This is a genomic window from Geodermatophilus amargosae (assembly GCF_041028265.1).
Taxonomy (GTDB): domain Bacteria; phylum Actinomycetota; class Actinomycetes; order Mycobacteriales; family Geodermatophilaceae; genus Geodermatophilus; species Geodermatophilus amargosae_A.
Genome location: NZ_JABGCW010000001.1, coordinates 110,964 through 166,160, shown reverse-complemented (window position 1 = coordinate 166,160; position 55,197 = coordinate 110,964). Strand labels below are relative to the sequence as shown.

Genomic DNA, 55,197 nt, shown 5'->3' with positions numbered 1-55,197 from the left:
CGGTGGGTGGCTCGGGCGGGTACCCGCCCCAGCCGCCGCAGCCGAACCATGCCGTGACCCCCGGCTACGAGCAGGGCGCCACCGGCTACGAGCAGGGCACGACCGGCTACGAGCAGGGCGCCACCGGCTACACCGAGGGCTCGACCGGTTACACCCAGGGCGCCGGCTTCGACCAGTCCTACGGCGCGCACGCCGGTGACCGCGGCACCCCGATGACCGAGGCCGGACGGCCCGAGGTCTCCGGCACCTCGGTCGGCGAGCTGATCAGCGAGGTCACCACGGACCTCTCGGTGCTCATGCGCCAGGAGCTCCAGCTGGCCAAGGCCGAGATCACGGTCGAGGCCAAGAAGGCGGGCCAGGGCGCGGGCATGTTCGGTGCCGCGGGCTTCGCCGGCTACATGGTGCTGATGTTCCTCTCCTTCGCCCTGTGGTGGGCGCTGGAGAACCTGATGGACGCCGGCCTGGCCGCGCTCATCGTGGCGGTCCTCTGGGGCGTCATCGGAGCCGTCGCGTTCGTCATGGGGCGCAAGAAGTTCCGGCAGGTCAACCCCAAGCCCAAACGGACCGTGGACACCCTCCAGCAGGTCCCCGGCGCCCTCAAGCCCCACTGACCCGCGGCCCGCGACCCGACCGGTCCGGCCACCACACCCCCTGGAGCAGACATGACCAGCAGCAGCAGTGACCCGGACGTCATCCGGCGGCAGATCGAGGAGACGCGTCGTGAGCTGAGCTACGACGTCGACGCCCTCAACGAGAAGGTCAACCCGGCCCGCGTCATCGACCGGCGCATGGCCACGGCGAAGGGCCGCTTCGCCAACGTCAAGGACAAGGTCATGGGCTCGTCCCACGACACCCGGTCCTCGTCGCGCGGCACCGCCCAGAACGCGCTCGGCTCGGTGCAGGGCGCGGCGTCCAACGCGGCCGGCACCGTGCAGGGCGCGGCGTCCAGCGCGGCCGGCACCGTGCAGGGCGCGGCGTCCAGTGCGGCCGGCACCGTGCAGGACGCCGCCTCGCAGGCCGCCCACGCCGTCCAGCAGGCCCCCGACGCGGTGGTCCGCCAGACGCAGGGCAACCCGCTCGCGGCCGGGCTGATCGCCTTCGGCGTCGGCTGGCTGGTGTCGAGCCTCCTGCCGGCCACGCAGAAGGAGCAGCAGCTGGCCCAGCAGGCCGAGTCCGCCCTGCGCGAGCACAAGGACGAGCTCCTCGCCCCGGCCAAGCAGGCCGCGCAGGAGGTCGGCGAGCAGCTCAAGCCGGCCGCGCAGCACGCCGTCGAGGAGGTCAAGGGCACCGCCCAGGACGCTGCCCAGACGGTCAAGCAGGAGGGCCAGTCGGCCGCGCAGGACGTGCAGGGCCAGGCCCAGCAGTCCCGCCAGTCGGTGCAGAGCCAGTCCTCCACCAGCTAGTCCCCCGCACCACAGCACCACCGCACCACCGCGACACCGCAGCGCCCCGCCGGGTCCGCCCGGCGGGGCGCTGTCGTGTCCGCCCCTCCCCTGCCCGGGTGAGACCCTCCCGCCCCGGCTGGACGCGGAGGCCCGGCGCGCCGATCTCCCCGGGGTGACCGGGACCGAGGCCGAGCTGGTGGCGCTGCGCGCACAGGTCGCCGCACTGCGGGCCGAGCGCGCCACGCTGGCCGCGCTGGTCGCCGACCGCGGCGAGGAGCTCGCCGTCGCCGCGCGCATGCTGCGCGCCCGCGCCGCCACGATGACCAGCGTCATCGACGCCATCACCGAGCAGTCCGTCGTCGGCACCGACCGCGACGGCGTCGTCCGCGTGTGGAACCCCGGCGCGGAGCGGCTGCTCGGGCTCCCCCGGGCCGACGTCGTCCGCCGGCGCCGGATCACCGACTTCCACGTGCCCGACGAGCTCGGCGACCGCGGACTGGACGCGCTCGTGTCGGCGGCGGCCGAGCACGGCAGCGACGTCCGCGACTGGACCTACGTGGCCGCCGACGGCGGCCGGCGGACCGTCTCGGTCGCGGTCACCCCGCGCGCCGACGACGACGGCTGCTCCGCCGGCTGGACCTTCGTCGGCACCGACATGACCGAGGTGCGCGCCGCCGAGAGGCTCAAGGACCAGTTCGTCGCGCTGGTCAGCCACGAGCTGCGCACCCCGCTCTCGGCGGTGCTCGGCTGGCTGGAGGTCGTGCTGGACGACCCCGCGCTCGACGACGGCCACCGCCGGTCCCTCGACGTCGTCACCCGCAACGCGTCCCGCCTCGAGCGCCTCGTCGGCGACCTGCTGTTCACCGCCCAGGTCGAGGCCGGCCGCTTCGTGCTCACCCCCGGTGAGGTCGACCTCGCGCACCTGGTGGCGGCCGCGGAGGAGTCCGCCCGGGTCACCGCCGCGGCCGCCGGCGTCACGCTGACGGCACACCTGCCCGCCTCGGGGCCGGTGGTGCCCGGCGACGCCGTCCGGCTCGCCCAGGCGGTGGACAACCTGGTCTCCAACGCGGTGAAGTTCACGCCGCGCGGCGGGCGGGTGGAGCTGGTCGTCGGGTGTGGGGAGCACGTCGCGTCCGTGCAGGTCCGCGACACCGGCGTCGGCATCCCCGCGGCCGAGCAGCAGCGGCTGGGCGAGCGGTTCGTCCGCGCCGCGAGCGCCCGGCGCGCCGGCGTGCCCGGCGTGGGGCTCGGCCTGTCCATCACCCGGGCCATCGCCGCGGCCCACGGCGGCCGGCTCGAGCTCGCCGGCACCGAGGGCCGCGGGACGACGGCCACGCTGGTCCTGCCGCGCTGAGCACACCGTTCGTGCGCTCGCTGCACGGGGGTCGCCCCGAGCGGCCACGGAGCCGGTGGCAGGCTCGGGATCGTGATCCCGGACGACGGCATCCCCGTCCGGCGGGCCTCGGTCGTCCCCTCCGACGGCGACCTGCCCGCCCGGCTACTGGCCTTCCTCGAGCACCGCGCGGCGTCGCCGCGGTCCGGTGCACCCGCTGCGGACCCGGCGCCGGCGGTCCCCGTCGACCCCGGGCCCACCGGGGTGGCGGGACCGTCCCGGCGCCGTGCGGGGGTCAGGCCACCAGGCGGTAGCCCACCCCGCGGACGGTCCTGATCTCGGCCGCCTGCAGGCCGGCGGCGGACAGCTTGCGGCGCAGGTTGGACATGTGTGCCTCGACCAGCCGCAGGCTGCCGGCCCACTCGGTGCGCCACACCTCCCGCAGCAGCGTCTCGCGCTGCAGCACGCGGCCGGGGCGGGCGGCCAGCGCCGCCAGCAGGTCGAACTCGGTGCGGGTCAGGTCGACCACGGCGCCGTCGACGCGCACCTCGCGGGTGTCCTCGTCGACCTCGAGATCGGCCAGCCGGACGACGGCGTCGGCGGACCCGGCCGCCGGCCAGGGGCGCCGCAGCATCGCCTGCACGCGGGCCACGAGCTCACGGGGCGAGAACGGCTTGGCCATGTACCCGTCGGCGCCGACGGCGAGGCCGACCAGCAGGTCGACCTCCTCGGCGCGGGCGGTGAGCATGAGCACGTAGCAGCCGCTCTCCGCGCGCAGCCGGCGGCAGACCTCGGTACCGTCCTCGTCGGGCAGGCCGAGGTCGAGCACGACCAGGTCCGGCGCGGACCGGCGCACCTCGGCCAGGCACGCGGCGCCGGTGCCCACGGCCCGGACGTCGAACCCGGCGCGGGCGAGCACCGTGGCGACCAGGTCGCGGATCTCCGCGGTGTCCTCCACCACCAGCACCGACTGCCCGGCCACCGTGCGCCTCCCGTCCCGGCGACCCGGACGGGCGCCTCGAGGAGGGCAACGGCAGCCCCGGGACCGCGGTCCAGCCCGACCGCGGTCCCCTCACCCCTGCGAGGTGGGGTCAGACGAAGGCGCTGACCCCGGTCAGCGCCCGCCCGACGATCAGGCTGTTGATCTCGCGGGTCCCCTCGTAGGAGTAGAGCGCCTCGGCGTCGGCGAAGTACCGGACGACGTCGTTCTCCAGCAGGATCCCGTTGCCGCCGAACAGCTCGCGGGCCAGCGCGACGGTCTCCCGGGCGCGGCCGGTGACGAAGGCCTTGGCCAGCGCCGCCTGCTCGTCCTTGAAGACGCCCTCCTCCTGCAGCTGCGAGACCCGGACCGCCATGCCGAGGCTGGCCGTCACGTTGCCCGCCATGCGGGCGAGAAGGTCCTGGATCAGCTGGAAGCCGGCGATCGGGCGGCCGAACTGCGAGCGCTCCTTGGCGTAGGAGATCGCCGCCTCGAAGGCGCCCATCTGGCAACCCACCGCCGACCACGCCACACCGCCGCGGGTCAGCTTGAGCACCCGGTTGACGTCCTTGAAGGAGTTGCCGTGCTCGAGCTTGTTCTCCGCCGGCACCCGGCAGCCCTCGAACACGATGTCGGCGTTCTGCACGGTGCGCAGCGCGTACTTGCCCTCCATCTTCGTGGGCGTGAAGCCGGGGGTGCCCTTCTCGACGACGAAGGTCTTCACCGAGTCGTCCTCGACGTCGCGGGCGAACACCACCACGACGTCGGCGATGGTCCCGTTGCCGATCCAGCGCTTGGCGCCGTCGATGACCCACCCGTCGCCGTCGCGGCGCGCGGTGGTCTCCAGCCCGCGCGCGACGTCGGAGCCGCCGTGCGGCTCGGTCAGGGCGAAGGCGCCGATCTTGTCGAAGGCCACCATGTCGGGCACCCACCGGGCGCGCTGCTCGTCGGACCCGAGCATCACGATCGACCCCATCGACAGCCCGTTGTGCACGCCGAGGAACGTGGCCATCGACGGGTCCACCCGCGAGGTCTCCAGCGCGATGAAGCCGGTGAACAGCCGGGACGCGCGGGGCTGGTGCTCCAGGTCGTAGCTGCGCCCGACCATGCCCTCCTCGGCGAAGCGGGGCACCAGGTCCATCGGGAACTCCGACGAGGCCCAGGCGTCGTTGACGCGCGGCCGGACCTCCTCGTGCAGGAAGCGCCGGATGCCGGACAGCTCCTTGCGCTCGTCGTCGGTCAGCAGGGTCTCGTAGCCGTACAGGTCGCCGGGCAGGGCGGCGGGGAGCTCGTCGGTCATCGGGGTCCTCCCGTTGGCGGATGACCCTCTCCTACCCGCCACCAGGGCGACGCAACTCGATCGTGGCCGTCGGGAACGGGTCGGTGCCCGCCTGCGCGGCGGCGGTCACGGCGAAGCCGCGCCGACCGGCCGCCGCCGCGACCTCGGCGCGCACCCGGTCGGCGTCGCCCGGGCGCATCACCGAGGCGCCGAGGACCACCCGCCCGCCCGGGGCGAGCACCCGCGCGACGACGTCCCACTCCGGCGCCGGGGGCGTCCAGAACGCCCGGACGTCGACGGCGACGACGGCGTCGAAGCGCTCCGCGCCCAGGTCGGCGTCGACGAGCGCGGCGGCCAGGAGCCGGACCCTGCCCTCCTCGACCGCCGCCCGGTTGCGCCGGGCGGCGGCCGCCACCATCCGGGCCGACCGGTCGACGGCGACCACCCGGCCCGGGCCCACGGCCGCGGCCAGCAGGGTGACCAGCACGCCGGCACCGCAGCCGACCTCGAGCACCCGTTCCCCCGGCGTGGCCGCCACCACGCCGGCCACGGCGGCCAGCCGGTCCGACGGCGGCCGGGTGCTCACACGTGCGCCTGGCCGGTGGAGGCGCTGGTGCCGCCGTCCACGGCGAGGACCGCACCGGTGACGTACCGGGCGCCGTCGCCGGCCAGGAAGAGCACCGCCGGGGCGATGTCCTCGGGCTCGCCGACGCGACCCAGCGGGACCCGGTCGACGTGCGGCGCCAGCGAGGCCTCGTCACGGGGCACGTCGGCGTTGAGCTCGGTGGACGTGAAGGCGGGCGCGACGGCGTTGAGCCGCACGCCGCGCGGGCCCCAGTCCAGCGCCAGCGACCGCACGAAGTTGGTCACCGCGGCCTTGGTGGCGTTGTAGGCCGCCTGTCCCCAGTCGCCGCGCAGGCCCGACACCGAGGAGACGGCGACCAGGTTGCCGCCGGACTCCGCCAGGTGCGGGAGCGTGGCCTTGGCGAGGTGGAAGAAGGCGTCGACGTTGGTGGCGCGCAGCCGCTCCCACGCGTCGTCGGCGAGGTCGGTGAGCTCGCCGCTCTCGTAGCCGGCGGCGTTGCTGACGACGACGTCGAGCCGGCCGAACCGGTCGACGACGTCGGCGACGAGCTGCCGCACCTGGGCGGGGTCGGAGACGTCGGCCGGCAGTGCCGCCGCGCGCTCGGCAGGGACGCCTTCCAGCGCGGCCTCCAGCCGCTCCCGCCGTCGTCCGGTGACGGCGACGGTGGCGCCGGCGTCGAGGAAGGCCCGGGTGATCGCCAGGCCGATGCCCGAGCCGCCGCCGGTGACGAGGACGACGGAGCCGGTGAAGTCCGAGGTGGTGGTGGCCATGCTCCCCTCCTCCCCCGCGACGGCGCGGCGGAACCGCGCCCGCCCCTGGCTCAGCCCCGCTGGCGGCGCTCAGCCCCGCTGGCGGCGCCTCCGCCCGGCGAAGGCCCGCTTCACCCGGCGCCAGCGGTTCGGGGTGTGCTCGGCGTCGAGCAGCTCGGTGTCGGCGAGGAACCGCTCGACCGTGTCCAGCCGCGGCGGCTCGAAGGGCACCAGGGAGCGCCCGTCCGGCCGCATCAGCACGTCGACGGCCCGCACCAGCGAGCCGCCGTGCTCCTCCACCGCGGCCGCGACCTCCTCCGGGGCCACCCCGAGGTGCTCCCCCAGCAGGCGGTGCCGCATCGACAGCACCGCGGCCCGGAGCTCGGCCTCCCGCGGGTCGCCGGTGCGGGCCTCGATCGACAGGTCGCACTCGGTGTCCAGGCCCATCGAGCGGTTGTTGAGGTTGGACGAGCCGACCCGCAGCAGCCGGTCGTCGACGCAGGTGACCTTCGCGTGCACGTACACCGGCCGGCGCCCCTCGGTGACCGGCACCAGCAGCCGGAACCGGTCGTGCCGGTCGGCGCGGCGGACCAGGTCGAGCAGCTTGACCCGTGCGGTGTCCATGGCCTTGCTCTCCAGCCACCCCTCCGCGCCGCGGGGGTTGAGCACGACGAACTCCGGGCCGTCGTCCTCGCCCAGCCGGTCGGCGATCGCCTCGGCGATCCGGCGGTTGGCGAAGTACTGCGTCTCGACGTAGACGGTGCGCCGCGCTGCGGCGATCGCGGCCAGCCAGAGCAGCTCGATCTCGTGCACCAGCTCGGCGCCGCCGTACTCGGGGCGGGTGCGGGACACGGCGACGTCGACGTCGGTGAGGAAGGTCTCGACTCCGTCGGGCCAGCACGCCTCGACGTCGTCCACCGGCTCCAGCCGCTCCCCCGTGCCGCTCTCCCAGCGCTCCCGGGCGAGGTCGCCGAGCGCCCGGGCGGCCGGGCCGGACACCAGGCTGGTGACGTCGTGCCACGGGCCGCGCAGCCGGGTGGTGTGCGGGCGGTGGCGCAGGGGGTGGCGGTCGCGGTGCTCGGGGGTGTCCCAGCGGTCGGCGGTGACGTCGATGCCGCCGGCGAAGGCGAGGCAGTCGTCGATGACGACGATCTTCTGGTGGTGGGCGCCGCCCAGCGGGTGGTGCATGTCGACGGCGAAACGCAGCCGGTCCGGTGTGCGCCGGTTGAGCAGCACGATCGGGGCCATGCGCCGGTTGAGCGCCACGACCATGCCGAGGTCCCACTGCAGGACGCCGATCTCCAGCCGCGGGTTGTCGCGGACGGCCTTCGCCAGCACCCGGCCCAGGCGGTCGTCCTTCGCGCGGCCGGGGGCGCGGGGGTCCAGTCGGATGCGCGGGTCGAAGTCCCAGCCGATGAACAACACCCGCCGCTCGGCGCGCAGGACCGCGCGCTTGAGGGTGGCGAAGTAGTCGGCGGCGTCGACGAAGACCGCGTGCCGCTCGGCGCGCTCGATGCGCCAGCAGGTCTCGCCCGGGACGAGCAGCGTGTCGTCCGTCTGCGCGGGGACGGTCGCGCGGGAGGGCGCCGGCACGGCGGGGAGCCGGGACGTCCCGGCGGTGTCGGCGCTCTCGATCACCCCGGCAGTGTGCCGACCAGGGCAAGCCGCCGCGCCGCCCTCTCCCTCGTCCGGGTGGGCGGCCGGCGCCTCGAGCGGTCTGGAGGAACCCGCTGCACGAGGGATGGGGATCCCCGGCGATGCCGAGGACGGGAACGCCGGTGCAGGGACCGACGCCCCTTGCCGCTACAGCGGGAGGAGCGGATCGTCGGTGCCCCGCGACGCTCCCCGGAGGGCCGGACATGGCCAGTCAGCACGAGAACCCCGCCGCCCGGACGCGGCTGGACGCGGTGCCGGGGTCGATACCCGACTCCCTCCCCGAGGACCCGGACGAGCGCGCCGACCTGCTGGAGGACCGGCGCCGGCAGCAGGACCGCGACCACGGCGAGCTGGGCGGCGAGGCCTGACGGGGCTCCCGGTCCCCGCTCAGGCCCGGTAGGGACGTCCCGCCGAGGAGGCCGTGGCGGTGTCGGCACCGTTCGCACCGGGCCTGCGGCGCGGAGGTCCTCCGTACCAGTCCAGACAGACCATGGTGGCGTCGTCGCGGAGGTCGCCACCCGTCGCGCGCAGCACCGCCGCGCCGAGCTCGTGGACGACCTCGCGGGGGTGCAGGTCCGTGGTGTCGTGGAGGGCTGCCGCGACGTCGAGGACGGTGGCGTTGCGCTCCTGCATGCCGTCGGTGAGGAACACCACCCGGTCCCCCGGCTCGAGCGGGAGGCGCTGCACCCGGAACGACCGGCCGGGGACGACCCCGAACGGCGGCTCGATCCCCAGGTCGACCTCCTCCACCCGGCCGTTCCTCAGCCGCAGGGGGAACGGGTGACCGGCGTTGACGATCCCGGCGGTGCCGGTCGGCAGGTCCACGCGCACGAGCTGTCCGGTGACGAACTCCCCGCCGGAGCCGTTCTCCAGGAGGGCGTCGTTGGCGTACCGGGCCTGGGCGGCGAGGTCCAGGCCCTTGCGGCGGGCGTTGCGCAGCGCCCCGACGAGCAGGGTGGCCAGCAGCGAGGCCTGGACCTCGTGGCCGACGGCATCGGTGATCGAGACGTGGAGCGAGTCCTGGTTGAGCGTGTAGTCGAACGTGTCGCCGCCCACCGAGGCCGCCGGCTCGAGCCAGCCGGCGAGGGTGAACTGCCCGGCCTCGCAGGTGTAGGAGGCCGGGAGCAGCCGACGCTGGATCTCGGCGGGCAGGGAGAACGGCGTGGTGCGCTGCCCCCACTCGAACACGTCGGTGTACCGGCGGGCGGCGATGACGACGTAGGCCAGCGCGTGCGCGGCGGCGGCCACCTCGGCGACCGTCGAGGTGCCGGGGGACGCGGGCAGGACCAGTTCCAGCAGGCCGATCGCGTCCCCGCGGTCGCTGACCGGCGCGATCACGCGGACCCCGTCGTCGAGCTCCTCGACGTCGACCTCCTGCGTCCGCAGCACGCGCTCGTACACGGTGCCCGACAGCGGGATCGTCTCCGCCTGCGCACCCGCCTGGGTGCGGGCACCCTCCACCCCGGCGCCGCCCGTGGTGAGGCGGACGACGGCGCGGCCGCTGAAGTCGGCGATCAGGAAGGCGAGCCCGCGCGCCCCGACCATGTGCGCGAGCGCCTCCGCCGCAGCCTCCACGGCCTCGATCGGCGCGGTCCCCATGACGTGGTCGAGCAGCGCGCCGACGTCCAGGCCGGGAGTCGGCGGCACTCGCATGGGGTGACTCTAGGCGGGCCCTCGCGCGCCCTTCCCGGTCGCGGGCTACTCGCGGACGACCCACACCTCGGCGTTGCCCTGCGCGGTCTGGCGCCGCTGCACCGGCTCGAAGCGCTCGTAGACGCCGAACCACTGCGGGCCGTCGTAGACCAGCCGGGCGGACGAGAGCTGCGCGGCCGGTACCTCGGCGACCTCCCGATGGCGGGGACCACCCACGTGCAAGACCAGCGTCACGACCTCGACGGTAGCCGAGCCGGGCAACCCGGGTCCCGATCCGGCCACGCCACGGGCGCCCCGGCCGGTGCGCAGGTCCTGCGGAGGGGCCGGTGCGCGACCGGCGGCGTCCTCGGATGCCGGAAGGTCGGTTGCCGGCGGTGATCGCTGGGCAACCCGTCGGGGACGACGCCGACCCGAAACGAGCCGATGCCCCCGGAGAGCTGGCCCCGACGGCCCTGTCCCGAGACCTCGGGACCCCGCTACGAGGCGGAGATCACCGACCCACGACAACTGGGGACGGTGCGGGCCGGCCTGCGCTCGTGGCTGCCCGAGGTCTCGGTGGCCGACGACGCCGACGGGGCCCTGCTCGACGAGCTCCTGCTGGCCGTGGACGAGCTCGCGTCGAACGGCCTCCGGCACGGCGGTGCACCGGTGCGCGTCTACGCGGCCCCCACGACGCAGGGGCTGCTGCTCGACGTCAGCGACGGCGATCCGGACCACGGGCCGGTGCCGGCCGTGGGGCGCGATCCCGCACTCGGCGGCATGGGGCTGCACATGGTCGCCCACGTCACCTCCGTGCGGGGCTGGGAGGTCCTCGGCGACCGCAAGCACGTCTGGGCCTGCCTGCACCGCGGGTGAGCTCCCCGCCCCCGGTCAGCACCCGGAGGACGGTCTGCGGTCGACGTGCAGTGGGCCCCCGGAGCGGCACCACGGTGGCACCTGCCGCTCCGTCCTGGGTCCCGTCGGTCGCGTCGCCGACCCCCGTCAGGTCGCACGACGCATGATCCGGCATTGCACAATGGGTTGCTGCCGGCCACCCGAGCCGGGCACGCCCTTCGCGACCGGGTCGGTCGGACCTGCGGGAGGTCGCTGCATGGAGCGCACGTCGCTTCCGTCCGGGAACACGACGGACGGTGTCGTCAGTGCGGTGCAGGCTCCCGTGGATCAGGTCGCCGGTGCGACCGCTGCAGTGCGACGGCTGCTCGACGCCGAGGAACGGGTGGCCGCCGCACGCCGGGTCGAGGTCGACGAGCGACTCGCCACGGAGCTCGACGGCCTGGTCACGGCGGCCTGTCGGCTGCTCGACGCACCCTCGGGGCAGGTGTCCCTCCTGTCCGACGTGCAGTACGTGGCCGGAGGAGTCGGAGCCGCAGCCCCCGCCGTGGGCACGACCGGACCGCTGGACGACTCGCTCTGCACGCTGACCGCCGCGGACCGCCGACTGCTCGCACTGACCGATGCCCGTTCCGACGTCCGGGCCACCGCCCTCGGTCCCGTGCGCGACGGGACGGTGCGGGGTTACCTGGGCGTGCCCCTGACGGACCAGCAGGGCCACGTCATCGGCTCACTGTGCGTCTTCGACGACGAGCCGCGACGGTGGTCGGGGGACGACGAGGCGATGCTGCGGGTCGTCGGGCGGGCCGTGGCGACGGAGCTGGCCATGTCGTCGGTCGTCCTGGAGCACGAGGCCGAACGGCTGCGCTGGACGCTGTCGGTGGACGCCGGTGAGGTGGGGAGTTTCGACCTCGACCTCCTCGGCGGCCGGCTGGTCTTCGATGCCCGGTCACGTGAGCTGCTCGGCTACCCCGAGGCGGAGTCCGACGAGACGCTCGAGGGATTCCGCGCCCGGCTGCACCCGCACGACGTCGACCGCGTCGGCCAGGCGTTGGCGGCGGCGGTGACCGCTCGCGGGACGTTCGAGTCCGAGCACCGCATCCTGCTGCCCGACGGCCGGACCCGGTGGGTCCAGGCCCGGGGCAAGGTGCTGTGCGACGAGGCCGGCGAGGCCGCGCGCTTGTTCGGCGCCGTCCACGACACGACGCAGCTGCACGGCAGCCACCACCGGACGACGCGGATGCTGGAGGCGATGCCCTCGGGCTTCCTCTCCCTGGACACGGACTGGCGCTTCACCGTCCTGAACGTCGCGGCCGAGCGGTTGCTGGGACACCAGCGCAGCCACCTGCTGGGACGGACGATCTGGGAGGCCTTTCCGGACACCGTCGGCAACGAGTTCGAGCGCGCCTACCGGACCGCGGTCGAGACCCAGACCCCGCAGACGCTGGAGGCCTACTACCCGGCGCCGCTGGACGCGTGGTACGAGGTCCTGTGCTGGCCGACGCCGGATGGGCTCTCCCTGTACTTCGCCGACATCAGCACCCGCCGGGCCGCCGCCGAGAAGGCCGCCCACCTGTCGGCGCGGCTGGCTCTGCTGGCCGAGGTGAACGCGCGGATGCTGGAAGCGGTCGACATCCGCGCCGCGGTGAGGGACGTGCCCCGCCTGCTGGTCCCCCTGCTGTCCGACGGCTGCTTCGTCACGCTGATCGAGGAGGACGGGAGACCGTACGACGTCGCCTCCTGGCACGCCGATCCCGACCGCCGGGCTGCGCTGGACGCGTACACCGCCGTCCGCCTCGAGTCGATGCCGGCCGCGTCACCGGTCGCGCGGGTGCTCGCGACGGGCGTGCCGGTGCGCAGCAACGCCGACGAGGTCCGTGACCTGCTCCCGGCCGGGGAGACACGGGACCTGCTGGAGTCGCTCGACGCGGCCGACGGGCTCGTCCTCCCGATCACCGGCCGCGACCGCGTGCTCGGCGCGCTGTCCCTCTTCACCGGTACCGGCCGACCGCTCAGCGCCGACGACGAGGCGACTGCGACCGACATCGCCTCCCGCATGGGCCTCGCGCTGGACAACGCCCGCCTCGCCAGGGCGCAGACCCGGATCGCCGAGGGCCTGCAGCGGAACCTCCTCACCGCCCCGCCGGAGCCCGCCCACGCCCACATCGTGGTCCGCTACGTCCCGGCCGGAGAAGCCGCCCGGGTGGGTGGGGACTGGTACGACGCCTTCATGCAGCGCAACGGCGCGACGGTGCTCGTCATCGGAGACGTCGCCGGCCATGACGTCGAGGCGGCAGCCTCGATGGCGGAGCTGCGCAGTCTGCTCCGTGGCATCGCCGCCTCCTCCGACGGTGGCCCGGCCGAGATCCTGATGGGCCTCGACACGTCCATGGAGCTCCTCCAGGTCCGGACGATGGCGACGGCGGCCGTGGCCAGGCTCGAGCAGACGCCGGCGCAGCGTGCGGCCGGGCTGACCCGCCTGACCTGGTCCAACGCGGGGCACCCGCCACCTCTGGTCCTGCACCCCGACGGGCGGCTGTCGTTCCTCGCAGCCGAGCGGGCGGAACTGCTGCTCGGGGTGGTCCCCGGGACGCCCCGTACGCAGCACGAGGCGACGCTCGAACGGGACACCACCGTCCTCCTCTACACCGACGGGCTCGTCGAGCGCCGCTCCAGCGACCTCGACGAGGGTCTCGACCTGCTGCGCTCGGCAGTCCGGGACCTGGCCGACCTGCCTCTGGACCAGCTGTGCGACGGGGTGATCGACCGACTCGTCGACGGGCGCCCCGACGACGACGTCGCGCTGGTCGCCGTCCGCCTCCACCGCGAGGACCTCCCGCGGCCGGCGGAGGCCGGTCCGCGAGACGTGCCGACGATCGTGGAGCACCCGTGACGGACACACCTGCCACGCTGCTCCCCCGGGACGACCTGGACGCAGCGGCGACGTCCATGGCGGACGACGTGCCCACGGCAGGCCCGGTCGAGGTCGACGCGTTCGCCGTACCGATCAGGGGCAGCTCTCCGACAGGTCGACACCCCGGGCCGGTCGCCGTCATCTGCACGACGAGGGGGCACTGACGTGGACGCTCCGGGTTGGCGGGAGGCGACACCGCCGGCCGTGACGGCACCGTTCCTCGACGGCGTCGTGACCACGGCGGTGGACATCACGCTCCTCCGGGGACGTCTCCACCGCGAGCTGCTCCGACGGCAGCTGCCCACCCGGGCGGACGAGGACGGCGCCGAGCGCCTGCTCCTGGCCTTCGAGGAGCTCGCCTCCAACGGACTCCGCCACGGGGCGCCTCCCGTGTCCGTCAGCGTGTCGCAGGGCGACGGCGGCTGGCTCATCACCGTGTCGGACGGAGCGTCCGAGCGCACGCCGACGCCGGACGTGGACCGCGATCCGGCCGACGGAGGACTCGGCCTGTACCTGGTCGCCCGGTTGAGTGCCGCCTACGGCTGGTGCACCCGCACCGGCCGCAAGGACGTGTGGGCCTCCGTCCGCACGGCCACCGCGACCTGAGGTCGCCGCGCCACGCGCGAGGCCGGCACAGGTCCCGGTGACCCGACCCCGCACGAACTGCGGCACGCGGTGACCGGCGCCGCCGTGGCCGACGGACCAGACGCTGCCGCGCCGACCTCGTTCCCGGATCGTGCGGACCACGCGCGGTCCAGACCCGGCCGCGGCTGACGGACGACGAGGGCCTGACCTGCGGTGTCGCAGGTCAGGCCCTCGTCAACGGGTGGAGCTGAGGGGACTCGAACCCCTGACCCCCACACTGCCAGTGTGGTGCGCTACCAGCTGCGCCACAGCCCCGTTCCCGGCCCGCCGGGACTCGCGCGGGCCATGGAGGACTATACGTGCTCCCCGCCCCCGTCCCGCGGTGGGGGGTGGATGCGCGCGTCGACGTGGCCGCGGTCGGACAGGAGGCCGGCGGTCAGACCTCGACGCCGCGCGCGGCCAGCCACGGCACCGGGTCGACCTTCCGGCCGGACATGCCGCCCTGGTGGACCTCGAAGTGCAGGTGCGGCCCGGTCGACTGACCGCGGTTGCCCAGCAGCGCGATCGTCTCGCCGGCCTCCACGAACTGCCCGACCTCGACGAGGATCTCCTGCATGTGGCCGTAGACGGTGACGTCGCCGTTGTCGTGGAGGACGTAGACCGCGAGGCCGAAGCCGCTGGCGGCACCGGCCCGCAGCACCACGCCGTCGGCCGCGGCGTACTCGGGCGTGCCGATCGGGGCGGCCAGGTCGATGCCGTAGTGGAAGGTGCCCCAGCGCGAGCCGTAGCCGCTGGTGAAGCGCGCGCCGGAGACCGGCAGCACCGCCTTGGGCCGGGCCGCCTCGGCCGCGGCCTCCGCGGCGGCGGCCTCGGCCGCGGCGCGCTCGGCGCGGCTGGCGGCCACCTCCTGCAGGCGGGCCTGCGCCTCGGCCTCGGTGATCGAGGCCATGGGCAGGACCTCCTCGGAGACGTCGCCGGTGGCCAGCTCCATCTGCTCGCCCAGCACCGAGGACGGCTCGGCCGCCGCGTGCGTCGAGCCGGGGACGCCGAGGACGCCGGCACCGATGGCCCCGGCCACCAGCGCGGCGAGGAGGAGGTACGGACGGCGGTCCCGCAGGCCGCGGCGGCGGATGGGGACGGCCACGGGCGCCGGGGCCTCGGCCACGGGCGCCGGGGCCTCGGCCACGGGCGCCGGCAGGACCGTGGTGGCCAGGGACGCGACGACGTCGTCGGCGGCAGTTCGCGGCACGGGCAGGACGGGCGGGAAGCCGCGCAGCGCCGACACGGGCCGGGCGGCGGGGCTCCGGTGCGCGCCGGTCCGGGGACCGGGCACCGCCCCGCCGCGGTCGCTGGCGGGACGGGTGAGGAGACCCGCGGTCGTCCGGGAACTGGCCAATGCGCGTACCCCGCTCGTGGGAAGCGGCCCGGGTGGGCCCGATCAGGTGGTATCGATCCAAACACACCGTGACTCAGTCGTGACCGAACGTGCGGCGTGTCCCTCGGCAACACGCCGTGTGGCACGTGTCACGTGGGGCGGAAGGGTTTGCCGGCCCCTCCGACCGGACACATTCCAGAGTCCGGCGTGGAAGAGCTCGCGCCGTCCCGAACCACCCCCCGGGACCGACGCTCCCCCGTTGCCCCGGAGCCGCGTGCCCGTGCACGTCGGCAGCCGACACGCAGTGCTCGGGACCACGCCGACCCGTCGGGCCGCCCTCCCGGCGTCCCCTCAGGACCGGCGTGATCCCATGATCGTTCCCCGCGCGACCCGCGGCGCCCGCTCCCGGCGGTGCGACCGGCCGTGCGGTGGCACCGACCCTGGACAGGAAGGACCGATGCCTCGATGGCACAGCCCGAGCGCTCCGCGCTGACCCTCCCGAGGGCCGTCCCGTCCGTACCGGCGACGGCCGAGCGCCTCGCCCGTGTCCGGCCGCTGACCAGCGCGACGCTCGAGCAGCACGGGGCCCGGCTGACCGTCCCCACCTACGACCGCGCGGCCCTGACGCCCGCCGTCGTCCACCTGAGCGTCGGCGGCTTCTCCCGCGCCCACCAGCTCATCTACTTCGACGAGGTCGCGCAGCGGCGGATCTCCAGCGGCTGGGGCGTCGTCGGCGTGGGCCTGCGGGCCCGGACGCTGCAGGACGCCCTCGCCCCGCAGGACAACCTCTACACCGTCGTCGAGCGCAGCCCCGACGGCGAGCGCGCGCGGGTCGTCGGCGTCCTGACCGACTACCTGTTCGCCCCCGACGCCCCCGGCGCCGTCCTCGACCGGCTCGCCGACCCCCGCACGCGCGTGGTGACCATGACGATCACCGACGCCGGCTACCTGCTCGACCCCCCCACCCGGGCCTTCACCCCCGACGACGACGTCCGGCACGACCTCGCGCACCCCGGCGCTCCGCGCACCGTCTTCGGGTTCCTCGTCGAGGCGCTCGACCGCCGCCGCCGGGCCGGCACGGCCCCGTTCACCGTGATGTCCTGCGACAACCTGCACCGCAACGGCGACGCCACGCGTGCCGCCGTCGTCGGCTTCGCGGCGCTGCGCGACGAGGTCCTCGCCCGCTGGATCGCCGACCGGGTCGCCTTCCCGAGCAGCATGGTCGACCGGATCACCCCGCAGACGACGCCGGAGGAGCGCGCCGCGGTCGCCCGGAGGCACCGTGTGGACGACCGCTGGCCGGTGATCACCGAGCCGTTCTCGCAGTGGGTCATCGAGGACACCTTCTGCAACGGCCGCCCGCCGCTGGACGACGTCGGCGTCCGCTTCGTCCGGGACGTCACCGACCACGAGCTGATGAAGACCCGGCTGCTCAACGCCAGTCACTCGGCGCTGGGCTACCTGGGCACGCTGGCCGGCCACGAGCGCATCGACGTCCTCATGGGCGACCCGCTGTTCGCCGCCTACGTCCGGCGGCTGATGGACGACGAGGTGACCCCGCTCATCCCCGTCCCGGAGGGCATCGACCTCGCCGAGTACAAGGCCACGCTGCTGAAGCGCTTCGCCAACCCGGCCATCGCCGACCGGCTGTCCCGGCTGTGCCGCCGCGGGTCGACCAAGCTGCCGCAGCACCTGCTCCCCTCGCTGCGCCAGGCGCTGGCCGAGGGTCGCCCGCACGCGCTGCTGACGCTCGCGCTGGCCGGCTGGATCGCCTACCTGCAGCGGGTCGACGACGACGGCCGGCCGCTGCCGGTCGAGGACGACCGCGGCCCGCACCTGCAGGCCCTCGCCCTCGCCGGCGGCACCGACCCGCGGCCGCTGCTGGCCGAGGAGCCGGTGTTCGGCGACCTCGGTTCGGTCCCCGGGTTCGCCGACGAACTGGCCGGCGTCCTGCGTCGCCTGGAGCGCGACGGCGTGCGGGCGACCGTCGCCGCCGCGACCCGAGCGAGCACCCGGTGACCGCCTCCCCCGCCGGCCGCACGGCCGCCGCCCTGCCGCGCGACGTCGTCGCCGGCCTCACGCACCTGCTCTGCGACGCCGACGGCAACCTCTTCCCCTCCGAGGAGCCGGCCTTCGTCGCGTCGGCCGAGGTGACCAACCGCTTCCTCGCCGAGCTCGGCGACCCCCGCCGGTACACCCCGGAGGAGCTGCGCCTGGCCACCACCGGCATGAACTTCCGGACGACGTCGACGCGGCTGGCCGCCGAGGCCGGCCGCCCCGAGGTCGACGTCGAGCCGTGGGTGGCCGAGGAGAAGCGCGCGGTGACGGCCCACCTCGGCGGGCACCTGCGCCCGCACGAACCCACGACCGCCGCCCTGACCGCGCTCGCCGCGCACCTGCGGCCGGCCGCGGTCAGCTCCAGCGCGCTGGCGCGGCTGGCGGCCTGCTTCACCGCCACGGGCCTCGACGAGCTGATCCCGCCGGACGTGCGGTTCAGCGCCGAGGACTCCCTGCCGGTGCCCACCAGCAAGCCCGACCCCGCCGTCTACCTGTACGCCTGCGCGCAGCTCGGCATCGCCCCGGCGGCGGGCCTGGCCGTGGAGGACTCCGTGCCCGGGGCGCTGTCGGCGGTCCGCGCGGGTTGTCCCACCGTGGGCAACCTCCTGTTCGTCCAGCCGGCCGAGCGCACCGACCGGGAGGCCGCGCTGCGCGAGGCCGGGGTGCTCACGGTCGTCTCGTCCTGGCAGGAGCTCGCCGGCCTGCTCCTGCCCGTCCTGACCGGAGGTGGCCGATGAGGATCGTCTACACCAGCTTCCGCGGCCTGTTCTCCGACAGCCCGCGCGCCGTCTACGAGGCGCTCGCCGCCCGCGGGGACGACGTCACGCACACCTGGCTGACCGCCCCGGTCGCCGAGGACGCCTTCCCGGCCGGGGTCGAGACGATCCCGTTCGGCGGTCCGGAGAGCATCGCCGCCCTCGAGGCCGCCGACGTCGTCGTCTCCAACGACCACGTGCCGCTGGACTGGGAGAAGCGACCCGGCGCCTTCTACCTGCAGACCTGGCACGGCACCCCGCTCAAGCGGATCCACAACGACGTGCTGTGGGCGCCGGAGGGCCGGCTGGCCTACCTCGAGCACGACATCGCCCGCTGGGACGCGATGCTCTCGCCCAACCCGTACAGCACCGCCCGGTTCCGGCAGGCGTTCGGCTACCGCGGCCCGGTCCACGAGACCGGCTACCCGCGCAACGACCTGCTCTCCAGCCCGGACCGCGACGCGGTGCGCGCGCGGGTCCGGGCCGGGCTCGGCATCGACGAGGGCACCCGGGTGGTCCTCTACACGCCCACCTGGCGCGACCAGCTGGTCTTCGAGGGCACCGCGGAGCGGGACTTCGACTTCCCCGTGGACCTCGCCGACTTCACCGACCGGCTGGGCGGCGACCACGTGCTGCTGCTGCGGCTGCACAACATGGTCTCCGACCGGCTGGAGTCGATCGAGGGACTGCCGGTGCGCGACGTCTCCTCGTACCCGGACATCCGCGACCTCTACCTGGCCGCCGACCTGCTGGTCACCGACTACTCGTCGACGATGTTCGACTTCGCGATCACCGGGAAGCCGATCCTGCTGTTCACCTACGACCTCGACGACTACCGCGACCGGCTGCGCGGCTTCTACGTGGACATCGAGGAGCTCGCGCCCGGCCCGCTGCTGTCGACCAGCCGCGAGCTCGTCGACGCGGTGGCCGACCTGGACGCCGTCGCCGCCGCGCACGCCGACCGGTACCGGACGTTCCGGGAGACCTACACCTCACTCGAGGACGGGCACGCCACCGACCGCGTCCTCGACCTGTTCTTCCCGCCCGGCGGTCCCGCCGGCGCGGACCCGACGACCCGAGAGGGGGACGACAGTGCGCATCGTTGAGCTCGCGCAGACCACGGGGGTTCCCGCCCTGGAGGCGCTGACCACCCGGACCGGCACCGGCACCGAGACGCACCCCGTGCAGGTGGTCATCCTGGCCGCCGGGATGGGGACCCGGCTCGGGCGCCCGCTGCCCAAGCCCCTGACCCCGCTGGTCGACGGCCGCAGCATCCTGCACCGCCAGCTCGACACGCTGGCGCAGGTGCTCGGCCCCGCCGTCGACGTCACCGCCGTCGTCGGGTTCCAGTGCGAGCTGCTCATGCAGGCCGCGCCCGACCTGCGGTTCGCCTACAACCCGCACTTCGCCCGGACCAACACCTCCAAGAGCCTGCTGCGCGGCCTGCGGACGACCCGCTCCGGCGGCGTGCTGTGGCTCAACGGCGACGTGGTGTTCGACGCCGCCGTCCTCGAGGCGGTGCTGCCGGCGATCGAGGCCGACGAGAGCTTCGTCTGCGTGGACACCTCCGTCGTCGGCGACGAGGAGGTCAAGTACACCCTCGACGACGACGGCTACATCGCGGAGCTGTCCAAGACGGTGACCGGCGGCCTGGGCGAGGCGGTGGGCATCAACCACGTCTCCTCCGCCGACAAGGCCGCGCTGGCCGAGCACCTCGAGGCCTGCGGGGACCAGGACTACTTCGAGCGCGGCATGGAGACGGCGATCATCGAGGCCGGCCTGCGGTTCCGGCCGCTGGACATCTCCCGGTGGACCGCCGTGGAGGTCGACTTCGAGGCCGACCTGGAGCGGGCCAACGCGATGCTCTCCAGCAACCGGGCGCGCCTGCACCCGGTGCCCGGCCGCACGCACTGAGCAGTTCCTCTGTGGCATGGGAAGCGATCCCCCCGTCCTGACGCCCAGGACGTGGGGATCGCTTCCTATGCCTGGGCTCGGGCGACCGGCTCCGGCTCGGAGCCCGCCCGGTCGGGGTCGCGGAAGCGCCGCGCGGCGGCCAGCCCACCGACCACGAGGCCGGCGCCACCGGCCACGAGCACCGCCACGGCTCCCCGTGCCAGGACCCCGGGCCCGCCGGTGGCCACGTGCGCGCTCCACAGCACGTCGACGTCGGGCAGGCCCTGCACCAGCAGCAGCCAGCCCAGCACGACGGCGCACAGCCCCGCCATCACCCCGCGACCGCGCCACGCCGCGGCCAGCCCGAGCGCCGCCACCAGCGCCGCGGTGACCGCCGGCAGCAGCGCCGACACCACCGCCGCCGCGTACGTGGACACCGTCACCGGCGGCTCCGGCGTGCCCGCGGCGTGCCACAGGGCGGCGGCACCCCCCAGGGCCATCACCGCGCCCAGCGGCCGCGGCGAGCGGGCGAGCAGCCCGGCGGCCGCGACGACGGCGGCCAGCGCCAGGTGCAGGCTCCAGGTGAGTGCCGTCGGCGGCGGCGGGCTCCAGGTGAGCTCGCCGCGGACGGTGACCGCCGTCTCCCCGTGCCGCATCGGGACGGTCCAGTCGAACACCGTGTGGGCGCGCGTCGGGTCTGCGGCCACCGCGGGCGGCAGCTGCTGCTCGCTCATCCAGTGGGTGCGGTGGTCGTGCCACGTGTACTGCGGCTCGGTGGACACCTGCACCCACACCGGCTCGGCCCGCGGGTCGGCGTCCTCGGGCAGGCTGACGCGGCCGTAGCGGTCGAGGTTGATGGTGGTGGCCGGGCTGCGGGCGTTGCGCCAGACGCCGTCCGGGCCGATCCGCAGGTAGGGCTCGTCGGAGTAGCCGGGCACCGTCAGCTCGGTGCCCGTGGTGTTGACCACCTCGAGCGCGTCACCGAACTGCAGCACCCGCACGCCGAGGCCCGGCACCGCCGGCTGCACCGAGGTCACCCGGCCGTCGAAGTCGCTGCCGGCGACCTCGCCGCCCACATGCGCCTGCGCCGGCCCGGCGAGGGCCAGGGTGGCCAGCACGCCGAGCAGCACGACCAGCAGCCGCGCACCGGCGGCCGCTACGCCGCTCACCCCGCGTCGGCGACCGCGGCCAGGTCGCCGGCGATGTCCCGGGCGGTGTTGCCGGCGTCGAAGGCCACGTGCGCCTCGTCGTCGGCCCCGTAGAGCAGCAGCAGCGAGCTGTGCAGCCGGCCCTCGTCCTCCGCCAGCGGCACGCCGGCCGACAGCTGCGCCTGGTCGATCGCCTCCTGGTCGCCGGTCAGGCCGATGAACTGGGTGGGCAGGTCGGCGTCGAAGCGGTCGAGGTACTCGCCGAGCACCGGCGGGGTGTCGGCGGCGGGGTCGGTCGTCACGAAGACGACCTGCACCTGACCGGCCAGCTCCGGGTCGGTGTCGCGCAGCGCGAGGGCGACGTCGGCCATCGTCGACGGGCAGACGTCCGGGCAGTTCGTGTACCCGAAGAACAGCAGCGTCGGGCGGCCCGCCGTGGCGGTGGCGAAGTCGTAGGCCGCGCCGGAGGAGTCGGTCAGGGTGAACGACGGCCGCTGGAACGGGTCGCGCAGGTCGATCCCGGCGTACTCGTCGCCGGGGCCCTCCAGCGTGGCGGCCCCGCCTCCGGAGTGGTCGTGTCCCTCGGCGGCGGCCGCCTGGTCCCCGCCGTCGGAGCCACAGGCGGACAGCGCCAGGCCGGCGGCGAACAGCAGCGCGGCGGTCCGGCCGCGCGCGGGAGCGGTCACGAGGACACGGTACGTCGGCCCGCGCGGTACCCGAGGACGACGCCCGCGATCCCGACGGCCAGCGCCAGGATGGCGAGGAACAGCGCCAGGCCGGCCGGCTCGTTGCTGACCGGGCCGTCGTGCCCGTGCGCGTCGGAGGACGCCGCGGTGTCGGTGGCGGTCGCGTCCGCGGTCGACGTCAGCGAGAGGGTGGGCGCCGGGTTCTCCGGCTCCTCCTGGCCGTCGACGGTCGGCTCGATCCAGGCCGACTCGGTGCCGTCGCTGTAGGTCTGCACCGCGGGGAAGGACAGCGTCTCGGCGTCGGGGAACGGCCCGCCGGACAGCGCGAACTCCTGGAACTGGCCCGGGGCGATCCCGCCGCCGGCCTCGGCGCGGAACTCCACCACGGAGACGTAGCTGGTGATCTCCTGCCCGTGGCTGTCCATGGGCTCGTCGAGCCGGGCGGAGGTGGTGGTGATCGTCCACCCCGGCACGGGCTGGGCCCGCAGGGAGGCCATCGCCTCCTCCTCCGGGATCGAGATGCGCAGCGAGACGGTGCTCGCGGTGTCGCTCTCGTTGGGCACCCGGAAGGTGAGCTTCCCGTAGCCGCCGGCGGTGGCGTCGGCCGACGAGACCGTCACGTGCGCCGACGCGCCGGTGGCGACGACGACGGACGCGGCCAGGGCGGTCAGGACGGCGGTCAGGACGACACCGGCACGCGCCAGCGGTCGCAGGATGGTCGGGAACACGTCTCTCCTCGTCTGGGGTGGCACGGGTCTCAGCGCACCGGGAAGTCGGTGCTGGCGGTGGTGGCGGTGAACTCGTCGAGCCGGACGGCGACCGCCACGGTCCAGGTGCCGGCACCCGGGATCGACATCCCGTCGGCCACCCAGTGGCCGGGGCCGGCGGGCTCGAGGTCGACGTCGAGCGGGCCGATCTCCTGCTCGGGCTCGGTGAGCGTCACGCGCAGGCCGGCCGGCTGGGCGAGCTGCCCGCCGTCGTCGAAGAGGTAGACGTGCATCGTGTTGGCGCCGGCCCGGGCCGGGTCGACGGACAGCTGCACGCTGCCGGACTCCCCCGCCGCCGACTCCAGCGGCAGCGTGACGTCGACCGGCTCGGCGATGGTGGCGCGGGCCGGCGGGGTGCCCACCAGCACCGCCGAGAGGACCAGGACGGCGGCGGCGACGGCGGCCTCGACGAGGACCGAGCGGCGCAGCGGGGCGACGTCCTCCACCGCGCCGCGGGCCTGCACCGCCGCGCGGGCCCGCGCAGCCTCCACGACCGGGCCCTCCTCGGCACCGGACGGGCCGCCGCCGGCGGCGGCGAAGGCGTGCGCGGTCACCCGCCGGCGACCGCCGGGCCGCGGCCGGGTGACGCCCAGGTGCTGGTGCACCCAGACCCGCGAGACACCCGCGGCGGCCAGGAGCAGGAGCACCAGGGCCAGCTTGGCCAGCAGCACCCAGCCGTAGGTGGTGGAGACCAGCGCGGCCGGTGAGCCGACCTCGCGCACCGACTGGACGACGCCGGTGACCACGAGCGCGGCCACCGCGCCGGAGGCCAGCCGTGACCACCGGGGCAGCGCCGCGGCCAGCTCGCCGGCCTCGACGCCCGGCCGCACCAGCCCGGCCAGCAGCGCGGCCAGCCCGCCCAGCCACAGCACCATGGCCGCCACGTGCACCGCGGTGACGGCCGTGGCGAACACCGGGAGGCTGCCGGCCACGGGGTGCCCGACCGCCGCGGTGGTGAGGACGACGCCGCCGCCGACCACGGCCAGGCCCGCGGTCTCCTGGGACTGCGGCGGGGCGGCCCGGCGCCACAGCGGCACCAGCAGCGCGGCGAGGACGAGGGCGAGCGCGCCGCGGCCGAGCGTGGTGAGCCCGAAGGACGACGACCCGGTGGCGGCCACGAGAGACGGGTCGAGCAGCGAGCCGAGCCCCGCGCCGGCGGAGTAGGGGCCCTGCAGCAGGAAGGTCAGCACCGCGGCCCCCGCGACGGTGAGGAGCCCCGCGGTGGTCAGCAGCCGCATCCGCCGCGACGCCCAGCCGGCCGGCCAGCACAGCAGCAGGAACGCCGGCACGCCCAGGCCCACCGCCGCTCCGGCGAAGCCGAGGCTGCGCACGGCGGGCAGCGCGGTGGCCACGAACGGGTCGGCATCGGGCTCGGCGGCGACCGCTCCGGCGTCGGCGAGCTCGCCGTCGCCGACGACGAACGCGAACGCCCCGCTGATCGGGTGCGAGTCGGCGGAGACGACCCGGTAGGTGACGACGTAGCTGGCATCGGGCAGGTCGCCGCGCAGCGGGATGACCACCGTGTCGTCCTCGACCGAGGCCGCACCGGTGTCCACCCGCGCGCCGTCGTCGCCGAGGACGCGGGCGTAGCCGGCGCCGAGCGAGACGCCCTCGGTGAAGCCGAGCGTCACCTGTGCGGGCGCCCGGTCGAGGCGGGCGCCCTCCCCCGGGTCGGTGGAGACCAGCTCCGCGTGGGCGGCGGCCGGCCCGGCGGTGGCCACGCCCAGGCCCAGCCAGCCGGTCAGGAGGACGAGCAGCAGCAGGGCCGGCCGCACCGGCCGGGTGGTGGGAGTGGTCACGCCGTCGCCTCCCGCCCGACGACGGCGGCGACCCGCCGGGTGCGCTGCCGCCAGGCGAGGGCGGTGATGACCACCACGCCCGCGAGCAGCAGCAGGTGGGCGGCGGCGCGGTCGGCGTGCACGTGGCCGGCCTGCAGGTCGCGCACGGTGGTCACGGTGAGCAGGACGGTGAAGGTGGCGAGGAACGGCAGTGCGCCGGCGGCCAGCCGCGGCGCCGCGGCCACGGCGAGGAAGGCGGCGGCGACGGCGAGGTTCCAGGCGCCGGTCTCGTGCGCCACGTGCACCGGCGCGCTCATCGCCGCGGATCCGCTCGCCAGCGCGGGCCAGGCCAGGCCGGCCTGCGCCACGCCGACCGCGAGCAGCGCCAGGCGCAGCGCGGCCTGCAGCAGCCGGGCGCGCGCGGCCGCGGCGGTGCCGGGCAGCTGCTGCGGCAGCGCGCCGAGGACGGCGGCGGTGAGGTCGGGCACCGGCGGGGCGGGAGCCAGCCGCGCCCGGCGGGTCACCCCCTCGACGGCGGCGGCCCACCCGGCGCACGCCGGGCACGCGGCGAGGTGGTGGTCGAGGTCGGCGGCGGGCATGCCGAGCGGCTCGCCGTCGAGTCGTGCGGAGACCGCCTCGCGGAACGGGGCACACTGCATGTCCTAGTAGTCGTCGCGGTGGGCCCGTCCGGTTCCCGGCTCGACGGGGATTCGCGCGGAGGTGGCAGGTGGACGAGCTCGGGCGGGTCGCGGCTGCCGCCGTCGACGGCGACCCCCTCGCCGCCGCGACCCTCGTGCGGGCCACCCAGTCCGACGTCTGGCGGCTGTGCGCGGCGCTCGGCGACCGCGAGTCCGCCGACGACCTGACCCAGGAGACCTACGCCCGCGCGTTCGCGTCCCTGCACCGCTTCGAGGGCCGCTCCTCGCTGCGGACGTGGCTGCTGGCCATCGCCCGCCGGGTGTGCGCCGACGCCGTCCGCTCCCGGCGCCGCCGGCGGCTCACCCTGGTCCGCGACGACGCCGACCTCGAGGCCCTCGGCCGCACCGACGGCGCCGACCGGGTGGGCGAGGGCGCCGCCGTCACCGACCTGTTGGCCCGGCTGGACCCCGACCGCCGGGAGGCCTTCGCGCTGACCCAGCTGCTGGGGCTGTCCTACGCCGAGGCCGCCGAGGTGGCCGGCTGCCCGGTCGGGACCATCCGCTCGCGGGTCGCCCGGGCGCGTGCGGACCTGGTCCAGGCGCTCGGCGGGGACGCCGGGGAGGGGTCCGAGGCGGCTCGCGGGTGACCGTGAGCTGAACGACAGCGGACGGGTACCTATGCTGCCCGACGGCCGTACGACCGCAGGACGCGGCGGGCGACCTCCCACCGCCGATCCGGAGCCCTGCCGTGCCCTTCAGCCTGACTCCCAAGGACTCGAGCTTCTACAAGCTGTTCAGCGCCTCGGCGCAGAACCTGGTGGAGGCCACCGACGTCCTGAGCGAGTTCATCCACGACCACGCCCGCCGGGGCGAGCTCGCCGACCGGCTGCGTGACCTCGAGCACGCCGGGGACCAGTCGACGCACGCGATCTTCCGGCAGCTGAACTCCAGCTTCGTCACGCCGTTCGACCGCGAGGACATCTACAGCCTGGCCAGCCACCTCGACGACGTCATGGACTTCGTCGAGGCCGCCGCCGACCTCGTCGTCCTGACCGGGCTGGGCACCCTGCCGGCGGAGATGAGCCAGCAGACCGCGCTGCTCCAGCGCGCCGCCGAGACCACCGCAGAGGCGATGCCGCGGCTGCAGACGATGAAGGGCCTCCCCGACTACTGGATCGAGGTCAACCGCATCGAGAACGAGGCCGACAAGCTGTACCGGCGGCTGCTCTCCCGGCTCTACAGCGGTGAGTTCGAGGCCCTCGAGGTGCTGCGGCTCAAGGAGGTGGCCGACCAGCTCGAGGAGGCCGCCGACGCCTTCGAGAAGGTGGCCAACGTCGTCGAGTCCATCGCGGTCAAGGAGTCCTGAGCCGCATGCGACCTGCTGACGGACGTCCGCCGACGGACGCCTGCTGATGGACGCCTGCTGATGGACGTGCGCTGATGGACGCCGCCCTCGTCGCGCTGGTCGTCATCGTCATCGTCGCCCTGGCCTTCGACTACACCAACGGCTTCCACGACGCCGCCAACGCCATCGCCGTCGCCGTCTCGACCAAGGCGCTGACCCCGCGGGTGGCGCTGGCCCTCGCGGCGGTGATGAACCTCGTGGGCGCACTGCTGTCCACCGAGGTCGCCAAGACCGTCGGTGAGGGGATCATCGACGCGCCCGTGGGCGGCGAGGGGCTGGAGATCGTCTTCGCCGCGTTGGTCGGGGCGATCACCTGGAACATGATCACCTGGTACTTCGGCCTGCCCTCGTCGTCCTCGCACGCACTCATCGGCGGGCTGGTCGGCGCGGCGCTGGCCGCCGCGCACTCGGTGCAGTGGATGGGGATCCTCGACAAGGTCGTCATCCCGATGGTGCTCTCGCCGCTGGTCGGCTTCGGCCTCGGCTACCTGTTCATGCTGGCCATCCTGTGGACCTTCCGGCGGGCCAACGTCTCCCGCGCCAACCGGGGCTTCCGCTACGCGCAGATCGTCAGCTCGGCCACCATGGCGCTGGGGCACGGCCTGCAGGACGCCCAGAAGACGATGGGCATCATCACGCTGGCGCTGTACACCGCCGGGGAGATCGACGACTTCGAGGTGCCCCTCTGGGTCGTGCTGGCCGCCGCGGGCGCGATCAGCGCGGGCACCTACGCCGGCGGGTTCCGGATCATGCGCACCCTCGGCCGGCGCATCATCCAGCTCACCCCCGCGGGCGGCTTCGCGGCGCAGACGGTCGCCTCCGGCGTCATGGTCACCACCGCGACGGTCTTCGCCGTCCCGGTCTCGACCACGCACATCACGACGACGTCGATCATGGGCGTCGGGTCGACCCGGCGGCTGTCGGCGGTGCGCTGGGGCGTGGCCGGCAACATCGTCGTCGCGTGGGTCGTCACCCTGCCCGCCGCCGGCGCGGTGGCGGCGCTGGCCTACTTCCTGACCGACCTCGCCGTCGGCTGACCCCCTCCGCGGCGGCCCCGGGCCCCCCGCTGGCATATCCCGATCGATCTGGTAGACATAGTCCCCGTGGCGGCGACGGCGGTGCTCCTGGTGGGGCGGATCCACGTCGACCTGCTGCGCGTGTGCACGGCCACCTGTCCGGGCTGCTGACCTCCGCGCCCCTCGGCGCATCCCCCTCGCACGTCCCGCGACGAGTCGCGCCCTGCTGCGCGCCCGCGGCCCCCGCCACGCCTGAATCCCAGGAGCCCCACCCCCGTGAAGACCCTCATCGTGCTCGCCCTCGCCGGGCTGGGCGCCCAGCTTGTCGACGGCAGCCTCGGCATGGCCTACGGCGTCACCTCGACGACGCTGCTGCTCGCCCTCGGCACCAACCCCGCCGCCGCCTCGGCGACCATCCACCTCGCCGAGATCGGCACCACGCTGGCCTCCGGCCTCTCGCACTGGAAGTTCGGCAACGTCGACTGGAGGGTCGTCGCCAAGGTCGGCGTCCCGGGCGCCGTCGGCGCCTTCGCCGGCGCGACCGTGCTGTCCAACCTCTCCACCGAGGTGGCCGCGCCGGTCATGTCGCTGATCCTGCTGTCCCTCGGCGCCTACCTGCTGGTCCGCTTCACCTTCCGCGGCATCGACCGCCGCAACCTGGGCAAGCCGGTCCGCAAGCGCTTCCTCGGCCCGCTCGGCCTGGTGGCCGGCTTCGTCGACGCCACCGGCGGCGGCGGCTGGGGCCCGGTGGGCACGCCGGCGCTGCTGGCCAGCGGCCGCATGGAGCCGCGCAAGGTGATCGGCTCGATCGACACCTCCGAGTTCCTCGTCGCGCTGGCCGCCAGCCTCGGCTTCCTCTTCGCGCTGGGCTCGCAGGGCATCGACGTCGCCTGGGTCGCCGCGCTGCTGCTCGGCGGGCTGGTCGCCGCGCCGCTGGCCGCGTGGCTGGTCCGGCACGTGCCGCCGCGGCTGCTCGGCTCGCTGGTCGGCGGGATGATCGTGGTGACCAACAGCCGCACGCTGCTGCGCAGCGACTGGATCGACGCCTCCGACCCCGTCCGCTACGCGGTCTACGCCGTGATCTACCTGATCTGGGCCGCGGCCGTCGCGCACTCCTTCCGCCAGTACCGCAAGGACCGGGCGCAGGAGTCCGCCGACGCCCTCGCCGCCGAGGCCGCCCGCCTCGCCGAGCAGCCGGAGCTGCACACGCCCGACGCGGCCGACGTCGCCGACCTCGAGCGCAGCCTCCGCGCCGGCCGCCCGGCCGACCCGCGCGACTAGCGGCTGCGCCCGCTCCACGGGAGGCCCCGTCCGGTCCGCCGGGCGGGGCCTCCCGCCGTCTCAGCGGCCGGCCAGCAGGGCGGACTCCAGGTCCTCGGGCAGGCCCGGCTCCGGCAGGCCGTGCGGCGTGGGCAGCCGCACCGGGCCGGTCCGCAGCCAGGCCCAGGTGTCCGCGACCGTCTCGCGCACCGGCCGGCTGGGCAGCCCGAGCGCCCGGGCCCGGGTGGTGTCCACGTCCCACGCCGTCTCCGCCATCTCGCGCGGCAGCCACAGCGGCAGGTGCAGCCACGGCTCCACCCCGGCGGCCAGCAGGTCCTCCTCGGGCACCGCGACCAGCTCCGCGTCGCTGCCGGTGACCTCCCGGCAGGTCCGCAGCAGGTCGCCCAGGGTGGTCATCCCGGCCGGGCCGGTGGCGTTCACCGGACCCGACTCCCCGCGCTCGGCCGTCTCCACCAGCCATCCGGCCAGGTCCCGGACGTCGACCAGCGCGATCGGCTGGTCCAGCGCGTCCGGGACGACGACGCGGCCGCCGCGGGCGATGCGCTCCAGCCACCACGGCAGCCGGCGCACGTTGTCGTGCGGCCCGACGATCAGGCCGGCGCGGGCGGTGAGGAACCGGCCCGGGAGCGCCGCGCCCAGCACCCGCTCGGCGTACGCCTTGACCGGGCCGTAGTCGTCCTCGTCGCTGTCCCACACCGGCTCGTCCTCGCCCCGGATCGGGCCCGGCGGCCAGGTCGAGTAGGCGTTGAGGCTGCTGGTGAACGCGTAACCGCGCACGTCCGCGAGCGCGGCCGCGGCGTTGTCCGCGGCCGGCCGGGACTGGCAGGAGGTGTCGACGACGAGGTCCGGCGCCCAGCCCTCCAGGGCGTGCGGCAGGGCGTCGGGGTCGTCGCGGTCGCCGTGCAGCGTCCGGACCCCGTCCGGCGGCCGGCCGGTCACGCCGCGGGTGAAGGTGGCCACCTCGTGGCCGCGGCCGAGGGCCGCCGTCACCACGTGCCGGCCGAGGAAGGCGGTGCCGCCGAGGACGAGGAGTCGCATGGCCGCAGCCCAGCGCAGCCGCTCCCCCGCCGTCCAGCCGGTTCGCGGACGGCGTGGGGCTCGCCGGCGGCCCGCTACACGGCGCGGGTGACCACCGGGAGGTCGGGCACCTGGGGCAGCGGCTGGGAGCGGGCGGCGGCCAGCACCATCTGCGGCGAGCGGGGCAGACCACGGCGGGTGCACAGCCGCAGCGCGCGCACGCCGGTGATGACGTCGGTCTCCGGCGGCACGACCAGCAGGTGGGCGACCCGGTTGCCGCCGCCCCAGGTCAGGCAGACGACGCCGGGGTCCATGCTGCGGAAGCCGCCGGTGCGCACCACGCGGCCGTCGACCACGACCTTGCGCGGCGCCGGCGACCACGCGTCCAGCGGGTAGGTGAAGCGCTCGACCCGCACGCCGCGCCGGTCGAGCGCGGCGACCAGCTCCGGGACCTCGACGGCGAGGTCGCGCGTGCGGGGGTACCAGGCGCCGTCGAAGGTGTTCTCCCCCGACCCCGCGTCGGCCCGCAGGCTCACCCGGACGTCGATGCCGCCGCGGAAGCCCTCCGCCCCCCACACTCCCTGGGTCGTCGTCATCGCTGTCCCCGCCTCCCGCTCCGGTGCACGGACCCGCGTCCGGGTCCGCCCGACGACCGTAGGTCGGCGCGTCGCCGGGTCCCCGCGCGCCGGAGCCGGGCCTGTCGGGCCGCACCGGCTCGCCGTCACCACAGGTCACGGGCCGATCACGAGGCTCCGGGTCCGGACAGCGCAGGAGCCCCCGCCCGGCGGACCGGGCGGGGGCTCCTGGGTGCACTTCCGCGGACGTGCGCGGTGGCTCAGGCGGGCTTGGGCTTGCGGTTCTTCGCCTTGCCGCGCTCGGTCTGGTCGAGCACCACCTTGCGGATGCGCACGGTGGCCGGGGTGACCTCCACGCACTCGTCCTCGGCACAGAACTCCAGCGCCTGCTCCAGGTTGAGGATGCGCGGCGGGATCAGCCGCTCCAGCTCCTCGGAGGTGGACTTGCGCATGTTGGTGAGCTTCTTCTCCTTGGTGATGTTCACGTCCATGTCGTCCGGACGGGAGTTCTCACCGACGATCATGCCCTCGTAGACGTCCGTGCCCGGCTGGACCATGAGCGAGCCGCGCTCCTGCAGCGAGAACATCGAGTACGTCGTCGCCACGCCCTGGCGGTCGGCGACCAGCGAGCCGGTCGGCCGGGCGCGCATGTCGCCCAGCCACGGCTCGTAGCCCTCGAGGTTGTGGTTGAGGACGCCGGTGCCGCGGGTCTCGGTGAGGAACTCGGTGCGGAACCCGATGAGGCCGCGCGAGGGGACGACGTACTCCATCCGCGCCCAGCCGGTGTCGTGGTGCACCAGGTTCTCCAGGCGGCCGCGCCGGGTGGCCAGCGCCTGGGTGAGCGTGCCGACGTACTCGCCGGGCGTGTCGATGGTGACCCGCTCGACCGGCTCGTGGACCTTGCCGTCGATGACCTTGGTGACCACGGTCGGCCGGCCGACGGTGAGCTCGAACTCCTCGCGGCGCAGCTGCTCGACGAGGATGGCCAGCGCCAGCTCGCCGCGGCCCTGCATCTCCCAGGTGTCGGGACGCTCGGTGGGCAGCATGCGCACCGAGACGTTGCCGACCAGCTCCTGGTCGAGGCGGTTCTTGATCAGCCGCGCGGTCAGCTTCTTGCCGGAGCGACCCGACAGCGGCGAGGTGTTGATCCCGATGGTGATGGAGATCGACGGCTCGTCCACGGTGAGCGGCGGCAGCGGCCGCGGGTCGTTCGGGTCGGCGAGCGTGTCGCCGATCATGACGTCCTCGATGCCGGCGATGGCCACGAGCTCCCCGGGGCCGGCGCTCTCGGCCGGGGTGCGGGTGAGCCCCTCGGTGACCAGCAGCTCGGTGATCTTGACGTTCTTGATGCTGCCGTCGGTCCGGCACCAGGCGACCGTCTGGCCGCTCTTCATCGTCCCGGAGTGGATGCGCAGCAGCGCCAGCCGGCCGAGGTAGGGCGAGGCGTCGAGGTTGGTGACCTGCGCGCGCAGCGGCTCCTCGGCGTCGTAGACCGGCGCCGGGATGGTGTCGAGCAGGGTCTTCACCAGCGGCGCGAGGTCGGGGCTGTCGGGGCTGGTGCCGTCGGCCGGCCGGGTGAGCGAGGCCTGCCCGGTCTTGCCGTTGCTGTAGACGATCGGGAAGTCGAGGTTGTCGACGTCCATGCCGGAGTCCTCGAGCAGCTCCATGAACAGCTCGTAGGTCTCGTCGACGACCTCGCCGATGCGGGCGTCGGAGCGGTCGGTCTTGTTGACCACGAGGATCACCGGCATCCCCTTGCCCAGCGCCTTGCGCAGGACGAAGCGGGTCTGCGGGAGCGGGCCCTCGGAGGCGTCGACGAGCAGGACGACGCCGTCGACCATCGACAGGCCGCGCTCGACCTCGCCGCCGAAGTCGGCGTGGCCCGGGGTGTCGACGATGTTGACGACGACGGGGTTGCCGTTCTCGTCGGCCAGGTGGATCGCGGTGTTCTTGGCCAGGATGGTGATGCCGCGCTCACGCTCGAGGTCCATCGAGTCCATGACGCGGTCCTGCGTGGAGTCGTTGTCCGTCCCCTCGCCCTTGGCGCGCCCGAGGGCGCCTGCCTGGCGGAGGAGGGCGTCGACCAGGGTGGTCTTCCCGTGGTCGACGTGAGCGATGATCGCCACGTTGCGCAGGTCGTCGCGGGTGGGCATGCGGAAGGGCACCTCAGGGTGTCGGGGGATCCCGCGGCGGCTGCGCTCGCGGTACCACGGGTAACGGCCGCCGGCCCGGCGACCTTCCCATTCTAGGCGCTCGGCGCGCGGGAACCCCCGGCCGCGGCCGACCGGCCATCGTGCACGCTCGCCCTGCCGCGCCGATCGTGACCGGACTCACCGGCTCGGACGGCGGCGAGCCGCTCCTGCAGCTCGAGCCGCAGCCGGTCGGCGGTCTCCCGACGGCGGCGCTCCCGCGCCGTCACGAGGCCGCCGAGCAGCACGAGGCCGGCGACGAGGAGCCAGCCCCACCCGCCGGGCCCCTCCGGCAGCAGGGTCGCGACGGCGACGAGGGCCGCCAGGAGCGCCGCGATCCCGAGGGCTCCGGTCCGGGTGGCGTGGGCCTGGTCCCGCTGCTCCGCCAGCCGGACCAGCCACTCCCCGTCGGCTCCGCCGGGGAGGACCCCCGTGGAGACGGCGCGGCCGGCGGCGGCCCGCTGCCGGGCGGCCGCCGAGAAGCGGAGCTGGAGCGCGAGGAACAGTCCCATCCCGACGGTGGACAGGACGCCGCCGAGGCCGGCCTCCCGCCAGTTCCACTCCTCGCGGAAGACGAACAGGTCGAGCACCTGCACCGTGGGGGCGTAGAGGGCTCCGGCGAGGACGGCCGGCCGCAGGACCTCGGGGAGCCATCCCGGGTCGACGCGCGTCGTCACGCCGCCAGGATGGCCGACGTCCGCCTCGACACGCCATCCCGCGCCGGGGCGCGGTCAGCGGGTGAGCTGCCCCGGCTGCGGCCGGTCGGCCACCGCGTAGCTGACGCCGGCGGCCGCGAGCGTCACCAGACCGACCGCCAGCCACGACGCCATCCCGACGCCGAGTGCGAGCACGTGCGCGACGACGAACGCGCCCACGTACAGCGCCCCGAGGCACAGTGCGACCGCCCAGCCGCGGCGCTGCACCCAGAGGTACGCCGCGCCCGCGCCGGCGGCGGCGAACACGGCGCCGCCGAGCGCCCGGATGCCGGTGCCCTGCGCGACGCCGAACCCGGCCGCCAGCCCGACGGCGACGAGGACGGCGGAGGACAGCCGGGTGCGGGCGCGGGTGAGCGACGACGTCATGCCCCCAGTCTCCCCTCGGGCCGGGAGTGCGGACGATCAGGTGGGCTGGTCGTGCTGCCTCCCGGCTCACGGTCGACGGTGAGCCAGGACGCGCCACGGTGGGCCAGGACGCGCGAGGGCCCCGGACGCACGTGGCATCCGGGGCCCCTCGACGGGTGGTGACTAGGCGGCGCGGAGCACGGCCTCGATCTCGAGCTCGACGTCGATCTTGTCGCCGACGACGACGCCGCCGCCGTCCATCGGCAGGTCGATGTCGACGCCGTAGGCCTTGCGGGAGATGGAGGTCCGGGCGCTGAAGCCGGCGCGGGTGCCGCCGTAGGCGTCGGGACCGAAGCCGTTGAGCTCGAGGGCCAGCGTGACCGGCTTGGTGATGCCCTTGATGGTCAGGTCGCCGTGGACGGTCCAGTCCTCGCCGTCGGCGACGACGCCGGTCGAGCGGAAGGTCATGACGGTGTGGTTGCCGACGTCGAAGAAGTCCGCGGAGCGGATGTGCGCGTCGCGCTGCTCCTGGCGGGTGTCGATCGAGTCCATGTCGACGGTGGCGGTCACCGAGGAGGCGGCCGGGTCCTCGGCGGTGACGATCTCACCGGAGAACTCCGTGAAGTAGCCGCGGACCTTGCTCACCATCATGTGGCGGACGGAGAAGCCGACGGTGGAGTGGGTGGCGTCGATGTCCCAGGTCCCGGCGACGTACCCGGGGATCTGGACGGCGGTGGTGCTGGTCATGGCTGGACCTCTCGGTTGTTGAAGGTTTGAGCTTCGTGCCGTCGAGAGCGTAGTTGAGCGCTTGACTATTCCGCCAGTACGCTGGGAGTCATGACGACGCAGGTGTCACCCGGTGCGGGACCGGCGCCCGAGCCGCCCGTCGGGGAGCCGCGCTGGCTCGACGCCGACGAGCAGCGGGCCTGGCGGGCCTGGCTCTACAGCACCCAACTGCTCAACGACCGCCTCGACCGCGAGCTCATGCGGGCCACCGGCATCCCGCACGCCTACTACGAGATCCTCGTGCAGCTGTCGGAGACGCCGGAGCGGCAGATGCGGATGAGCGAGCTCGCCGACCGGTGCCTGTCCTCCCGCAGCCGTCTCTCCCACGCGGTGTCGCGGCTGGAGGAGCGCGGCTGGGTGCGCCGGCAGGAGTGCGCCGAGGACGGCCGCGGACTGCTCGCCGTCCTCACCGACGAGGGCTTCGCCGCCCTGGAGGCCGCGGCGCCCATCCACGTCGAGGGGGTGCGCACCCACCTGTTCGACCAGCTCTCCCCCCAGCAGGTCACGGCGATGCGCGACCTCGGCGAGACGCTGCTGCGCCACCTCGACCCCGGCTGAGCACCTCCTCCCCCGGCACGACGGGCGGGTCCTCCCCCGGGTGGACGACGGACGGCACGGTGCTGCCTAGGGTCGCTCCGATGGACGAGCGCCCCCTCCTCGAGACCCTCGCGGCGCGGCTGCGCGAGCGGCCCTTCGAGGTCGACGTCGCGATCGCCGCCGTGGTCGGCCTGGTCACCGTCGTCGCGCCGTCGCAGTCCTACTACGCGGCCGAGGTCCCGGCCTTCGTCCTCGGCGTGCTGCTGGTCGCGCCGCTGGCCTGGCGGCGGCGGGCACCGGTCCCCGCGGCCGCCGTCGTCACCGTCGCGGGGCTCCTCGAGCTGTTCGCGGGCACGGACTTCCTCGCCGCGAACGTGGCCGCGCTGATGATGGTCTACGCGCTGGCCGCCTACGCGCCGCGGTGGGCCGCGCGGGCCGGGCTCGTCCTCGGCCTGGCCGGCGCCGTCCTCGCCTCGCTGCGCTGGTACTCCCTGGACTCCAGCGACGCGCTGCTGGTCACCGTCGGCGCCATCGCCGTCTCCGTCGTCGCGGCGTGGGCACTGGGCCGGCTGCGCCGCTCGCGCCTCGGCGAGGTCGTCGGCCTGGCCGAGCGGGCGCGGCTCCTGGAGATCGAGCGCGACCAGGAGATGCGGCTGGCGGCCACCGCCGAGCGGGCCCGCATCGCCCGCGAGATGCACGACGTCGTCGCGCACTCCCTGTCGGTGGTGATCGCCCAGGCCGACGGCGGCCGCTACGCCGGGCGCACGGACCCCGAGGCGGCCACCGGCGCGCTGGAGGCGATCGCGGCCACCGGGCGCCAGGCGCTCACCGACATGCGCGCCCTGCTCGGCGTGCTGCGCGAGGACCGGCGCGAGGAGTACGCCCCGCAGCCCGACGTCGCCACGATCCCGGTCCTGGTCGAGGACGTCCGCGCCAGCGGTCTCGACGTCGACCTGCTGGTGGAGGGCGAGCCGCGGCCGATGGCGACCGGCCCGCAGCTGGCCGCCTACCGGATCGTGCAGGAGTCGCTGACCAACGTCCTCAAGCACGCCGGCCCCGCCTGTCGGGCGTGGGTGCGGCTGCACTGGCGGCCCGACGTCCTGGAGCTGTCGGTCCTCGACGACGGCCGGGGGGCCGGGGCGGTCACCGGCGACGGCCTCGGGCAGGGGCTGCGCGGGATGGCCGAGCGCGCGCAGCTGCACCGCGGGCGCCTGGAGGCCGGGCCCCGCAGCGGCGGCGGCTTCGGCGTGCACGCGGTGCTGCCGCTCGGGAGTGGCCGGTGATCCGGGTGGTCCTGGTCGACGACCAGCAGATGGTCCGCGCCGGGTTCCGCATGGTCATCGACTCCCAGCCCGACCTGACCGTCGTCGGCGAGGCCGGGAACGGCGACGCCGCGGTGGCGCTGTTGCGGTCCACCGCGGCCGACGTCGTCCTCATGGACGTGCGCATGCCCGGCACCGACGGCATCGAGGCGACCCGGCAGGTGACCGCGCTGCCCGACCCGCCGCGGGTGGTCGTGCTGACGACCTTCGACCTCGACGAGTACGTCGTGGCCGCGATCGGCGCCGGGGCCAGCGGCTTCCTGCTCAAGGACGCCCCACCCGAGGAGATGCTGGCCGCCGTCCGCACGGTGCACGCCGGCGACTCGGTGATCGCGGCCAGCTCGACCCGCCGGCTGCTGCAGCACGTGGCGCCGATGCTGCGCGGCGCCGCTCCCACGACCGTCGGCGGCGGCTCGGAGCTGGCCGAGCTGACCCCGCGCGAGCGCGAGGTGCTGGTGCAGATGGCGCTCGGGGCCACCAACACCGAGATCGCCCAGCGCCTGTTCGTCAGCGAGGCGACGGTGAAGACGCACGTCGGGCGCGTGCTGGCCAAGACCGGCTCGCGCGACCGCGTGCAGGTCGTCGTCCTGGCCTACCGCACCGGCCTGGTCTCCCCCGCCGACCTCCTCCGGGACGCCTGAGCACGGCCCGGAGGGCCTTCGTGGCGCTGTTGGCCCGTACGACCCGGGGATGACGGCGGGGTCCGTCCCCGGGGGCACGGACGGCGGCCGGCGGATCACCGCCGGCGACGACGCGGGGGGACGGCTCCGACCGCGAGGGTCTCTCCGTCCCGAGAACCGATCCGCGGAGGTCCGCAGTGTCCGTCCCCGTCATGACCGTCCCCGGCGAGCCGCCGGCGCCGGTGTCGTCCGCCGCCGTCCGCGCCACCGGCCTGACCAAGGTCCACGGCTCCGGCGAGACCGCCGTCCACGCGCTGGCCGGCGTCGACGTCGCCTTCGGCCGGGGCGAGTTCACCGCGATCATGGGCCCGTCCGGGTCGGGCAAGTCGACGCTGATGCACTGCCTGGCCGGCCTGGACACCGCCACCTCCGGTCAGGTCTTCCTCGGCGGCACCGAGCTGACCCGGCTACGCGACGACGAGCTCACCCGCCTGCGCCGCGACCGGATCGGCTTCGTCTTCCAGGCCTTCAACCTGCTGCCGGTGCTCGACGCCCGGGAGAACGTCGTGCTGCCGATGCTGCTGGCCGGCCGCCGCCCCGACCCGGCCTGGTTCGACGCCGTCATCGCCCGCCTCGGCCTGCGCGAGCGGCTGCGCCACCGCCCCTCGGAGCTCTCCGGCGGCCAGCAGCAGCGGGTGGCCATCGCCCGGGCGCTGCTCCCCCGCCCCGACGTCGTCTTCGCCGACGAGCCCACCGGCAACCTCGACTCGCGCAGCGGCGCGGAGGTGCTCGACCTGCTCCGCAGCAGCGTCCGCGAGACCGGCCAGACCGTCGTCATGGTCACCCACGACCCGACGGCGGCCTCCTACGCCGACCGCGTCGTGCTGCTCGCCGACGGCCGCCCCGCCGGCGAGGTCGACCGGCCCACCGCCGCGTCGGTGCTCGAGGCGCTGCGCGGGCTCGGGGGCTGACCGGTGCTGTCCACCACCCTGGCGAACCTGCGGGCGCACCTGCCGCGGCTGGTCGCCGCCACGCTGGCCGTCGTCATCGCGGTCGCCTTCGTCGTCGCGACGCTGGTGCTCAACGAGACCTCCCGCGCGACGCTGCTGCGCGCCGCCGGCGCCGAGTACGTCGGCACCGACGTCGTCGTCACCACCACCGACGGCTCCTCGCTGGCCGGCGCGGCCGGCGCCGTGGCGGCCGTCCCCGGCGTGCGCGCCGTCGACCCGACCGTCTCCGCCGACGTCCGGGCCCGCTTCCCCGGCCGGTCCGAGGCCCACCTGCAGGTGAGCAGCGTCGCCGCCGACCCGCGGCTGCGCTGGCAGCGGGTCACCGCCGGCGCCCTCCCCGAGCGGCCCGGCGAGATCGCGGTGGCGACGACGACCGACGCCGCGGTGGGCGACGTCGTGGCCGTCACCGTCCGCGACCCCGCGACCGGTGACGTCACCTCCACCAGCGACGCCACCGTCACCGGCCTGGTCGACCTGGGCGGCGACCCCAGCGCCGGGCTGTTCGCCCGCGGCTTCGCCGTGCCGGACCAGGTGACCGCCTGGGGCGCGACGGATCCCACCGAGCTGCGGGTCGCCGGCCGGCCGCGCACCGAGCCGGAGCTCCTGGCGGCGGCCGTGGCACCGGCACTGGGCTTCGCGGCGGTCGAGGTGCGCACCGGCGAGGAGGCCGCCGAGGACGCCGTCGCCGACGTCACGGGCAACCGGCTGGCGCTGGCCGCGGTCCTGCTGGTGTTCGCCACCGTCGCGGTCCTGGTGGCCGGGCTGGTCATCGCCAACACGCTGGCCGTGCTCGTCGCCCAGCGCACCCGCGACCTGGCGCTGCTGCGCTGCGTGGGCGCCACCTCCCGGCAGGTGCGGCGCAGCGTGCTCGTCGAGGCCGCGGCCACCGGGCTGGCCGCCTCGGCGCTGGGCGTGGGCGTCGGCGTCGGGCTGGCCGCCCTCGTCTCGGCGCTGGTCGGCGCCGACTCGCCGCTGCCGCTCGAGGGCGTCGCCGTGCCGCCGTACGCCGTCGGGGCGGGGCTGGCGGTCGGCACGCTGACGACGCTGCTCGCGGCCCTCGGCCCGGCCCGCGCGGCCACCCGGGTGGCGCCACTGGCGGCGCTGCGGCCGACGGACGCCGCCCCGCTGCGCAGCCGCGGCGGCCTGCTGCGGTTCGCCGCCGGCCTGCTGCTCGTGCTCGGCGGCGCCGGTCTGATGGTGCTGGGCGTGCTGGCGGTGGACGTGTACGCCTCGCTGGCCGGCGGTACCGCGAGCTTCCTCGGCGTGGTGCTGCTCGCCCAGCGGGCGGTGCCGCCGGTGGTGGCCGCGGCCGGGCGGGGGCTCGGCCGCGTGGGCGGGGTCCCGGGCCGGCTGGCCGCCGGCAACGCCTCGCGCAACCCGCGCCGGACGGCGGCGACGGCGACCGCGCTGCTCGTCGGCGTCACGCTGACCACCGCGATGGTGGTGGGCGCCGCCTCCACCCGGGCCACCGCCCAGGCCGGCCTCGACGCCGCCTATCCCGCCGACGTCGAGATCGGCGCGTACGGCGAGCTGCCGGCGTCGCTGCTGCCGCGGCTGCAGGAGGTCGACGGCGTGGCCGCCGGGACGGCGCTGCTCGGGATGGACGTGACCGGGCCGGACGGGCAGCCGACGTGGGTGCAGGGCGTGGACCCCGCCGAGGCCACCCCGGTCCTGCGCAGCACCGCCGGCCTCACCCTCCCCGCGTTCGGCGAGGCGGTGCTGCCGCAGTGGGCCGCCGACGCCTACGGCCTGCGCGCCGGCGAGACGCTGACCCTGCGGGCGGGCGAGCGCAGCCGGGCGCTGACCGTCGTCGTGGGCAGTGACGTCACCGCCCCGCTGCTCTCGGCGGCCGACCTGCGGGGCCTGGCGCCCGAGGCGACGGCGGCGACGCTGTGGCTGCGCCTCGACGACGGCACCGGCCAGCGCGACGCCATCGACGAGGTCACCGAGCTCACCGGTGCGGCGGCTCCCGACGCCTACGTCACCGGCCTGGCCAGCGAGCGGGCAGCCATCGACTCCGTCCTCGACGCGCTGCTGCTGGTGGTCACCGGCCTGCTCGGCGTGGCGGTGCTCATCGCGCTGATCGGCGTGGGCAACACGCTGGCGCTGTCGGTGCTCGAGCGGCGGCAGGAGAACGGCCTGCTGCGGGCGATGGGCCTGACGCGGGGTCAGCTGCGCGGGCTGCTGGCCTGGGAGGCGGTGCTCGTCGCCGGCGTCGCCGCGGTGCTCGGCGTGCTGCTCGGCGGGGCGTACGGCCTGGTCGGGACGGCGTCGGTGCTCGGCGGGCAGGACGCGGTGCTGCTCGACGTGCCATGGCTGCAGGTCGGCGGCATCGTCGTCGTCGCCACGGCGGCCGGGCTGCTCGCCTCGGTGCTGCCGGCCCGCCGGGCCGCCCGCACCGCCCCCGTGGCCGCGATCACGGCGGTCTAGTACGTCGCGATCATGGCGCCGGAACCATGCGCCCGGGTGGATCCGTGGTTCCGGCGCCATGATCGCGGTCCACCTCAGGGGGCGACGTCGTCCGGGGGCTGCGGCCAGCGCGGGACACCGGCCACCGCGCCCTCGCCGAGCGGCGCGCGGAACTCCGCGGGCCGCTTGGCGAGGAAGGCGGCCACTCCCTCCGCGGCGTCGGGCCCGCTCCCGAGCTCGGCCAGCGCCCGCGACTCCACCCGGTGGGCGTCCCAGGGCGAGGGCGCGCCGAGCATCGACCAGAGCATCTGCCGCGCGGCGGCGACCGCGACCCCCGAGGTGTTGTCAACGATCTCGGAGGCCAGCTCCATCGCGGTGGGCAGCAGGTCGGCGTCGGGGACGACCCGGCTGACCAGCCGCCCGCGCAGCGCCTCGGCGGCGTCGAACACCCGGCCGGTGGCCACCCACTCCATCGCCTGGCTGATGCCGACGACCCGGGGCAGGAACCACGACGACGCCGCCTCCGGCGTGATGCCGCGGCGGGCGAAGACGAAGCCGAAGCGCGCCGACTCCGCCGCGATCCGCACGTCCATCGGCAGGACCATCGTCGCGCCGATGCCCACCGCCGGGCCGTTGACCGCGGCGATCACCGGCTTGCGCAGCACCGCGAAGGGCAGCGAGGCGACGCCGCCCCAGTCCCGCGCGACGCCGTCGACGGTCCCCTGCACCGGCGGGCCGCCCGCCCGGCCGCGGTCGGCGAACGTCCCCGACCCCGCGCCCAGGTCGGCGCCGGCGCAGAAGGCCCGCCCGGCCCCGGTGACGACGACGACCCGCACGGCCTCGTCGGCGTCGGCGGCCGCCGCGGCCTCCCCCAGCTCGCCGGCCATGACCGGCGTGAAGGCGTTGAGCCGGTCGGGCCGGTCCAGGGTGATCGTGGCGACGCGGTCGGCGACCTCGTACCGCAGCTGGGTGGGGCTCACCCCAGGGCGCCGGCGACGGCGAGCCGGGCGACGGCGTCGAGGTGCTCGGCGGCGTCGCCGAGCAGCAGCCGGTCGACCTTGGCGCGGCGCCAGTACAGGTGCGCGTCGTGCTCCCAGGTGAACCCGATGCCGCCGTGCACCTGCACGACCGTCTCGGTGGCCCGCTCGGCGACCTCGGTGGCGTAGGCCTTGGCGGCCGCGGCGGCCAGCGGCAGCTCCGCCGGTGAGCTGTCGGCCGCCCACGCCGCCCACCACACCAGCGAGCGCAGCTGGTCCACGCCCACCCACGCGTCGACGAGCATGTGCTTGACCGCCTGGTAGGAGCCGATGACCCGGCCGAACGCCTCCCGCTGCTGGGCGTACTCGACGCCCATCAGCACCGCGCGGTCGGCGGCGCCGAGGTCCTCCGCGGCCATCACCACCGCGCCCACCTGCCGGGCCCGGGCCCACAGGTCGCCCGCGTCCTCGGCCAGCACCCGGCGCGAGGTCATCCGCACCGAGGCCAGCCCGCGCGTGGCGTCCATCGGCCGGCCGGGGGTCACCTCGCCCTCGCCGACGACGAGCGCGCCGCCGTCGAGGCCGAGGAAGAGCGTGGCGTCGGCCGCGTCGAGCGAGGGCGCCGAGCCGGCGACCGGCCCGTCGAGCACGGCGATCGCGGCCGAGCCGTCGGCGAGCTGCGCGGCGAGGTCCGGTGCGCCCTCGAGCAGCACCGCCGCCCGCGCCGCGGTGACCAGCGACGGCCCGGCCAGCACCGCGCCGGCCTGCTCCGCCACGACGGCGAGGTCGAGCACGCTGCCGCCCGCGCCGCCGGCCGACTCGGGCACCGTGACGCCGAGGAAGCCGATGTCGGCCAGCGCCTTGCGCCCGGGCGCCGGGACGCCGTCGCCCTCGAGGGCGGCCCGCGCGGCCGACAGCGGGACCGACCCGGTGAAGAACTCGCGGGCGCCGGCGGCGGCGTCGCGCTGGTCGTCGGAGAGGTCGAAGTTCACCGTCGTCCTCCGGAGGAGAAGGGAGCGCTCTTGTCGGTCCGGGGCTCCGGCGGCAGGCCCAGCACCCGCTCGCCGAGGATGTTGCGCAGCACCTGGTCGGTGCCGCCGGCGATCGCGATGCCGGGCACGTAGGCCTGGGCCCGCTGCCAGGTGTCGTCGCCGTCGGCGGTGGCGCCGAGCACCGCCTCGTCGCCGAGCAGCCGCACCCCGGCGTCGGAGACCAGCCGGGCCGCGGCGGTGCCGCCGAGCTTGCCGGCGCTGGCCTCGGGGCCGGGCATCCCGCCCTGCGACAGCGTCGTGAACCGCCGGTAGCCGGTGTAGCGGGCGGCCAGCGAGGCGACCAGCGCCCGTCCGACCGCCTGCCGGGCCAGCGCCTGCTGCTCCGGGGCGAGGGTGGGCAGCCGGTCGCGGGCGTGGGCGGCGAGCGACTCCGGCGAGGGGCCGATGTCGCTGCCCGCGCCGCCGATGGCCACCCGCTCGTTCATCAGCGTGGTCAGCGCGACCCGCCAGCCCTCGCCGGGCTCGCCGAGGCGCTCGGAGTCGGGGATGCGCACGTCGTCGAAGAAGACCTCGTTGAAGTCGGCGCCGCCGCTCATCTGGCGCAGCGGCCGCACGGTGACGCCGGGGGCGTGCATGTCGACGACGAACATCGTCAGCCCGGCGTGCTTGGGCCGCTCCGGGTCGGTGCGGGTGAGCAGGATGCCGAAGTCGGAGACGTGCGCCAGCGTCGTCCAGACCTTCTGGCCGTTGACCACCCAGTCCTCGCCGTCGCGGACGGCGGAGGTGCGCAGCGCGGCGAGGTCGGACCCCGAGCCCGGCTCGCTGAACAGCTGGCACCAGACGTCGTCGGCGCGCAGCAGCCGGGCGAGGTAGCGGGAGCGCTGGTCGTCGCTGCCGTGGGCGATGACGGTGGGCCCGCACATGCCGATGCCGATGTGGTTGATCAGGGTGGGCACCCGGGCGCGGCCGAGCTCCTGGCCGACGATCGCCTGCTGCACCAGCGTGCCGCCCTGGCCGCCGTACTCCCGCGGCCACGTGACGCCGACCAGCCCGGCCTCGGCGAGCACCCGCTGGGTGTCCCGGAGCTCGGCCTCGCGGGAGCGGGCGTCGACCGGCTCACCGGGCGCGACGTGCAGCAGCTCGCCCGCGTGCTCCTCCAGCACGCTGCGGACGTGCGCCCGGAAGGACGCCTCCTCCGGGGTGTCGTCGAAGTCCACGCGGGGCCTCCTCGTCGTCGGGCGGTACGCGCCGCAGCGTGACAGCGCGCACCCTCGACGGTCAACGGTGACTGTTCAGCGCGGCGGTGAGGGCCTAGCCTGCCGCAGGTGAGCGCCGACGCCGTGTCCTGCGACGGCCCGCGCAGCCGGTCGACCCGCACCGCCGACAGCCGCGCGCTGATCCTCGACGCCGCCGTCGCCTGCCTCGTCGAGTCCGGGTACGCCGGCGCCTCGACCCTCGCCGTCCAGGCCCGGGCCGGGGTGTCGCGGGGGCGGCTGCTGCACCACTTCCCCTCCCGCGCCGAGCTGCTGGTGGCCGCGGCGGGGCACCTGTCGAGCACCCTGCTGGCCGAGGTGCAGGAGCGCGCGGCGGCGGTGATGGCCGACGAGCCGACCGGGCCCGAGCGGGTCGACCGGGCGATCGACCTGATGTGGGCGACGTTCCAGGAGCCGCCGTTCTGGGCGGCGATGGAGCTGTGGACCGCGGCGCGCACCGATCCCGGACTGCGGGCGGCGCTGCGGGTCGAGGAGCGCCGGCTGCGCGCGGCGATCCGCCGGGTGGCCGACGGGATCTGGGGCCCGCAGATCGCCTCCGCCCCGCGCTACGCCGAGGTGTGCGAGCTGCTGTTCACCAGCATGCGCGGGGTGGCCTGCGTGTACGCCTTCGCCGACCGGCCGGCCGCCACCGATCCGCACCTGGCGCTGTGGAAGGGGCTCGCCGCGCGGATGCTCGCCGCGCGCCCGGAGGACTGACGCCGGGGCCCGACGCGGGCCACGCTGTCCGGGCATGGACGACGCACGCGGTTACGTGCTCGGCAACGACGACCCGGCGATGGTCCGGCTGGACGCACTGTCGCGGGTCTACGCGCCGGCCACCGCGGCCTGGCTGGACGCCGCGGAGCTGGCCCCCGGCGCGTCGGTGGTCGACCTCGGTTGCGGCACCGGCGCGGTGACCGTGGCGGCGACGGAGCGGGTCTGCCCTCCCGGGCGGGTGGTGGGAGTCGACTCCGCGCCGCACCCGCTGACGGTCGCCCGGCGCCGGGCCGCGGAGGTCGGCCACCCCGGCGTCTCCTTCGAGCAGGCCGACGTCACCACCTGGGAGCCGCCCGGGCCGGTGGACGCCGTCCTCGGGCGGCTGGTCCTGCTGCACCTGCCCGACCCGGTGGCCCTGCTGGCGCGCCTCGCGCGGAGCGTGCGCCCGGGCGGCGTCGTCGCGTTCCAGGAGGTCGTCCTCTCCACCCGCGCCGCCTCCCCGCCCCTGCCGCTGCTGACCGCCTTCAACGGCTGGCTGCTCACCACCCTCGGCCGCCTGGGCGTGCCCGTGGACCTGGGCCTGCGGCTCGGCGCGGTGTTCCGGGCCGCCGGACTGCCCGACCCGGTGCTGGTCACCGGCCAGCCGCTGGAGCGCGGCCGGGACGCGACCGGGTGGTCGATCGTGGGCGGGGACGTGACCGCCCTCGCCGGCGCCTTCGAGCGCACCGGGACCGCGACGGCCGGCGAGGTCGGGCCGGCGGACTTCGAGCAGCGGCTGCGCGCCGAAGCCGCGGCCGTCGACGCCGTGCTGGTCAACCCCCTGGTGGTGGGGGCGGTGACCCGGCTGCCTGACGGTCAGGGTTGACCGCCCCGTCCTGCCGCCAGCAGCATGACGCAGGTCACACCCGACCCCAGGAGGACCCCGTGAGCGTCCCGATCCCCCACCTGCAGGGCCGCGGCATGACGGCCGCCGACCAGCTGGCCCGCTGGGCGCGCCGGACCCCCGACGCGTGGGCGCTGCGCTTCGAGGGCGGCGGGCGCACGTACGCCGAGCTCGACGAGCGGGTCACCCGGCTGGCCCGCGCGCTGGCCGATCGGGGCGTCGGGACCGGCGACCGCGTCGCCGTGCTGGGGCTCAACTCGACGGAGGTCTGGGAGTCCTACCTCGCCGGCGTCCGTCTGGGCGCGATCGTCGTCCCGGTCAACTTCCGGCTGGTCGCCGACGAGGTGGCCTACGTGCTCACCGACTCCGGAGCCACCGCGCTGGTCGTCGACGCCGCGCTCGCCGAGGTGGCCACGAAGGCCCGTGAGCAGGCGCCCGGGGTGACCACGGTGCTCACCATCGGCGGGGACCTCGAGGAGGCGCTGGCCGCGGCCTCGCCCGAGCCGCTGGACGTCGAGGTCGACGAGGGCGCACCGGCGTTCATCATGTACACCTCGGGCACGACCGGCCGACCCAAGGGCGCCGTGCTCACGCACCGCAACCTGCTCATGCACGTCTTCAGCCAGGTCACACACCTCGGCTGGGGCCCCGACGACCGGGTCGGCGTCCCGGGGGCGCCGCTGTTCCACATCGCCGGGCTGGCCGGGGGGCTGCCGCCGCTGCTGCTCGGCGGCACGCACGTGATCCTCCGGTCCGGCGGCTTCGACCCGGTGGCCACGCTCGACCTCATCGAGCGGGAGCGGGTCAGCAGCATCTTCCTGGTCCCCGCCATGTGGGCGGCGGTCGTCGCCGTCCCCGGCATCGCCGACCGCGACCTGTCCTCCCTGCGGCGGATCTCCTGGGGCGCGGCCCCGGCCTCGACCACGCTGCTGCGCACGATGATCGACACGTTCCCGCAGGCGGAGGTCGTCACCGCCTTCGGGCAGACCGAGTGCAGCCCGGTCACCTGCTTCCTGCGCGGCGAGGACTCGGTGCGCAAGATCGGCTCGGTCGGGACGCCGATGCTCAACGTCGAGGTCCGCGTGGTCGACGACGCCATGCAGGACGTGCCGCAGGGCGAGGTCGGCGAGATCGTCTACCGCAGCCCGATGGTCATGCGGGAGTACTGGGACAAGCCCGAGGCGACGGCGGAGGCCTTCGCCGGCGGCTGGTTCCACTCCGGCGACCTGGTCCGGCAGGACGAGGACGGCTACCTCTACGTCGTCGACCGCAAGAAGGACATGATCATCACCGGCGGCGAGAACGTGTACTGCGCCGAGGTGGAGGACGTGCTCGCCGCCCACCCCGGCGTCGCGGAGGTCGCGCTGATCGGCGTCCCGGACGCGAAGTACGGCGAGGCACCGCTGGCCGTCATCGCCCCCCGCGACCCGGCGTCCCCGCCCACGCCCGAGGAGCTCGGCGCCTGGTGCCGCGAGCGGCTGGCCCGCTACAAGCACCCGCGGGAGTACTCGGTCGTCCCCGCGCTGCCGCGCAACCCCAGCGGCAAGGTGCTCAAGACCACCCTGCGCGCCGAGCACCGCGCCGGGTCGCTGGTCTCCGACCCGGCCGTCTGAGGCCCCTGCGCAGGGGCCTCCACTGTGCTCGGCGCACACCGGGAGCTGTGCTGACCGCTGCTCGACAGCGCATGTGAGCTGTACCACGCTGACGGGCGCACCGACCCGGACGGAAGGACACGCATGACCGCCACGCACCCTGCGCGCACGGCCGCGCAGGAGCCCGCCACTCCACAGGGGACGGCCGCGAACTGGCCGCCCGGCCTGCCGCGGTCGCTGGAGTACCCGCCGGTGCCGGTGGGGTCGATCCTGCGCGCCGCGGTGCGGCGCTGGGGCACGCGGGCGGCGTTCGTCGACCACGACGTCGAGCTCACCTTCGAGGAGCTGGGCGCGCGCGCCGCGGCGGTGGCCAACTGGCTGGCCGACCACGGCGTCGGCCGCGGCGACGTCGTCGCGGTGCACCTGCCCAACTGCCGCCAGTACCCGGCGGTCTACTACGGCGTGATGATGGCCGGCGCCGTCTTCTCCCCCACCAACCCGCTGCTGCCCGCGGCCGACCTCGCCGCCCAGCTCACCGACGCCGGCGCCACGGTCCTGGTCACCTGGGACCAGGTGCTGCCCTTCGTCCGCACCGCGCTGGAGGCCACGCCGGTGCGGACCGTCGTGGTCACCGGGGAGGCGCACACCCTCGACTTCTCCGCCCGGCTCGAGGGCCTGGCCGACGGCGACGTCGACCTGGCCGACCTGCTGGCCGCCGACTCCACCGACCGGCACCTCGACGCCGGGCTCGACCCCGCCACCGACCTCGCCCACCTGGCCTACACCGGCGGCACCACCGGGGTGAGCAAGGGCGTCGAGCTCCCGCACCGCAACGTGGTCACCAACGTGCTGCAGTCGGCCTGCTGGACGTCGGGGTCGCTGCCCGAGCTCGACGAGGCCGGTGACGTCAGCCTGCGCCAGGTGGCCGGCGAGGACGAGTACCCGACCCGGCTGGGCGAGGCCGTGCTGATCAACCTGACGCCGTGGTTCCACGCCATGGGCGCGATCGGCTACCTCAACGGCATGGTCATGGGCGGCACCACCACCGTCATCCACATGCGCTTCGACCCGGTGACGTACGTCGAGGACGCCCAGCGCTACCAGGTGACGTCGATCGGCGGCGCCCCGCCGGTGTTCGTGGCGCTGCTCCAGGTCCCCGGGTTCCCCGACCACGACTGGTCGCACGTCCGCGGCGTCTCCAGCGGTGCCGCGCCGCTGCCGGTGTCGCTGATCGAGCGGCTGCAGGCGGTGCTGCCCAACGCCGTCATCGGGGAGGGCTACGGGCTGACCGAGGTGACCATGCAGGCCACCGGCAACCCGTCGTTCCGCTCCGGCACCCGCAAGCCCGGCACCGTCGGGCTCCCGGTGTTCGACACCGAGATCACCATCCGGCCGCTCGGCGGCGGCGACCCGCTGCCGGCCGGCGAGCGCGGCGAGGTGTGCATCCGCGGGCCGCAGGTCATGCGCGGCTACGCCCACCGGCCCGAGGCGACGGCGGAGTCCATCGACGCCGACGGCTGGTTCCACACCGGCGACGTCGGGGTCCTCGACGAGGACGGCTACCTGTCGATCGTCGACCGCACCAAGGACATGCTGCTCTACAAGGGCTACAACGTGTTCCCGCGCGAGCTCGAGGAGATCCTCTTCGGCGTCCCCGGGGTGGCCGGCGCCGCCGTCGTCGGCCGGCCGGACGAGACCGCCGGGGAGCTGCCCGTGGCCTACGTCGTCCGCAGGGCCGACGACGCCGGCGCGGCGCTGACCGCCGAGTCGGTGATGGCCGCGGTCAACGACCGCGTCACCCACTACAAGCGACTGCGCGACGTCGTCTTCATCGACGCGATCCCCGTCTCGGCGGCGGGCAAGGTGCTCAAGCGCGAACTGGCCGCCCGCGAGCGGGAGTCCGTCACGGGCGGGTGAGCCCCGTGTGACGCGAGCGGGTGGCGCCGGTGTCCGTTGCGGCGACCGGCGCCCCCCGCTCGCTATCGTCCGCGCTGTGATGGGCGGACACGGGTCGGAGGACCCGCACACCGGGGTGCAGATCGCCCACGAGGAGCAGTCCCCGGTCCGTCAGGTGTGGGCCCGGGTCGTGCTCGCGGCGTTCTTCCTCGGCCTGACGGTCTTCATCGTCTGGCTCGACCGCGAGTCCTACCGCGACGGCGACCAGGTCGGCATCTCGCTGCTCGACGCCGTCTACTACTCCACGGTCACGCTCTCCACCACCGGGTACGGCGACATCACGCCCATCACCGAGTCCGCGCGGCTGGTGAACATCCTGTTCATCACGCCCCTGCGGATCATGTTCCTGATCGTGCTCATCGGGACGACCCTCGAGGCGCTCACCGCGCGCTCGCGCGAGGAGTTCCGCATCCGACGCTGGAGGTCCCGCGTGCGCCAGCACGTCATCGTGTGCGGCTACGGCACCAAGGGGCGCAGCGCCGTCCGCTCGCTGCGGGCCACGGGCACGCCGCTGGAGAGCATCGTCATCGTCGACGCCGACCAGAAGGCGATCGACGAGGCCAACTCCATCGGGCTCACCGGCATCGTCGGCGACGCCGGGCGCACCGACGTGCTGCGCCGGGCGCACGTCGAACGGGCGCGGGCGGTCATCGTGGCGGCCAACCGCGACGACGCCGCCGTCCTCATCACCCTCACCGTGCGCCAGCTCAACCCGAGCGTGCCGATCACCACCAGCGTCCGCGAGGAGGAGAACGCCAGCCTGCTGCGCCAGTCCGGCGCGGACACGGTGATCACCACGTCGGCGACGTCGGGCCGGCTGCTGGGCCTGTCGACCGACAGCCCGCGGGTGGTCTCGGTGGTCGAGGACCTGCTCACCGGCGGGCAGGGACTGGACCTCTCCCAGCGCACCGTGCGCTCCGGCGAGGTCGGGCTCGGCCCGCGCGACCTGCGCGACGTGGTGCTGTCGGTGACCCGCGGCGGGCGCACGCTGCGCTTCGACGACCCGCTGATCGGCACGCTGCAGAGCGAGGACGTCCTGGTGGTCGTGCGCTCGCACGGCCCCGACGGTCAGGTGTTCGCCCGCGCGTAGGGCGACGTGGTCAGACCGGCAGCGCGGCGAGGTCTTCTGCCAGCCGGGCGCCGGCCAGCACGAGGTCGGTGGCGGTGGTGTGCCAGCCGGCCACCAGCAGCAGCGGCCACGGGTGCTCGTCGTCGGCCGAGGCGGTGACCGCGACCAGAGCGGCCTGCGCCACGGCGCGGCACGCGAGGGAGTCCATGCTCCCCGGGATCGGCACCGGGGCGGATCCACTCCAGCCGGGCGGCGCAGCTCACCCCGGGGGATGAGGTCGGCGGGCCGGTCGGGGACCGTCGGCCACCGCAGGTCCGCGGCCGACGGCCCCGCCGCTCAGCCTCGGGCGGCGCGGACGGCGTCGGCGAGCGGGGTCACCGGCCGGCCGAGCAGGGCGGCGAGGTCGGCGTCGCCGGTGTCGAGCTCGCCGCGGGCGATCGAGGTGTCGATCCCGGCGACGAACCCGGCGGTGCCGGCGTCCAGCCCGGCGCCCTGCAGGGTCGCGACGAGCTCCTCGGCCGGGAGGTCACGGTAACGGACCGCCGTGCCGGTGACCTCGGTGACGACGGTGGCGAGGTCGGCCAGCGTGACGCCGGGGCCGCCGAGCTCGCGGACGACGGTGCCGTCGTCGTCGGCGAGCAGCGCGGCCGCCGCGGCGACGGCGTAGTCGGCACGCGGGGCGACCGAGACCCGGCCGTCGGCCGCTGCGCCGACGACCTCGCCGGTGGCCAGGTACTCGTCGAGCCGCGCGGTGTAGTTCTCGGCGTACCAGCTGTTGCGCAGGATCGTGACCGGGACGCCGGAGCCGCGCAGGACCTCCTCGGTGCCCCGGTGCTCGGGCGCCAGCGGGTTGGCGGACGTGTCGGCCCGCGCGATCGAGGTGTAGACGATCCGCCGGACGCCGGCCGTGGCCGCCGCCTCGACCACCGCGGTGTGCTGGGCGACCCGCTGCCCGGGCTCGCTGCCGGAGACCAGCAGCAGCCGGTCCACGCCGGCCAGCGCGGCAGACAGGGTGTCGGGCCGCGAGTAGTCCCCGTGGCGCACCTGCACGCCGTGGTCGGCCAGGTCGGCGGCGGCCTCGGGACGGCGGACGACGGCGACGACGTCGGACGCGGGCACGCCGCGGTCGAGCAGCTCCTCGACGGCGCGACGGCCGAGGTGACCGGTGGCCCCGGTGACGGCGTAGGTGGTCATGCGGGCACTCCTCGGTCCAGGAACTCGGTCGGGGGCACCAACCCGGAGGAAGGGCCCGTCATTCCGCCACCGGTCGTAGGCTGCCGCGTGTGACCGACCCGTCGCCCGCGCTGGTCAGCGACGTGTTCGCGCGCGACTGCACCTCGCGCTCGGCCTCCGAGGACGTCACCGCGAAGCCTCGCTGGTGCTGCCGGCCCTGCACGAGGGCGGCTACCGGTTCAACGCGCTGCGCCGCCGCGTGGACGGGGTGAGCGAGAAGATGCTGTCGCAGACGCTGCAGTCCCTGGAGCGCGACGGCATGGTCACCCGCGACGTCGTCACCGCGATCCCGCCGCGGGTCGAGTACGCGCTCACCGCGCTCGGGCGGCGGGTGGCCGGCCGGCTGGGCGACCTCGCCGCCGTGCTCGAGGACGCCGTCCCCGAGGTCGAGCGGGCCCGTGCGGGGCACCGCCCCCGCTAGGGGAACGGCCCACCCTCAGCCGGAACGCCACCCGCGCTCGTGCAGGCGCTGCACGCCGTCGAGCAGCAGGTCCAGGGCGAACTCGAACTCGAACTGCTCGTCGCAGCCCTGCCCCGCGGCGGTCGGGTCCCCGCCCGTGGCAGCCGTGGCGATCTCGAGGACGTGCGGGAAGCGCCGGGCGAACTCCGCGACCATCGCCCGCTGCTCCTCGGCGGTGGGGGGCGGCGCGTCAGCGCCGGGCGGCGCGTCGAACAGCTCGGGGCTGAACCCCCAGATGCGGTTGCCCAGCGCGTGCATCACGTGGTGGGTCAGGTCGACCGAGAGCCCGCCGCGGCGGAAGGTGCCGGCGACCGCGTCCATGTAGCCGAGCACGGCCGGCGTCCGCCGGGTGCGCGACTCGATGGCCCGCCGGGCCCAGCCGTGCCGCAGCACCGCCCGGCGCGCGGAGAGCAGGCGCGCCCGGACGGCGGCCGTCCAGTCCAGCTCCGGGCCGGGCGTCTCGAACTCGCCGATCACGGCGTCGACCATCCCGTCGAGCAGCTCGTCCTTGTTCGCCACGTGCTTGTAGAGGGCCATCGGGACGACGCCGAGCACCTGCGACAACCCGCGCATGCTCACGGCGTCGAGGCCCGACTCGTCGGCCAGCGCGACGGCGGCCCGCAGCACCCGCTCCCGCGTCAGCGGCTCCCGTGCCATCCGCCCTCCCCTGCTTGACAGGTGTACACCGTACACCCTACCGTCCGCGGCGTCGGTGTACGCCGTACACCACCGAGGGTCGAGGAGCCGTTGACCATGCACGAGTCCCGCACAGCCGCCGCCGTCACGGGCGTGTTCTTCCTGGTGGCCGCAGTCGCTGCCGTCACCGCCCTGGCGCTGTACCAGCCCCTGCTCGGCGACCCCGCCTACGTGCTCGGCCCGGGCGCGGATCGGCAGGTCCTGTGGGGCGCCCTGCTCGAGGTGGTGCTGGCCGCCGCCGTCATCGGCACCGCGGTCACCGCCTACCCGGTCGTCGCGCGGCAGGGCCGCGCCCTGGCCCTCGGGTACGTCTGCGGTCGCCTGCTGGAGGCCGCCGTCATCGTCGTCGGGATCGTCGCCGTGCTGGCCGTCGTGGCGCTGCGGCAGGACGGCACCGCCGACGGCGACACCTCACTCGTCGCCGTGGCGCGGGGCCTGGTCGCGCTGCACGACGCGACGTTCCTGGTGGGCCCCGGGCTCGTCATCGGCGTCAACACGCTGCTGCTCGCCACGCTGGTGTACCGCGGCCGGCTGGTTCCCCGGCCGGTCGCCGTCATCGGCCTCGTCGGTGGTCCGCTGGTGTTCCTCTCGTCCACGGCGGTGCTCTTCGGCGTGTACGAGCAGGTCTCGGTGTGGGGGATGCTCGGGGCGATCCCGGTGACCGCCTGGGAGATGAGCCTCGCCGTGTACCTGGTCGTGCGGGGGTTCCGGCGGGAGGCGGCCGTCCTCCCGCCGCGGTCGCCGCTGGTCCCCGCCTGACGGCACGGCACGGGTTGACACGCCTGTCATGGTCGGGGCGATGACGACGGTCCCGGACGGGTTGGTCGCGGTCGTCAAGCGCGACTGCCCCACGTGCACGCTGGTGGAGCCGGTGCTGCGGCAGCTGGCCGACGCCGGCGGGCTCACGGTCGTCTGCCAGGACGACCCCGCCTTCCCCCGCGACCTGCCGGTGGTCGACGACCGCGAGCTCGAGCTGAGCTGGCGGCTGCGGATCGAGACGGTGCCCACCCTGCTGCGGATGGCCGACGGCACCGAGTCCGGCCGGATCGAGGGCTGGCTGCGCAGCCGGTGGGAGTCCTTCACCGGCGTGACCGGTCTCGGCGAGGGACTGCCCGAGCACCGGCCCGGGTGCGGGTCGCGCAGCGTCGAGTGGGGCGTCGAGGACGAGCTGGCCCGGCGGTACGGCGGCCGGCTGCTCACCGCGCGCCGGGTGGAGCTGGCCGACCTCGAGGACGACGTCGAGGCGCTGTTCGACCGCGGCTGGACCGACGGCCTGCCGTGCGTGCCGCCCACCGAGGAGCGCGTGCTGCGGATGCTGGGCGGCACCCGGCGGGCCCCGGACGAGGTGGTCGCCGTCGTCCCGCCCGACCTGGTCGAGTGCACCGTCGAGAAGGTCGCCGTCAACGCCGTCCTCGCCGGCTGCCTGCCCGAGCACCTGCCGGTGGTGCTCGCCGCCGTCGAGGCGGCCTGCCGCGACGAGTTCGCGCTGCACGGCGTCCTGGCCACCACCTGGTCCGCCGGACCGGTCGTGGTCGTCGACGGCCCGGTCACCGCGCGGCTGCGGATGAACTCCGGCATCAACGTGCTCGGCCAGGGCAACCGGGCCAACGCCACGATCGGCCGCGCGCTGCAGCTGGTGGTCCGCAACGTCGGCGGCGGGCGGCCGGGCGAGGTCGACCGCGCGACCCTCGGCCACCCCGGCAAGCTCGGCTGGTGCTTCGCCGAGGCCGACGACGACCTGCGCCCCTTCCCCCCGCTGGCCGAGTCGCGCGGCGTCCCCGGCTCGGCGCTCACCGTCTTCGCCGGCGCGGGGCTCACCCCGTTCCTCGACCAGGCCAGCCGGACGCCGGAGTCGCTGGCGCGCACGCTGGCCCTGGTCCTGCGCACCGTCGGCCACCCCAAGTCCGCGCTCGGCATGGACGCCCTCGTCGTCCTCGGCCCGGAGCACGGGCGGGTGTTCCGGGAGGCCGGCTGGGACCGCGAGCGGCTGCTCGCCGAGCTCGACCCGCTGCTGGTGCTGCAGCCCGAGGAGTTCCGCCGCGGCGCGCAGGGCATCGCCGAGGGGATGCCGGACGCCCTCGCCGACCGGCCGCTGCCCAAGTTCCGGCCCGGGGGCCTGCTGCTCGCCTACGCCGGCGGCCCCGCCGGCATGTTCTCGGCGGTGATCAGCGGCTGGGTCAGCGGTCCGGCCGGCAGCGTGCCGGTGACCGTCCCGATCGAGGAGGCCTGATGGCACGGACACTGCTCGACCCGACGTCGGAACGGCGGCCGGCGGAGCGGGCGCTGACCCCGCGGCCGCCGTCGCTGGAGGGCCGGACGGTCGGCCTGCTCGACATCTCCAAGAGCCGTGGCGACGTCGTCGTCGACGAGCTCGAGGCGCTGTTGCACGCCGACGGGGTCGCCACGCTGCGCTACCGCAAGCCCACGTTCGCCCGGCCGGCCCCGGTGGACCTGCGGCACGAGATCGCCACCCACTGCGAGGTGGTCATCGAGGCGCTGGCCGACTAGGGCTCCTGCACGTCGTGCAGTGTGCACGACATCGCCGACCTCGAGGCCCGGGGCGTGGTGGGGGTCTTCCTCGCCTCCACGGAGTTCGCCGACGCCGCCGCCGCCCAGTCGCGGGCGCTGGGCCTCGCGGTGCCGCACGTGCTGGTCCCGCACCCGATCCAGGACCGGACCGACGACGAGCTGCGCCGGCTCGCCCGCGAGGCCTACGCCGCCGTCCTCGCCGCGGTGACGCGGGGCTGACGACGCCGGCCGCGCCCCGGGCACAGGAGCCCCGGACGCACGAGAGCCCCGGTCGGTGACCCGACCGGGGCTCTCGCACGGGGTGGAGGTGGCGGGAATCGAACCCGCGTCCTGCGACGCATCACCAGGGCTTCTCCGAGCGCAGTCCGCTGCGTCTCTGCTCGGCCCTCCCGATCTCACGAACGAGTCGAGATGACGGGCCCAGTCACTGTTTGGTGTCCCGTGAGTGCCCGCGACCGGCCCTCACGGTGAGTCATCTAGCTGATGCCAGGATCCGGGCCGATGACGAACCCGGGCTGACAGAGTCGCCTCGCTACTTAGGCAGCGAGGGCGAACTCGCGCTGA

The 55,197-nt window shown here is 75.4% G+C and carries 53 protein-coding genes, 1 tRNA gene, 1 other RNA gene and 1 pseudogene (1 of these 56 cut by a window edge); 29 read left to right on the top strand and 27 right to left on the bottom strand.

The genetic code is table 11. From position 1 onward, the window contains the following. The 3 genes from HLV61_RS00885 to HLV61_RS00875 all read left to right on the top strand — a co-directional run. Window positions 1-611, top strand: a 611-nt coding sequence (locus HLV61_RS00885) for a phage holin family protein (protein WP_440284443.1), incomplete at its 5' end; no start/stop codon positions are given. Between the two features lie 51 nt (window positions 612-662). After that, window positions 663-1,403, top strand: coding sequence for a DUF3618 domain-containing protein (locus HLV61_RS00880; RefSeq protein WP_369252011.1), 741 nt, complete (start codon window positions 663-665; stop codon window positions 1,401-1,403). Between the two features lie 154 nt (window positions 1,404-1,557). Then, window positions 1,558-2,739 (top strand): sensor histidine kinase, encoded by a 1,182-nt coding sequence (locus tag HLV61_RS00875; RefSeq protein WP_369252009.1) that lies wholly within the window; start codon window positions 1,558-1,560, stop codon window positions 2,737-2,739. 274 nt (window positions 2,740-3,013) lie between these two features. Here HLV61_RS00875 and HLV61_RS00870 read toward each other — a convergent pair whose 3' ends face one another. The 5 genes from HLV61_RS00870 to HLV61_RS00850 form a co-directional block, all read right to left on the bottom strand. Then, window positions 3,014-3,700 (bottom strand): response regulator, encoded by a 687-nt coding sequence (locus tag HLV61_RS00870; RefSeq protein ID WP_369252007.1) that lies wholly within the window; start codon window positions 3,698-3,700, stop codon window positions 3,014-3,016. Between the two features lie 109 nt (window positions 3,701-3,809). Next, complete coding sequence (locus HLV61_RS00865) at window positions 3,810-4,997, bottom strand: acyl-CoA dehydrogenase family protein (protein WP_369252005.1); 1,188 nt, start codon at window positions 4,995-4,997, stop codon at window positions 3,810-3,812. A gap of 31 nt (window positions 4,998-5,028) precedes the next feature. Then, a complete protein-coding gene (locus tag HLV61_RS00860; RefSeq protein ID WP_369252003.1) occupies window positions 5,029-5,562 on the bottom strand; it encodes a methyltransferase domain-containing protein in 534 nt (177 codons plus the stop codon). Continuing rightward, window positions 5,559-6,332: an SDR family NAD(P)-dependent oxidoreductase gene (locus tag HLV61_RS00855; protein ID WP_369252001.1), complete on the bottom strand. Its 774-nt coding sequence runs from the start codon at window positions 6,330-6,332 to the stop codon at window positions 5,559-5,561. Before HLV61_RS00855 ends, HLV61_RS00860 begins: the two co-directional genes overlap by 4 nt. A 69-nt stretch (window positions 6,333-6,401) precedes the next feature. After that, window positions 6,402-7,949: a phospholipase D-like domain-containing protein gene (locus tag HLV61_RS00850; protein WP_369251999.1), complete on the bottom strand. Its 1,548-nt coding sequence runs from the start codon at window positions 7,947-7,949 to the stop codon at window positions 6,402-6,404. A gap of 221 nt (window positions 7,950-8,170) precedes the next feature. Here HLV61_RS00850 and HLV61_RS00845 point away from each other — a divergent pair, with 221 nt between their 5' ends. After that, window positions 8,171-8,335 (top strand): hypothetical protein, encoded by a 165-nt coding sequence (locus HLV61_RS00845; protein WP_369251997.1) that lies wholly within the window; start codon window positions 8,171-8,173, stop codon window positions 8,333-8,335. Window positions 8,336-8,354: 19 nt separating this feature from the next. On the opposite strand, the gene HLV61_RS00840 is transcribed toward HLV61_RS00845, so the two are convergent. Next, the gene (locus HLV61_RS00840; protein WP_369251995.1) at window positions 8,355-9,620 is read right to left on the bottom strand and encodes a PP2C family protein-serine/threonine phosphatase; all 1,266 of its coding nucleotides are present in this window, start codon (window positions 9,618-9,620) and stop codon (window positions 8,355-8,357) included. Window positions 9,621-9,665: 45 nt separating this feature from the next. Beyond that, the gene (locus HLV61_RS00835; RefSeq protein WP_369251993.1) at window positions 9,666-9,854 is read right to left on the bottom strand and encodes a hypothetical protein; all 189 of its coding nucleotides are present in this window, start codon (window positions 9,852-9,854) and stop codon (window positions 9,666-9,668) included. Between the two features lie 189 nt (window positions 9,855-10,043). Between HLV61_RS00835 and HLV61_RS00830 the strand changes: the two genes are divergently transcribed. From HLV61_RS00830 to HLV61_RS00820, 3 genes are all read left to right on the top strand, one after another. Continuing rightward, on the top strand, window positions 10,044-10,475 hold the full coding sequence (locus HLV61_RS00830) for an ATP-binding protein (RefSeq protein ID WP_369251991.1): 432 nt from the start codon (window positions 10,044-10,046) through the stop codon (window positions 10,473-10,475). A gap of 289 nt (window positions 10,476-10,764) precedes the next feature. Continuing rightward, on the top strand, window positions 10,765-13,344 hold the full coding sequence (locus tag HLV61_RS00825) for a SpoIIE family protein phosphatase (protein WP_369251989.1): 2,580 nt from the start codon (window positions 10,765-10,767) through the stop codon (window positions 13,342-13,344). 225 nt (window positions 13,345-13,569) lie between these two features. Beyond that, window positions 13,570-13,971, top strand: coding sequence for an ATP-binding protein (locus HLV61_RS00820; protein WP_369251987.1), 402 nt, complete (start codon window positions 13,570-13,572; stop codon window positions 13,969-13,971). Between the two features lie 221 nt (window positions 13,972-14,192). Here HLV61_RS00820 and HLV61_RS00815 read toward each other — a convergent pair. Together HLV61_RS00815 and HLV61_RS00810 are read right to left on the bottom strand one after the other, a co-directional pair. Then, window positions 14,193-14,265: transfer RNA gene (locus HLV61_RS00815), tRNA-Ala, on the bottom strand. A 121-nt stretch (window positions 14,266-14,386) separates the two neighbouring features. Further along, complete coding sequence (locus HLV61_RS00810; RefSeq protein ID WP_369251985.1) at window positions 14,387-15,283, bottom strand: M23 family metallopeptidase; 897 nt, start codon at window positions 15,281-15,283, stop codon at window positions 14,387-14,389. Between the two features lie 507 nt (window positions 15,284-15,790). Between HLV61_RS00810 and HLV61_RS00805 the strand changes: the two genes are divergently transcribed. The 4 genes from HLV61_RS00805 to HLV61_RS00790 are packed head-to-tail and all read left to right on the top strand — an operon-like array spanning window position 15,791 to window position 20,052. Next, window positions 15,791-17,344 (top strand): mannitol dehydrogenase family protein, encoded by a 1,554-nt coding sequence (locus tag HLV61_RS00805; RefSeq protein ID WP_369251983.1) that lies wholly within the window; start codon window positions 15,791-15,793, stop codon window positions 17,342-17,344. Further along, a complete protein-coding gene (locus HLV61_RS00800) occupies window positions 17,341-18,120 on the top strand; it encodes an HAD family hydrolase (protein ID WP_369251981.1) in 780 nt (259 codons plus the stop codon). The genes HLV61_RS00805 and HLV61_RS00800 overlap by 4 nt, the downstream gene beginning before the upstream one ends. Next, entirely contained in the window at window positions 18,117-19,244 is a 1,128-nt protein-coding gene (locus HLV61_RS00795; RefSeq protein ID WP_369251980.1) for a CDP-glycerol glycerophosphotransferase family protein, read from the top strand. Before HLV61_RS00800 ends, HLV61_RS00795 begins: the two co-directional genes overlap by 4 nt. After that, window positions 19,231-20,052: an NTP transferase domain-containing protein gene (locus tag HLV61_RS00790; RefSeq protein WP_369251978.1), complete on the top strand. Its 822-nt coding sequence runs from the start codon at window positions 19,231-19,233 to the stop codon at window positions 20,050-20,052. The genes HLV61_RS00795 and HLV61_RS00790 overlap by 14 nt, the downstream gene beginning before the upstream one ends. Before the next feature lie 65 nt (window positions 20,053-20,117). Here HLV61_RS00790 and HLV61_RS00785 read toward each other — a convergent pair whose 3' ends face one another. Genes HLV61_RS00785 through HLV61_RS00765 form a run of 5 tightly spaced genes read right to left on the bottom strand, consistent with a single transcriptional unit; the run spans window position 20,118 to window position 25,069 of the window. Further along, complete coding sequence (locus HLV61_RS00785) at window positions 20,118-21,200, bottom strand: hypothetical protein (protein ID WP_369251976.1); 1,083 nt, start codon at window positions 21,198-21,200, stop codon at window positions 20,118-20,120. After that, window positions 21,197-21,865: an SCO family protein gene (locus HLV61_RS00780; RefSeq protein WP_369251974.1), complete on the bottom strand. Its 669-nt coding sequence runs from the start codon at window positions 21,863-21,865 to the stop codon at window positions 21,197-21,199. The genes HLV61_RS00785 and HLV61_RS00780 overlap by 4 nt, the downstream gene beginning before the upstream one ends. After that, entirely contained in the window at window positions 21,862-22,593 is a 732-nt protein-coding gene (locus HLV61_RS00775; protein ID WP_369251972.1) for a YcnI family copper-binding membrane protein, read from the bottom strand. The genes HLV61_RS00780 and HLV61_RS00775 overlap by 4 nt, the downstream gene beginning before the upstream one ends. A gap of 29 nt (window positions 22,594-22,622) precedes the next feature. After that, the gene (locus HLV61_RS00770; protein ID WP_369251970.1) at window positions 22,623-24,431 is read right to left on the bottom strand and encodes a copper resistance CopC family protein; all 1,809 of its coding nucleotides are present in this window, start codon (window positions 24,429-24,431) and stop codon (window positions 22,623-22,625) included. Then, window positions 24,428-25,069, bottom strand: coding sequence for a zf-HC2 domain-containing protein (locus HLV61_RS00765; RefSeq protein ID WP_369251968.1), 642 nt, complete (start codon window positions 25,067-25,069; stop codon window positions 24,428-24,430). Before HLV61_RS00765 ends, HLV61_RS00770 begins: the two co-directional genes overlap by 4 nt. Before the next feature lie 68 nt (window positions 25,070-25,137). Between HLV61_RS00765 and HLV61_RS00760 the strand changes: the two genes are divergently transcribed. From HLV61_RS00760 to HLV61_RS00745, 4 genes are all read left to right on the top strand, one after another. Continuing rightward, window positions 25,138-25,695: a sigma-70 family RNA polymerase sigma factor gene (locus HLV61_RS00760; RefSeq protein WP_369251966.1), complete on the top strand. Its 558-nt coding sequence runs from the start codon at window positions 25,138-25,140 to the stop codon at window positions 25,693-25,695. Window positions 25,696-25,796: 101 nt separating this feature from the next. Beyond that, entirely contained in the window at window positions 25,797-26,414 is a 618-nt protein-coding gene (locus HLV61_RS00755; RefSeq protein WP_369251964.1) for a DUF47 domain-containing protein, read from the top strand. A 74-nt stretch (window positions 26,415-26,488) separates the two neighbouring features. Then, complete coding sequence (locus HLV61_RS00750) at window positions 26,489-27,490, top strand: inorganic phosphate transporter (protein WP_369251962.1); 1,002 nt, start codon at window positions 26,489-26,491, stop codon at window positions 27,488-27,490. A 255-nt stretch (window positions 27,491-27,745) separates the two neighbouring features. Further along, window positions 27,746-28,750, top strand: a complete 1,005-nt coding sequence (locus HLV61_RS00745; RefSeq protein WP_369251960.1) for a sulfite exporter TauE/SafE family protein — start codon at window positions 27,746-27,748, stop codon at window positions 28,748-28,750. A 60-nt stretch (window positions 28,751-28,810) separates the two neighbouring features. On the opposite strand, the gene HLV61_RS00740 is transcribed toward HLV61_RS00745, so the two are convergent. The 6 genes from HLV61_RS00740 to HLV61_RS00715 all read right to left on the bottom strand — a co-directional run bounded on the left by HLV61_RS00740 (window position 28,811) and on the right by HLV61_RS00715 (window position 34,339). Further along, complete coding sequence (locus tag HLV61_RS00740) at window positions 28,811-29,788, bottom strand: NAD-dependent epimerase/dehydratase family protein (protein ID WP_369251958.1); 978 nt, start codon at window positions 29,786-29,788, stop codon at window positions 28,811-28,813. Between the two features lie 74 nt (window positions 29,789-29,862). Beyond that, the gene (locus tag HLV61_RS00735; protein WP_369251956.1) at window positions 29,863-30,363 is read right to left on the bottom strand and encodes a DUF5994 family protein; all 501 of its coding nucleotides are present in this window, start codon (window positions 30,361-30,363) and stop codon (window positions 29,863-29,865) included. A gap of 239 nt (window positions 30,364-30,602) precedes the next feature. Continuing rightward, entirely contained in the window at window positions 30,603-32,495 is a 1,893-nt protein-coding gene (gene typA / locus HLV61_RS00730) for a translational GTPase TypA (protein ID WP_369251954.1), read from the bottom strand. 92 nt (window positions 32,496-32,587) lie between these two features. Further along, entirely contained in the window at window positions 32,588-33,208 is a 621-nt protein-coding gene (locus tag HLV61_RS00725) for a hypothetical protein (protein ID WP_369251952.1), read from the bottom strand. A gap of 54 nt (window positions 33,209-33,262) precedes the next feature. Next, window positions 33,263-33,613, bottom strand: coding sequence for a hypothetical protein (locus HLV61_RS00720; protein ID WP_369251950.1), 351 nt, complete (start codon window positions 33,611-33,613; stop codon window positions 33,263-33,265). 162 nt (window positions 33,614-33,775) lie between these two features. Beyond that, window positions 33,776-34,339 (bottom strand): YceI family protein, encoded by a 564-nt coding sequence (locus HLV61_RS00715; RefSeq protein WP_369251948.1) that lies wholly within the window; start codon window positions 34,337-34,339, stop codon window positions 33,776-33,778. A gap of 90 nt (window positions 34,340-34,429) precedes the next feature. Between HLV61_RS00715 and HLV61_RS00710 the strand changes: the two genes are divergently transcribed. The 5 genes from HLV61_RS00710 to HLV61_RS00690 all read left to right on the top strand — a co-directional run bounded on the left by HLV61_RS00710 (window position 34,430) and on the right by HLV61_RS00690 (window position 40,297). Further along, the gene (locus tag HLV61_RS00710; protein ID WP_369251946.1) at window positions 34,430-34,936 is read left to right on the top strand and encodes a MarR family winged helix-turn-helix transcriptional regulator; all 507 of its coding nucleotides are present in this window, start codon (window positions 34,430-34,432) and stop codon (window positions 34,934-34,936) included. A gap of 80 nt (window positions 34,937-35,016) precedes the next feature. Beyond that, window positions 35,017-36,198 carry a sensor histidine kinase gene (locus HLV61_RS00705; RefSeq protein ID WP_369251944.1) on the top strand — a complete coding sequence of 394 codons (1,182 nt, stop codon included), beginning with the start codon at window positions 35,017-35,019 and terminating at the stop codon, window positions 36,196-36,198. Next, a complete protein-coding gene (locus HLV61_RS00700) occupies window positions 36,195-36,878 on the top strand; it encodes a response regulator (protein ID WP_369251942.1) in 684 nt (227 codons plus the stop codon). Before HLV61_RS00705 ends, HLV61_RS00700 begins: the two co-directional genes overlap by 4 nt. A gap of 176 nt (window positions 36,879-37,054) precedes the next feature. Further along, entirely contained in the window at window positions 37,055-37,828 is a 774-nt protein-coding gene (locus HLV61_RS00695; protein WP_440284438.1) for an ABC transporter ATP-binding protein, read from the top strand. 3 nt (window positions 37,829-37,831) lie between these two features. Beyond that, the gene (locus HLV61_RS00690) at window positions 37,832-40,297 is read left to right on the top strand and encodes an FtsX-like permease family protein (protein ID WP_369251940.1); all 2,466 of its coding nucleotides are present in this window, start codon (window positions 37,832-37,834) and stop codon (window positions 40,295-40,297) included. 74 nt (window positions 40,298-40,371) lie between these two features. Here HLV61_RS00690 and HLV61_RS00685 read toward each other — a convergent pair whose 3' ends face one another. The 3 genes from HLV61_RS00685 to HLV61_RS00675 are packed head-to-tail and all read right to left on the bottom strand — an operon-like array spanning window position 40,372 to window position 43,462. Continuing rightward, window positions 40,372-41,256: an enoyl-CoA hydratase-related protein gene (locus HLV61_RS00685; protein ID WP_369251938.1), complete on the bottom strand. Its 885-nt coding sequence runs from the start codon at window positions 41,254-41,256 to the stop codon at window positions 40,372-40,374. Next, window positions 41,253-42,245, bottom strand: coding sequence for an acyl-CoA dehydrogenase family protein (locus HLV61_RS00680; RefSeq protein ID WP_369251936.1), 993 nt, complete (start codon window positions 42,243-42,245; stop codon window positions 41,253-41,255). Before HLV61_RS00680 ends, HLV61_RS00685 begins: the two co-directional genes overlap by 4 nt. Beyond that, on the bottom strand, window positions 42,242-43,462 hold the full coding sequence (locus HLV61_RS00675; RefSeq protein WP_369251934.1) for an acyl-CoA dehydrogenase family protein: 1,221 nt from the start codon (window positions 43,460-43,462) through the stop codon (window positions 42,242-42,244). The genes HLV61_RS00680 and HLV61_RS00675 overlap by 4 nt, the downstream gene beginning before the upstream one ends. 108 nt (window positions 43,463-43,570) lie before the next feature. On the opposite strand from HLV61_RS00675, the gene HLV61_RS00670 reads away from it, so the two are divergent. From HLV61_RS00670 to HLV61_RS00650, 5 genes are all read left to right on the top strand, one after another. Beyond that, window positions 43,571-44,215, top strand: a complete 645-nt coding sequence (locus HLV61_RS00670) for a TetR/AcrR family transcriptional regulator (RefSeq protein WP_369251932.1) — start codon at window positions 43,571-43,573, stop codon at window positions 44,213-44,215. A 34-nt stretch (window positions 44,216-44,249) separates the two neighbouring features. Then, entirely contained in the window at window positions 44,250-45,080 is an 831-nt protein-coding gene (locus tag HLV61_RS00665) for a class I SAM-dependent methyltransferase (protein ID WP_369251930.1), read from the top strand. Window positions 45,081-45,139: 59 nt separating this feature from the next. Further along, window positions 45,140-46,711 (top strand): long-chain-fatty-acid--CoA ligase, encoded by a 1,572-nt coding sequence (locus tag HLV61_RS00660; RefSeq protein ID WP_369251928.1) that lies wholly within the window; start codon window positions 45,140-45,142, stop codon window positions 46,709-46,711. A gap of 123 nt (window positions 46,712-46,834) precedes the next feature. Then, window positions 46,835-48,607, top strand: a complete 1,773-nt coding sequence (locus tag HLV61_RS00655; protein ID WP_369251926.1) for a class I adenylate-forming enzyme family protein — start codon at window positions 46,835-46,837, stop codon at window positions 48,605-48,607. Between the two features lie 79 nt (window positions 48,608-48,686). After that, the gene (locus HLV61_RS00650; protein ID WP_369252021.1) at window positions 48,687-49,736 is read left to right on the top strand and encodes a potassium channel family protein; all 1,050 of its coding nucleotides are present in this window, start codon (window positions 48,687-48,689) and stop codon (window positions 49,734-49,736) included. 10 nt (window positions 49,737-49,746) lie between these two features. Here the strand turns inward: HLV61_RS00650 and HLV61_RS00645 are convergent, their stop codons facing one another. Together HLV61_RS00645 and HLV61_RS00640 are read right to left on the bottom strand one after the other, a co-directional pair. Beyond that, the gene (locus HLV61_RS00645; RefSeq protein ID WP_369251924.1) at window positions 49,747-49,923 is read right to left on the bottom strand and encodes a hypothetical protein; all 177 of its coding nucleotides are present in this window, start codon (window positions 49,921-49,923) and stop codon (window positions 49,747-49,749) included. A gap of 128 nt (window positions 49,924-50,051) precedes the next feature. Then, window positions 50,052-50,909: an NAD(P)H-binding protein gene (locus HLV61_RS00640; protein ID WP_369251922.1), complete on the bottom strand. Its 858-nt coding sequence runs from the start codon at window positions 50,907-50,909 to the stop codon at window positions 50,052-50,054. A gap of 184 nt (window positions 50,910-51,093) precedes the next feature. Here HLV61_RS00640 and HLV61_RS00635 point away from each other — a divergent pair, with 184 nt between their 5' ends. Further along, window positions 51,094-51,369 carry a winged helix-turn-helix transcriptional regulator gene (locus HLV61_RS00635; RefSeq protein WP_369251920.1) on the top strand — a complete coding sequence of 92 codons (276 nt, stop codon included), beginning with the start codon at window positions 51,094-51,096 and terminating at the stop codon, window positions 51,367-51,369. A gap of 15 nt (window positions 51,370-51,384) precedes the next feature. Here HLV61_RS00635 and HLV61_RS00630 read toward each other — a convergent pair whose 3' ends face one another. Beyond that, complete coding sequence (locus HLV61_RS00630) at window positions 51,385-52,065, bottom strand: TetR/AcrR family transcriptional regulator (protein ID WP_369251918.1); 681 nt, start codon at window positions 52,063-52,065, stop codon at window positions 51,385-51,387. 96 nt (window positions 52,066-52,161) lie between these two features. Between HLV61_RS00630 and HLV61_RS00625 the strand changes: the two genes are divergently transcribed. From HLV61_RS00625 to HLV61_RS00615, 3 genes and pseudogenes are all read left to right on the top strand, one after another. Next, window positions 52,162-52,863, top strand: coding sequence for a DUF4386 domain-containing protein (locus HLV61_RS00625; RefSeq protein WP_369251916.1), 702 nt, complete (start codon window positions 52,162-52,164; stop codon window positions 52,861-52,863). Between the two features lie 40 nt (window positions 52,864-52,903). After that, entirely contained in the window at window positions 52,904-54,334 is a 1,431-nt protein-coding gene (locus tag HLV61_RS00620; RefSeq protein ID WP_369251914.1) for a thioredoxin family protein, read from the top strand. Then, a pseudogene (locus HLV61_RS00615) lies at window positions 54,334-54,852 on the top strand (UGSC family (seleno)protein). Before HLV61_RS00620 ends, HLV61_RS00615 begins: the two are co-directional and overlap by 1 nt. A gap of 80 nt (window positions 54,853-54,932) precedes the next feature. On the opposite strand, the gene ssrA reads toward HLV61_RS00615, so the two are convergent. Beyond that, window positions 54,933-55,197, bottom strand: a transfer-messenger RNA (tmRNA) gene (ssrA, locus tag HLV61_RS00610) (it continues 109 nt past the right edge of the window).

Bases quoted from the DNA above. Each gene is read 5' to 3' on its own strand.
- HLV61_RS00645 (WP_369251924.1), bottom strand. From the start codon at position 49,923: ATGGACTCCCTCGCGTGCCGCGCCGTGGCGCAGGCCGCTCTGGTCGCG.
- HLV61_RS00805 (WP_369251983.1), top strand. From the start codon at position 15,791: ATGGCACAGCCCGAGCGCTCCGCGCTGACCCTCCCGAGGGCCGTCCCG.
- HLV61_RS00740 (WP_369251958.1), bottom strand. From the start codon at position 29,788: ATGCGACTCCTCGTCCTCGGCGGCACCGCCTTCCTCGGCCGGCACGTG.
- HLV61_RS00665 (WP_369251930.1), top strand. From the start codon at position 44,250: ATGGACGACGCACGCGGTTACGTGCTCGGCAACGACGACCCGGCGATG.
- typA (WP_369251954.1), bottom strand. From the start codon at position 32,495: ATGCCCACCCGCGACGACCTGCGCAACGTGGCGATCATCGCTCACGTC.
- HLV61_RS00765 (WP_369251968.1), bottom strand. From the start codon at position 25,069: ATGCAGTGTGCCCCGTTCCGCGAGGCGGTCTCCGCACGACTCGACGGC.
- HLV61_RS00750 (WP_369251962.1), top strand. From the start codon at position 26,489: ATGGACGCCGCCCTCGTCGCGCTGGTCGTCATCGTCATCGTCGCCCTG.
- HLV61_RS00640 (WP_369251922.1), bottom strand. From the start codon at position 50,909: ATGACCACCTACGCCGTCACCGGGGCCACCGGTCACCTCGGCCGTCGC.
- HLV61_RS00865 (WP_369252005.1), bottom strand. From the start codon at position 4,997: ATGACCGACGAGCTCCCCGCCGCCCTGCCCGGCGACCTGTACGGCTAC.
- HLV61_RS00880 (WP_369252011.1), top strand. From the start codon at position 663: ATGACCAGCAGCAGCAGTGACCCGGACGTCATCCGGCGGCAGATCGAG.
- HLV61_RS00840 (WP_369251995.1), bottom strand. From the start codon at position 9,620: ATGCGAGTGCCGCCGACTCCCGGCCTGGACGTCGGCGCGCTGCTCGAC.
- HLV61_RS00620 (WP_369251914.1), top strand. From the start codon at position 52,904: ATGACGACGGTCCCGGACGGGTTGGTCGCGGTCGTCAAGCGCGACTGC.
- HLV61_RS00625 (WP_369251916.1), top strand. From the start codon at position 52,162: ATGCACGAGTCCCGCACAGCCGCCGCCGTCACGGGCGTGTTCTTCCTG.
- HLV61_RS00630 (WP_369251918.1), bottom strand. From the start codon at position 52,065: ATGGCACGGGAGCCGCTGACGCGGGAGCGGGTGCTGCGGGCCGCCGTC.
- HLV61_RS00855 (WP_369252001.1), bottom strand. From the start codon at position 6,332: ATGGCCACCACCACCTCGGACTTCACCGGCTCCGTCGTCCTCGTCACC.
- HLV61_RS00655 (WP_369251926.1), top strand. From the start codon at position 46,835: ATGACCGCCACGCACCCTGCGCGCACGGCCGCGCAGGAGCCCGCCACT.
- HLV61_RS00845 (WP_369251997.1), top strand. From the start codon at position 8,171: ATGGCCAGTCAGCACGAGAACCCCGCCGCCCGGACGCGGCTGGACGCG.
- HLV61_RS00735 (WP_369251956.1), bottom strand. From the start codon at position 30,363: ATGACGACGACCCAGGGAGTGTGGGGGGCGGAGGGCTTCCGCGGCGGC.
- HLV61_RS00795 (WP_369251980.1), top strand. From the start codon at position 18,117: ATGAGGATCGTCTACACCAGCTTCCGCGGCCTGTTCTCCGACAGCCCG.
- HLV61_RS00715 (WP_369251948.1), bottom strand. From the start codon at position 34,339: ATGACCAGCACCACCGCCGTCCAGATCCCCGGGTACGTCGCCGGGACC.
- HLV61_RS00720 (WP_369251950.1), bottom strand. From the start codon at position 33,613: ATGACGTCGTCGCTCACCCGCGCCCGCACCCGGCTGTCCTCCGCCGTC.
- HLV61_RS00710 (WP_369251946.1), top strand. From the start codon at position 34,430: ATGACGACGCAGGTGTCACCCGGTGCGGGACCGGCGCCCGAGCCGCCC.
- HLV61_RS00830 (WP_369251991.1), top strand. From the start codon at position 10,044: ATGCCCCCGGAGAGCTGGCCCCGACGGCCCTGTCCCGAGACCTCGGGA.
- HLV61_RS00705 (WP_369251944.1), top strand. From the start codon at position 35,017: ATGGACGAGCGCCCCCTCCTCGAGACCCTCGCGGCGCGGCTGCGCGAG.
- HLV61_RS00650 (WP_369252021.1), top strand. From the start codon at position 48,687: ATGGGCGGACACGGGTCGGAGGACCCGCACACCGGGGTGCAGATCGCC.